The 53,902-nt window shown below is 54.7% G+C and carries 42 protein-coding genes; 14 read left to right on the top strand and 28 right to left on the bottom strand.

Translation table 11 applies throughout. The features are described from left to right. Positions 1 to 421: 421 nt before the first annotated feature. From sufB to ACE6ED_RS25620, 8 genes are all read right to left on the bottom strand, one after another. Positions 422 to 1,819 carry a Fe-S cluster assembly protein SufB gene (gene sufB / locus ACE6ED_RS25655; RefSeq protein ID WP_410830293.1) on the bottom strand — a complete coding sequence of 466 codons (1,398 nt, stop codon included), beginning with the start codon at positions 1,817 to 1,819 and terminating at the stop codon, positions 422 to 424. A gap of 58 nt (positions 1,820 to 1,877) precedes the next feature. Beyond that, positions 1,878 to 2,306: a Fe-S cluster assembly sulfur transfer protein SufU gene (gene sufU / locus ACE6ED_RS25650; RefSeq protein ID WP_410830292.1), complete on the bottom strand. Its 429-nt coding sequence runs from the start codon at positions 2,304 to 2,306 to the stop codon at positions 1,878 to 1,880. After that, entirely contained in the window at positions 2,293 to 3,516 is a 1,224-nt protein-coding gene (locus ACE6ED_RS25645) for a cysteine desulfurase (RefSeq protein ID WP_410830291.1), read from the bottom strand. Before ACE6ED_RS25645 ends, sufU begins: the two co-directional genes overlap by 14 nt. After that, the gene (gene sufD, locus ACE6ED_RS25640) at positions 3,513 to 4,817 is read right to left on the bottom strand and encodes a Fe-S cluster assembly protein SufD (RefSeq protein WP_410830290.1); all 1,305 of its coding nucleotides are present in this window, start codon (positions 4,815 to 4,817) and stop codon (positions 3,513 to 3,515) included. The genes ACE6ED_RS25645 and sufD overlap by 4 nt, the downstream gene beginning before the upstream one ends. 24 nt (positions 4,818 to 4,841) lie before the next feature. Then, positions 4,842 to 5,624, bottom strand: a complete 783-nt coding sequence (sufC, locus tag ACE6ED_RS25635) for a Fe-S cluster assembly ATPase SufC (protein ID WP_410830289.1) — start codon at positions 5,622 to 5,624, stop codon at positions 4,842 to 4,844. Positions 5,625 to 5,852: 228 nt separating this feature from the next. Further along, positions 5,853 to 6,425: a DUF1802 family protein gene (locus ACE6ED_RS25630; protein WP_410830288.1), complete on the bottom strand. Its 573-nt coding sequence runs from the start codon at positions 6,423 to 6,425 to the stop codon at positions 5,853 to 5,855. Between the two features lie 153 nt (positions 6,426 to 6,578). Then, positions 6,579 to 7,040, bottom strand: a complete 462-nt coding sequence (locus ACE6ED_RS25625; RefSeq protein ID WP_410830287.1) for a Dps family protein — start codon at positions 7,038 to 7,040, stop codon at positions 6,579 to 6,581. A gap of 583 nt (positions 7,041 to 7,623) precedes the next feature. After that, entirely contained in the window at positions 7,624 to 7,926 is a 303-nt protein-coding gene (locus ACE6ED_RS25620; protein ID WP_410830286.1) for a YunC family protein, read from the bottom strand. A gap of 206 nt (positions 7,927 to 8,132) precedes the next feature. On the opposite strand from ACE6ED_RS25620, the gene ACE6ED_RS25615 reads away from it, so the two are divergent. Continuing rightward, positions 8,133 to 8,663 carry a hypothetical protein gene (locus ACE6ED_RS25615; protein ID WP_410830285.1) on the top strand — a complete coding sequence of 177 codons (531 nt, stop codon included), beginning with the start codon at positions 8,133 to 8,135 and terminating at the stop codon, positions 8,661 to 8,663. A gap of 106 nt (positions 8,664 to 8,769) precedes the next feature. On the opposite strand, the gene ACE6ED_RS25610 is transcribed toward ACE6ED_RS25615, so the two are convergent. Beyond that, complete coding sequence (locus tag ACE6ED_RS25610; RefSeq protein WP_410830284.1) at positions 8,770 to 9,159, bottom strand: DUF423 domain-containing protein; 390 nt, start codon at positions 9,157 to 9,159, stop codon at positions 8,770 to 8,772. Positions 9,160 to 9,390: 231 nt separating this feature from the next. Here ACE6ED_RS25610 and ACE6ED_RS25605 point away from each other — a divergent pair, with 231 nt between their 5' ends. Continuing rightward, on the top strand, positions 9,391 to 9,795 hold the full coding sequence (locus ACE6ED_RS25605) for a hypothetical protein (RefSeq protein ID WP_410830283.1): 405 nt from the start codon (positions 9,391 to 9,393) through the stop codon (positions 9,793 to 9,795). Positions 9,796 to 9,918: 123 nt separating this feature from the next. Here the strand turns inward: ACE6ED_RS25605 and ACE6ED_RS25600 are convergent, their stop codons facing one another. Together ACE6ED_RS25600 and ACE6ED_RS25595 are read right to left on the bottom strand one after the other, a co-directional pair. Next, positions 9,919 to 10,842 carry a hypothetical protein gene (locus tag ACE6ED_RS25600; RefSeq protein ID WP_410830282.1) on the bottom strand — a complete coding sequence of 308 codons (924 nt, stop codon included), beginning with the start codon at positions 10,840 to 10,842 and terminating at the stop codon, positions 9,919 to 9,921. Positions 10,843 to 11,017: 175 nt separating this feature from the next. Next, complete coding sequence (locus ACE6ED_RS25595; protein WP_410830281.1) at positions 11,018 to 12,610, bottom strand: amidohydrolase; 1,593 nt, start codon at positions 12,608 to 12,610, stop codon at positions 11,018 to 11,020. 219 nt (positions 12,611 to 12,829) lie between these two features. On the opposite strand from ACE6ED_RS25595, the gene ACE6ED_RS25590 reads away from it, so the two are divergent. The 4 genes from ACE6ED_RS25590 (at position 12,830) to yhbH (ending at position 23,455) form a co-directional block, all read left to right on the top strand. Beyond that, positions 12,830 to 13,447: a class I SAM-dependent methyltransferase gene (locus tag ACE6ED_RS25590; protein WP_410830280.1), complete on the top strand. Its 618-nt coding sequence runs from the start codon at positions 12,830 to 12,832 to the stop codon at positions 13,445 to 13,447. Between the two features lie 110 nt (positions 13,448 to 13,557). Then, the gene (locus tag ACE6ED_RS25585) at positions 13,558 to 20,289 is read left to right on the top strand and encodes a DUF7507 domain-containing protein (protein ID WP_410830279.1); all 6,732 of its coding nucleotides are present in this window, start codon (positions 13,558 to 13,560) and stop codon (positions 20,287 to 20,289) included. Beyond that, positions 20,286 to 21,965: a COG1361 family protein gene (locus ACE6ED_RS25580; RefSeq protein ID WP_410830278.1), complete on the top strand. Its 1,680-nt coding sequence runs from the start codon at positions 20,286 to 20,288 to the stop codon at positions 21,963 to 21,965. The genes ACE6ED_RS25585 and ACE6ED_RS25580 overlap by 4 nt, the downstream gene beginning before the upstream one ends. A gap of 317 nt (positions 21,966 to 22,282) precedes the next feature. Further along, positions 22,283 to 23,455 carry a sporulation protein YhbH gene (gene yhbH / locus ACE6ED_RS25575; protein WP_410830277.1) on the top strand — a complete coding sequence of 391 codons (1,173 nt, stop codon included), beginning with the start codon at positions 22,283 to 22,285 and terminating at the stop codon, positions 23,453 to 23,455. Between the two features lie 383 nt (positions 23,456 to 23,838). Here the strand turns inward: yhbH and ACE6ED_RS25570 are convergent, their stop codons facing one another. The 4 genes from ACE6ED_RS25570 to ACE6ED_RS25555 form a co-directional block, all read right to left on the bottom strand. Continuing rightward, positions 23,839 to 25,884, bottom strand: coding sequence for a methyl-accepting chemotaxis protein (locus ACE6ED_RS25570; protein WP_410830276.1), 2,046 nt, complete (start codon positions 25,882 to 25,884; stop codon positions 23,839 to 23,841). Between the two features lie 201 nt (positions 25,885 to 26,085). Beyond that, positions 26,086 to 26,931 (bottom strand): sugar ABC transporter permease, encoded by an 846-nt coding sequence (locus tag ACE6ED_RS25565; protein WP_410830275.1) that lies wholly within the window; start codon positions 26,929 to 26,931, stop codon positions 26,086 to 26,088. After that, positions 26,928 to 28,241, bottom strand: a complete 1,314-nt coding sequence (locus ACE6ED_RS25560) for a sugar ABC transporter permease (RefSeq protein ID WP_410830274.1) — start codon at positions 28,239 to 28,241, stop codon at positions 26,928 to 26,930. The genes ACE6ED_RS25565 and ACE6ED_RS25560 overlap by 4 nt, the downstream gene beginning before the upstream one ends. Positions 28,242 to 28,452: 211 nt before the next feature. After that, entirely contained in the window at positions 28,453 to 29,784 is a 1,332-nt protein-coding gene (locus ACE6ED_RS25555) for a sugar ABC transporter substrate-binding protein (protein ID WP_410830273.1), read from the bottom strand. Between the two features lie 648 nt (positions 29,785 to 30,432). Here ACE6ED_RS25555 and ACE6ED_RS25550 point away from each other — a divergent pair. The 6 genes from ACE6ED_RS25550 to ACE6ED_RS25525 all read left to right on the top strand — a co-directional run bounded on the left by ACE6ED_RS25550 (position 30,433) and on the right by ACE6ED_RS25525 (position 39,998). Next, positions 30,433 to 32,178 carry an alpha-glycosidase gene (locus ACE6ED_RS25550; protein WP_410830272.1) on the top strand — a complete coding sequence of 582 codons (1,746 nt, stop codon included), beginning with the start codon at positions 30,433 to 30,435 and terminating at the stop codon, positions 32,176 to 32,178. A gap of 727 nt (positions 32,179 to 32,905) precedes the next feature. Next, positions 32,906 to 33,943 (top strand): LacI family DNA-binding transcriptional regulator, encoded by a 1,038-nt coding sequence (locus ACE6ED_RS25545; RefSeq protein WP_410830294.1) that lies wholly within the window; start codon positions 32,906 to 32,908, stop codon positions 33,941 to 33,943. 140 nt (positions 33,944 to 34,083) lie between these two features. After that, positions 34,084 to 34,746 (top strand): beta-phosphoglucomutase, encoded by a 663-nt coding sequence (pgmB, locus tag ACE6ED_RS25540; RefSeq protein WP_410830271.1) that lies wholly within the window; start codon positions 34,084 to 34,086, stop codon positions 34,744 to 34,746. Between the two features lie 113 nt (positions 34,747 to 34,859). Continuing rightward, complete coding sequence (locus ACE6ED_RS25535; protein WP_410830270.1) at positions 34,860 to 37,178, top strand: glycoside hydrolase family 65 protein; 2,319 nt, start codon at positions 34,860 to 34,862, stop codon at positions 37,176 to 37,178. A 78-nt stretch (positions 37,179 to 37,256) separates the two neighbouring features. Then, positions 37,257 to 38,939, top strand: coding sequence for a glycoside hydrolase family 13 protein (locus ACE6ED_RS25530; protein ID WP_410830269.1), 1,683 nt, complete (start codon positions 37,257 to 37,259; stop codon positions 38,937 to 38,939). A gap of 210 nt (positions 38,940 to 39,149) precedes the next feature. Next, complete coding sequence (locus ACE6ED_RS25525) at positions 39,150 to 39,998, top strand: DegV family protein (protein WP_410830268.1); 849 nt, start codon at positions 39,150 to 39,152, stop codon at positions 39,996 to 39,998. Between the two features lie 120 nt (positions 39,999 to 40,118). Here ACE6ED_RS25525 and ACE6ED_RS25520 read toward each other — a convergent pair whose 3' ends face one another. The 6 genes from ACE6ED_RS25520 to ACE6ED_RS25495 form a co-directional block, all read right to left on the bottom strand. Further along, positions 40,119 to 40,517 (bottom strand): RrF2 family transcriptional regulator, encoded by a 399-nt coding sequence (locus ACE6ED_RS25520; RefSeq protein ID WP_410830267.1) that lies wholly within the window; start codon positions 40,515 to 40,517, stop codon positions 40,119 to 40,121. A 1,270-nt stretch (positions 40,518 to 41,787) separates the two neighbouring features. After that, positions 41,788 to 44,106, bottom strand: a complete 2,319-nt coding sequence (locus tag ACE6ED_RS25515) for a PAS domain-containing protein (RefSeq protein WP_410830266.1) — start codon at positions 44,104 to 44,106, stop codon at positions 41,788 to 41,790. A gap of 578 nt (positions 44,107 to 44,684) precedes the next feature. Further along, positions 44,685 to 45,374, bottom strand: a complete 690-nt coding sequence (locus tag ACE6ED_RS25510; protein ID WP_410830265.1) for an ABC transporter permease — start codon at positions 45,372 to 45,374, stop codon at positions 44,685 to 44,687. Further along, positions 45,367 to 46,287 (bottom strand): ABC transporter ATP-binding protein, encoded by a 921-nt coding sequence (locus tag ACE6ED_RS25505; RefSeq protein ID WP_410830264.1) that lies wholly within the window; start codon positions 46,285 to 46,287, stop codon positions 45,367 to 45,369. Before ACE6ED_RS25505 ends, ACE6ED_RS25510 begins: the two co-directional genes overlap by 8 nt. 118 nt (positions 46,288 to 46,405) lie before the next feature. Continuing rightward, the gene (locus tag ACE6ED_RS25500; protein WP_410830263.1) at positions 46,406 to 47,362 is read right to left on the bottom strand and encodes a sensor histidine kinase; all 957 of its coding nucleotides are present in this window, start codon (positions 47,360 to 47,362) and stop codon (positions 46,406 to 46,408) included. Then, positions 47,359 to 48,072, bottom strand: coding sequence for a response regulator transcription factor (locus ACE6ED_RS25495; protein ID WP_410830262.1), 714 nt, complete (start codon positions 48,070 to 48,072; stop codon positions 47,359 to 47,361). The genes ACE6ED_RS25500 and ACE6ED_RS25495 overlap by 4 nt, the downstream gene beginning before the upstream one ends. A gap of 179 nt (positions 48,073 to 48,251) precedes the next feature. Between ACE6ED_RS25495 and ACE6ED_RS25490 the strand changes: the two genes are divergently transcribed. Continuing rightward, on the top strand, positions 48,252 to 49,163 hold the full coding sequence (locus tag ACE6ED_RS25490; protein WP_410830261.1) for a copper amine oxidase N-terminal domain-containing protein: 912 nt from the start codon (positions 48,252 to 48,254) through the stop codon (positions 49,161 to 49,163). A gap of 512 nt (positions 49,164 to 49,675) precedes the next feature. Here ACE6ED_RS25490 and ACE6ED_RS25485 read toward each other — a convergent pair. After that, positions 49,676 to 50,158, bottom strand: a complete 483-nt coding sequence (locus tag ACE6ED_RS25485; protein ID WP_410830260.1) for a GNAT family N-acetyltransferase — start codon at positions 50,156 to 50,158, stop codon at positions 49,676 to 49,678. Positions 50,159 to 50,691: 533 nt separating this feature from the next. On the opposite strand from ACE6ED_RS25485, the gene ACE6ED_RS25480 reads away from it, so the two are divergent. Further along, entirely contained in the window at positions 50,692 to 50,964 is a 273-nt protein-coding gene (locus tag ACE6ED_RS25480; RefSeq protein WP_410830259.1) for a hypothetical protein, read from the top strand. A 103-nt stretch (positions 50,965 to 51,067) separates the two neighbouring features. Here the strand turns inward: ACE6ED_RS25480 and ACE6ED_RS25475 are convergent, their stop codons facing one another. The 6 genes from ACE6ED_RS25475 to ACE6ED_RS25450 form a co-directional block, all read right to left on the bottom strand. Then, entirely contained in the window at positions 51,068 to 51,448 is a 381-nt protein-coding gene (locus ACE6ED_RS25475) for a LytTR family transcriptional regulator DNA-binding domain-containing protein (protein ID WP_410830258.1), read from the bottom strand. An 8-nt stretch (positions 51,449 to 51,456) separates the two neighbouring features. Then, on the bottom strand, positions 51,457 to 51,588 hold the full coding sequence (locus ACE6ED_RS25470) for an AgrD family cyclic lactone autoinducer peptide (RefSeq protein WP_410830257.1): 132 nt from the start codon (positions 51,586 to 51,588) through the stop codon (positions 51,457 to 51,459). A 28-nt stretch (positions 51,589 to 51,616) separates the two neighbouring features. Further along, positions 51,617 to 52,237 carry a hypothetical protein gene (locus tag ACE6ED_RS25465; protein ID WP_410830256.1) on the bottom strand — a complete coding sequence of 207 codons (621 nt, stop codon included), beginning with the start codon at positions 52,235 to 52,237 and terminating at the stop codon, positions 51,617 to 51,619. 482 nt (positions 52,238 to 52,719) lie between these two features. Next, positions 52,720 to 53,166, bottom strand: coding sequence for a HEAT repeat domain-containing protein (locus ACE6ED_RS25460; RefSeq protein WP_410830255.1), 447 nt, complete (start codon positions 53,164 to 53,166; stop codon positions 52,720 to 52,722). 23 nt (positions 53,167 to 53,189) lie between these two features. Continuing rightward, positions 53,190 to 53,606: a polymorphic toxin type 30 domain-containing protein gene (locus tag ACE6ED_RS25455; protein WP_410830254.1), complete on the bottom strand. Its 417-nt coding sequence runs from the start codon at positions 53,604 to 53,606 to the stop codon at positions 53,190 to 53,192. Between the two features lie 38 nt (positions 53,607 to 53,644). Continuing rightward, on the bottom strand, positions 53,645 to 53,902 hold a 258-nt coding region (locus tag ACE6ED_RS25450), incomplete at its 5' end, for a hypothetical protein (protein WP_410830253.1).

Below are 53,902 nucleotides of genomic sequence, written 5' to 3'. Positions count from 1 at the left end.
CCCGTGTTTTGGCAAAGTGACGGACTCAGAAGCACCTATTTACGCGGAGAAGCCATAGTTTGTGTGTTTTCGGTACGAATAACGGAACTGGAGTCCGCCAAGGCATACCAAAGTCCAAGAATTTCAGAAATAACGTCCGCTGAGTCCGTGAAGACCTCCGTATCGGGTTCTGTGGTAATCCGCTGCGGGTGTGTCACAGGGGAGGATTCGTTCGGCGGAGTTTGTTGTGTGTTACAGAAAATCAGCCGCCTGGTAACCGGGCGGCTGATTTTCTTCGAGCGATACGTCAAATAGCATCAAAAGTAACGGACAAAAAACGTACAAGCTGTCTTCGTACCTCCATGCGTCAGATCGCTTGGACACAAAAAAACCGGGGACAGCCGCCTAAGCGGCCATCCCCGGACTATACCCGTCGTATTTGTTAACCGATCGAGCCTTCCATTTCGAATTTAATCAAACGGTTCATCTCCACCGCGTATTCCATCGGCAGTTCTTTGGTGAACGGTTCGATGAAGCCCATAACGATCATCTGCGTCGCTTCAGCTTCCGACAGGCCGCGGCTCATCAGGTAGAAGAGCTGGTCTTCGGATACCTTGGAGACCGTTGCTTCGTGCTCCAGCGTGATGTTGTCGTTCATGATTTCGTTATACGGAATCGTATCCGAAGTCGACTGGTTGTCGAGAATCAGCGTGTCGCATTTGATGTTCGATTTAGCGCCTTCCGCCTGACGGCCGAAGGAGGCCAGACCGCGGTACGTTACTTTGCCTCCGTGTTTACTGATCGATTTCGACACGATGGTCGACGTTGTGTCAGGCGCAAGGTGAATCATCTTCGCTCCCGCGTCCTGATGCTGGCCTTTGCCGGCAACCGCGATCGACAGGACGGAGCCTTTGGCGCCGCGGCCTTTCAGGACAACCGCCGGATATTTCATCGTCAGCTTGGAGCCGATGTTGCCGTCGACCCATTCCATCGTGGCGTTTTCTTCCGCCACCGCACGCTTCGTCACCAGGTTGTAGATGTTCGGCGCCCAGTTCTGGATCGTCGTATAGCGGACGCGGGCATTTTTCTTACAGATAATTTCCACAACCGCGCTATGCAGAGAGTTCGTGCTGTAAATCGGAGCCGTACAGCCTTCGACGTAGTGCACAAAGCTGTCTTCGTCGGCGATAATCAGTGTACGTTCGAACTGACCCATATTTTCGGAGTTAATCCGGAAATAAGCCTGCAGCGGCACTTCGCATTTTACGCCCTTCGGCACATAAATAAAGCTGCCGCCGGACCATACCGCACTGTTCAGCGCAGCAAATTTATTGTCGGCCGGCGGGATCACCGTACCGAAATATTCTTTCAAAATTTCCGGATGCTCGCGCAGCGCCGTATCGGTATCCATGAAAATGACGCCTTGATCTTCAAGGTCCTTTTGCATGCTGTGGTATACGACCTCGGACTCATATTGTGCCGATACGCCGGCGAGGAACTTCTGTTCCGCTTCCGGGATCCCCAGCTTGTCGAACGTTTCCTTGATTTCGGAAGGCACTTCCTCCCAAGTTTTGCCCTGCTTCTCAGAGGGACGGACGTAGTACTGGATATCGTTAAAATCCAGGTCGTCCAGATCGCCGCCCCAGCGCGGCATCGGCATTTTGTTGAACTGCTCGAGCGATTTCAGCCGGAAGTTCAGCATCCATTCCGGTTCGTTTTTAATCTTGGAGATTTCCTTGACAATTTCCGGAGTCAGACCTTTTCCCGTTTGGAATACCGCCTTGTGTTCGTCCCGAAAACCATACTTGTACTCTTCCATTTCAGGCGCTTTTTTAGCCATGGTATGTCATCCTCCTTTACTTGACGGAGCGGTAAGGCCGCTCCATCCCTTACGCGTGCTAGCCGCGTTCTTCCGTATCGACGCCTTTGCGCAGCGCGTTCCAGGCGAGTGTAGCACATTTGATCCGTGCCGGGAACTTATTTACGCCAGAAAGAGCTTCAATGTCTTCATATTCGTCAAACGTCACGTCTTCGCCTTTCATCAGGCCGGAAAAGCGGTTCGCCAGCTCCAGCGCCTGCTCGACAGTTTTGCCTTTGACCGCATCCGTCATCATCGACGCCGACGACATGCTGATCGAGCAGCCTTCGCCGGTATAGCGGGCGTCGCGGACAATGCCGTCTTCCACCTTCAGCTGCAGCGTTATGCGGTCGCCGCATGTCGGGTTGTTGAGCTCCACCTTCATCGCGTCGTCGTCAAACGCGCCGCGGTTCCGGGGGTTTTTGTAGTGATCCATAATTACGCGTCTATATAAATCATCCAATTGCATCGGCGAAATACTCCTTTGTGCGGATTAGCGCGCCGACGAGCCGGTCAACATCTTCTTCGGTATTGTAGAGATAAAAGCTCGCCCGTGCGGTGGAGCTGACCTCCAGCCAGCGCATCAGCGGCTGGCAGCAGTGATGCCCCGCCCGGATGGCCACGCCTTCGGCGTCAAGAACGGTTGCGACGTCGTGCGGATGCACGTCGCCCAGATTGAAGGTCACAAGCCCGACCTCCCGGTTCCGGGGGCCGTAGATGGTGAGCCCTTCAATCTCCGCCAGCCGCTGCTCGGCATAAGCGGCCAGCTGGCTTTCATGCCGGTGGATATTCTCCATGCCGATCTCCTGCAGAAAATCAATCGCCGCGCCTAAGCCTACGGCTCCTGCGATAATCGGTGTGCCGCCCTCGAATTTCCAGGGCAGCTCTTTCCATGTCGACTCGTACAGGCCGACATCGTCGATCATCTCGCCGCCGAACTCGACCGGCTCCATTGCCTCAAGCAGCTGCCGTTTGCCGTACAGAGCACCGATGCCGGTCGGCGCGCACATTTTGTGGCCGGAGAGCGCATAAAAATCACAGTCCAGATCCTGCACATCGACAGGCATGTGCGGCGTGCTCTGTGCGCCGTCGACCACAATGACGGCACCGTGCCGGTGGGCAATCTCCGCCAGCCCCTTCACAGGGTGGGAGACGCCCATCACGTTCGATACATAAGCGATCGCCACGATTTTCGTCCGGCTGGTGATCGTCTTCTCGGCGTCTTCCAGCGTAACCGTACCGTCTTTTTGCAGCGGAATATATTTCAGCACAGCACCTTTCTCTTTGGCAAGCTGCTGCCAAGGAATCAGGTTGCTGTGATGCTCCATCTGGGTCAAGACGATTTCGTCCCCTTCGCCCACATTCGCCCGTCCGTAGGAGGAAGCAACCAGATTCAGCGCCGTTGTCGTACCCCGGGTAAAAATAATCTCCTTCGTACTGCGGGCGTTAATGAAACGGGCCACCTTCTCCCGCGCGCCTTCGTAGGCATCGGTCGCCCGGCTGCCCAGTGTATGCACGCCGCGGTGAACGTTGGCGTTATCCCATTCGTAATACGATTTGACCGCGTCGATGACGCGCCGCGGCTTCTGGGAAGTCGCCGCATTGTCCAGATAGACGAGCGGATGTCCGTTCACCTCTTGGTGAAGGATCGGGAATTGCTCCCGGATCGCGCTGTTCATTGGCCTAACTTCCTTTCCACCAGCGACTGAAGCTGGGCGCGCAGTCCTTCCAGCGGAATCTGGGAGACGACCGGTGCCAGGAAGCCGTAAATGATCAAAGACTCCGCTTCGCGGCGGCTAATCCCGCGCGACATCAGGTAGTAGATCTGCTCCTGATTCACCTGGCCGACCGACGCGGCATGGCCTGCCGTTACATCGTCTTCGTCAATCAGCAGAATCGGGTTGGCGTCGCCGCGCGCTTTCGGGCTCAGCATCAGCACACGCTCCGTCTGCTGGCCGTCCGCTTTGGTGGCGCCTTTTTCGATTTTCGTAATTCCGTTGATAATCGCCGTCGCCTGCTCGCGCATTACCGCGCGGGTGATCATGTCGCTTGGCGTGTTTTTGCCAAAATGCTGCGCTTGGGTCGTGTAATTCAGCTTCTGCGAGCCGGAGCCCACCGCGATGACTTTGGCGTCCGAATGGGCGCCATTGCCCTTCAGCAGCGACTTCGTATCGCTCGCCGTATCGCCGCCGTTCATTTCGCCGACGATCCACTCGATCGAGCCGTCATTGTCCACCACCGCACGGCGGTAGGTCACATCCGTCATATCCGTTCCGAATTGGTGAACCGTGGCGAAACGCACTTTGGCGCCAGCGCCGACAAACACTTCCACCGCGCCGTTATGCAGGCCCGGCTCCGCTTTATCGGATACATAGTTGTCCACATAAGTTACCGCGCTGTTCGTGTCAGCCACGATCAGAATGTGCGGAACAAACGCCGCTTCCGCGTCGTCGCTCAGCAGCACCGCTTGCAGCGGCACGGAAATTTCGACGTTCTTCGGCACGTACAGGAACACGCCGCCGTTCCACAGCGCCGCATGCAGCGCCGCCAGCCGGTGTTCATCCGGCTTCACCGCCTGATGCAGGTAACGCTGAACCAGGTCGCCATGCTCGCGGACCGCAGTCTGCAGGTCGGTAAAAATCACGCCCTGCTCTGCAAGCTCCGGAGACAACCGGGCGAATACCGCGCCGGAGTTGCGCTGGATGACCAGGCTTCCGCTTTCCTCTTGCCCCTGAATCAGGGCGGCCAGCGATTCCGGAGCTTCGTTTAACGAGCTCCAGCGCTCCGCCGTTTTGTTTGTTCCATACGAATCGATGTTCCAGCGGTCGATCCGGGTTTTCTCCAGCTTCGGCAGTTCCAGGCCGGCTGCCAGCTCCAGCGCCCGGAGGCGGCCGTCCGTCAGCCAGGCAGGCTCTTCGCCGCCGCGCGACCAGTTCTCAAGCGCCTGTGCGTCCACCGGAAGAGTTGTTTGCGTCGTCATCTTGAATCTCCTCCTTCCGGTCTCTTAAGCTTCCTGGCCAACGGTTTCGTCTTCGATGCCCAGTTCTTCCTTGATCCACTCGTAGCCTTCCGCTTCCAGACGCTCTGCAAGCTCCGGTCCGCCCGATTTGACGATCCGGCCCTGCATCATAACATGGACATAATCCGGTTTGATGTAGTTGAGCAGCCGCTGGTAGTGCGTGATCACGAGGAAGCCGCGGTCTTCGCTGCGCATGGAGTTGACGCCGGCGGCGACAATTTTCAGCGCATCGATGTCGAGACCGGAGTCGATTTCGTCAAGGACGACAATCTTCGGATCCAGCATCATCATTTGGAGAATTTCGTTCCGTTTCTTCTCCCCGCCGGAGAAACCTTCGTTCAGATAGCGGTGCAGGAACTCGGGATTCATCTCCAGTTCCTTCATCTTTGCTTCCATCAGGCGGATAAAACGTATCAGGGAGATTTCGCTGCCTTCTTCGCGGCGGGCGTTGATCGCGCTGCGCAGGAAGTCGGAATTGGTAACGCCAGCGATTTCGCTCGGGTACTGCATCGCCAGGAACAGGCCGGCACGGGCGCGTTCGTCAACGGCCATTTCCAGCAGATCTTCGCCGTCAAGGGTAGCCGACCCTTCGGTTACTTCATATTTCGGGTGTCCCATCAGCGCGGAAGCCAGCGTACTTTTCCCGGTTCCGTTTGGACCCATGATTGCGTGGATTTCGCCGCCTTTCATGCTAAGGTTGATCCCTTTCAGAATTTCCTTGCCTTCAATCGTGGCTTTCAGTCCCTCAATGACAAATTCTGCTGCCATAATTTACTATTCCCTCCATTGATGAATTTGCGAAAACAGAAAGTGGTTATTGTTAACAGGCCTAAGCTTGTTACCTGCTTCTTACGCAATACACATTATTAAAGTGTGTATCAAATTATAATTATTATAAAATAACACACACTGATTATCAATGATTCTCAATCATTTTATTATAATCCCAGGGGTATTACAAAGTTTATTTTCAGTTTTCAAGGACAGCCTTATGCCTTAGCGGCCAAGCCTTTCGCGGATTTCCATGCATTTCCGCTCAAATTCGCCATCATCCAGCACAGGCCGCAATTCCCCCGCTGGAGGCGGCGGCACAAGCTCTACCCACGACCGGCAGCCTCTGTATTCATCCGTCATCTCCAGATTGCAGGGCACTTCCATAGCGTACACCCTCAGCAGCAAAACATGCAGCGGTTCCTTCGCTTTCCAGCGCAGCCGCTCCTCCGCAAACGAGGCGGTCCACATATGGTAAGGAAACAGCTCCGCAAGCTCGGCCTGGTCCTTAACCTCCAGGTCCTCTGCTGCAAACGCGCATGCCTTCAGCTGTACTTGTCCGGATTCCGGCTTGTACTGCGCCATTGAGCGGCCGTAGTACGGACGATAGGCCTCTTTTACCAGTTCGGCGCGCTGATGTTCATAGGTCGGAAGCAGATAAAAAGACGGGCTTCGCAGCTCAAACCTTCGTGTCTCCTCCGCGATTCCGCCTTTGCGCAGCAGCATAATCTGGGAACCGTCCAGCAGTGCCTCTACCGCCAGCGCCCATTCCTTCAGCGCGACCGGTTGAATGTTCATGGCCCTCTACTCCCCTCTCCCGGCGAAATGCCTGTATTCTTGGTTAAATTATAGCTTCTGCCGCAGATCTCTACAAATTCCGGCTTTTCTCTCCCTACAAAAAAGCAAGCGCGGCCCCAAAGCGGGACCGCGCTGTTAAAGGAAAAATTTGATTTAACCAAGGAACGAACGCAGCATCCATTGATGCTTCTCCATGTCGCCCCGGATTTTGATCAGAAGGTCGGCCGTCGGCTGGTCGGAGCCTTCTTCCGCCATTTCGATACCTTCGGTCAGCTCCTCCGACAACGTGGCGATGTCTTCGATCAGCGTCTGCACCATTTGACGCGGATCTTCCGTGCCGGAAGCTTCCTGGATGGTGGCAAGCTCCAGATATTCTTTCATCGTTGCGGCCGGCGCACCCTTGATGGTGAGCAGACGCTCGGCAATCTCGTCCATTTTCAGGGTAACGTCGTCATACAGTTCTTCAAATTTCACATGCAGCGTAAAAAACTGCTCGCCTTTGACGTACCAGTGGTAGTTATGCAGCTTCACGTACAGTACGTTGAAGTTGGCCACCTGCCGGTTGAGCAGTTGGTCGAGCGAGGTTGTTTTCGTTTTGTTCGTTGCTTTTGCCATGATTGAAATCCCCTTCCCTGTTATAATTGTGGCCGGCACCCTTGTCCGTTATCCGGCCCTGCCCGGCGTCTAATGTCCATTTACCCTTCGGCTTCCCGGCCGAAACAAACCGGACGGAAAGCGGGGCGTTTCCAGCGCTGCGCAGATTACGCGCAAACTGCGGCACCGCAAGCCAAAACGCTCCCCGGGAATCGATGCAAAAAGCATGATGATAGCATAGACGTCAAGAGCACTTCTTATCCTTTTACTCTACTCCTAATCGCTTCAGGAAACAACTGTGTTGAACAGGCATAAGCAGTGCTGTACGCTGTATGCTAAGCACTGTGGCACAAAAATGACGTGCGAAGTTAGATGCGAGTTTTTGGCGGTAACGTGGAGCAGCGTTATGTATGGCTTTATGTATCGCTTTATGTATCGCTTTATGTATCGCTTTATGTACGGCTTTATGTATGGCTTTATGTATGGCTTTATGTATGGCTTTATGTACGGCGGCTTTATGTAAATCATTGCCCGCAGTCCTGTGGGCACAGGATGCGGGCGTGACTCGCCTGCTGTAAAATACCATCCGGCCAAACAGCCCGGCTTACAGCATTCTGAGCAGCGCTTCCCGGCCGGGCATTCCCGGAACGATGCCAAGGCGCCGCGCCTCGTCCGTTACGGATTCCAGCGGAGCGTCGACGAGCTCCTGCAGAGTGCGGACGCCTACCGCTCTGCCTGCAATAATCCGCCGGTCCGCCAGCCGTTCATTCAGCAAACCAACATCCAGTGCGCCGCACATGATATAACCCCGCGCGGTGTTGACCGTCAGCAGCGTGGTCAGCGGCAGCTTAACTTCCACGCCAACCAGCAGGTGTCCCCCGATTTCCATCGGTTCCATCGTTACCACGTGCTTGCCGCACCTCCTTTTTTTATACTCCGCGATAGTATATGCCCCGGGACGCTCCGCTGTGTAGACGAATGGACGTTAACGCCGGGGACTCCGCAAACCAGAGATACAAATTCGTGGAATCGGCTATAGGATTATTTAAGATTTAATGTTATAGTTTAATATTATTTACGAATGATTTTCGACAAGGAAAAGCTGGGGGATTAATGGACAAAAAACTTCAAAGCGCAGAGGGCCACTTTCTCTTCAACGTAGACATACTCATCGATGCCCGCACGAATCCGCTTGCCCTGCAGTACCTGCTGGAACTGTTGAATTCGGGAGACAAGGTGACCGATTTCAAGATTAACTCCGGTCAAGAGCTCGGCAAGAAGATCGCAGCACTTCTGGGAACCGCCCCGTCAGTACCGGCGCAGAACACAGCGTCCGCTCCAGCACCGGCACAAGCCGCGTCCCAGACAGCGCCGAAGAACCAGGCGGCTTCCCAAGCTAACGCCGCTCCGAAGCCGGAGGCACCGGCACCCGCGGCGGCCGTTTCCGACGCTTACGGATGGATCCGCCAATACATCAAGAGCAACAAGCTGGTCCGGCTGCGGGCAAACCGTCAAGGCAAACAGGTTTCTCTTCCGTGCCGGATTCTGAATTTTGACGATGCGACCAAAACAATCAGCGTTTATCATGTGGACGAGAAGCAGGTTTATTCGTTCAAGCTGAATGAGATTGATGAGTTTCAATAGAAATAGAAGAGTGATGCGCGTACCGCTGACAAAAGCGGGTTCGGCTGGAGCCTCTGCCCCTGCCGAACCCGCTTTTTGGCGTATAAGTACCGTGTCTGATACCGGTTTATCTGCCGTCCTTCTCCTTCCAGGAAGCGGCCTCGAATACAAGGCACAGCCAGCCGGCGATAAAGCATACGCCGCCGAGCGGCGTAATGGCCCCAAGCACGCTGATGTCCGTAACAGCCAGCACGTACAGACTGCCCGAGAACAGCAGGGTGCCGGCGGCAAGCAGCCGGCCTGACCAGAGCAGCCGCCGGCTGTCTCCGTGAGAACCCGCAGCCAGAGCTATAACCATCAGCCCAAGCGCGTGCATCATATGATATTGGACGCCAGTCTCATACACCGCCATCCGGTCGGTTCCAATGACGGGCTCAAGCAAATGAGCGCCAAACGCTCCGATCGCCACGGCCAGCATCGCCAATACCGCTCCCCACAGCATAAATGTGCGTCGCATCCCTCTAACAGCTCCTTTTATGTTCTGTGAACTCTTCTCATTTTAACGCAACCCGAGCCGGATAAGCCAGCGGGACGGGACGGTTCACGTAGAATGGGCAGCTGCTTCTCCAAGCCCAGGCTTGCAATTAGGCGGCTTTTGTGAAAAAGTGGGAGTATCGGGCAGTCCGTTCACCTTCTTACGAACCTTCCGCCTTCGCTTTCATCATCACAGCATCAAAGGAGCGTATTTATGCACAAAGATCATCCAACCGAACAACAATATTCGCAAACGGGCTACGAAGACCCGCTCCTGCGCAAGCATTCGGGACCCGGTGTCGCCTCTTTTGTTATCGCCCTGGCCGCTCTGCTCGGCTACATCGCCACGTTCGCCATTTTCAGCAATGCGACAGGAACAATTTTTGACGCGGACGGATATTTGACCGACGAGTCCGGGCAGTACATCAAGACGCTGGGACTGATGATGATGGGACTTTCCGCGCTGAATGTCATTGGCGTTGTCATCGGCATCATTGGTCTTGCCCTGAAGAACCGGCGCAAGATTTTAGCCGTCATCGGCACCCTGATTAACGGCGTCATCATTCTTACCTTCATGGTTTTTGTGTCCATTTTTCTCGCGAATGCTGGAGCTGCTTAAAGACAGCCGCTCCAGCCCGGAGAGACCGGCACCGTGCCGTCAAAAAAGCCGTACCTGCCGTGGCAGGCAAGGGACTGTTCCCTCCTTCCACGATACAGGTACGGCTTTTTGAATTTTTACGGTTTACCGGTTTACAACCGAACCAAGCGAAGCCAGCACATGCGGGTAAAACCCTTCCGCCGGCTCCCCTTGTGGAATGTTTAACCGGAAGACATAACCCTGCCCGTCGAATTCTTTAACGATATATTCACGGACCAGGGAATCATTTTTGGCGGTCATATAAAGCGAAGCGCCCGTTAACGCTTCCGGAATCTCCGCCTTCTTCCGTTCAACCGGCTCGCCTGTCTTGGCCAGCTCATCCTTGGCTTCCTGGAACAGGATATCCCGGCTGTAATCGGAAGGAAGCTTCGTGATTTCGGCGTAATAGTTATCGTCTGCTTTTAAGGTCAGCTTGCCGGAAGCGGAGTCGAAGCCAAACAAATCAAACGCGTAAAGTGCATATCCATCGCCCTCTACAAGCCGGGCGGTCTTCTCTTCCTCCTGGCCTTCGAGCGTCACCTTCAGCAGTTTGCTCTCCGGCAGTGTTCCGACACCCGGCGCACCGGTCGGCGCAGGCGCTCCGCCTTCGCCCGCCCGCGACAGCTTCGTCAGCACAAGCTCCTTCAGCGTAGCGTCGCCCTCTATCGGTTCCTCCACGTATTCAAACACCACAGCATCATTTTCATTCAGCGTATCCGGCACGTTCACCGTCTGTTCATTCAGCTGGAAGGCCGTAGCCCCCTCATCCGTCTCAATTTCAACCGAGTGGGGGTCGATCTGGCCCACATAGGTGCCCGTCCCCTGAAGCACGCGCGGAGAAGCTGTTTCGGCTGGCGAAGCGGTGGGCGCCGAAGTCCCGGTGCCGGCGGAAGCCGCCGGTGACGGCGATGCAGCAGGAGATGCCGCCGGGGATGGAGCGGCTGACTGCGGCTTTTCCCCGCTGCAGGCGGCAAGAGCAAGCATCAGCACCGCCGCGGAAGCCGCGGCAATCATTCGTTTATTGTTCATATTAGACCGCCTCCTCTTGTTGGAACTTCATCGACTATTGATCGGCCATGGGCCAGAAAGCGGCCCCAAGGCAAGCGAGGCTGGCGTCCGGGCAATAACGCAATGCCCGCCGCTGCCGGGCCTCTTACCCTTTTAACGAGACAGGTATCCGTTTGGTTGCAGCTTTCTCGCTCGTTTAGAACGCCGAATAAGCAATTTCTCCGTTAACAACGGTCATGCAAGCTTTAACGCGAAGCAGCGCTTCGGGTTCACTCCAGATGTCCCGGTCCAGCACGGTAAAATCGGCGCGCATGCCGGGGCGGATCTCACCGCGCTCTCCTTCTTCCCCGGCAGCCTGCGCGCTGCCCGCGGTAAACAGGCGGACCGCTTCGCGGACCGTCAGCTTCTCCTCCGGCAAATAGCCGGCATGCGTCTCGCCAGGCTTGCGGCGCGTGACGGCCGCATGGATGCCGAGAAACGGGTTCAGCGGTTCGATTGGAGCGTCGCTGCCGCCGGCGCATCGGATGCCTTTAGCCAGCAGCTTTTTCCAGGCATAAAGATACGCCGTCCGTCCGGGACCGACCCGGTCCAGCACCCAAGGAAAATCGCTTGCGACAAAGCGGGGCTGAATATCAGCCACCAGCGGAAGTTTTGCCATCCTTGAGGCCAACTGCCCGTCCAATACCTGCGCGTGGATAAAACGGTCGGGCAGAACCGAGTCCGCCGGCAGCGGCACCCTTTCCATTGCGCGTAAGGTCAGGTCCGCCGCACCGTCCCCGATGGCGTGAACCGCAACCGGATAACCGAGCTGTCTTGCTCTCGCGAAAATTTCGGCCAGGCTGTCCCCGGAATGAATCGCCATTCCTCTCGTCTCCGGCGCATCGCTGTAAGGCTCGTTCAAAAAGGCGGTGCGTCCGCCAATCGCCCCGTCGGCAAACAGCTTCACCGCTCCGGCGCGAAGCCATTCATCCCCGCTTCCGGCTTTCAGCCCCAGCTCTTGGACTTCGGGCAAAAAGGTGTAAAACAGCAGCTGGTGCGTCCGGAACAGCACGCCTTCTTCGCGCAGCTCGCGGTGGATGCGCAGCATGGTCTCCACACTGCCGAGCAGGCGCAAATCCTCGGTATGGGCCGCAGTCAGCCCAAGCGACAAGGCGTCGAGGCAGGCGCGTTTCATGGCTGCCTTGAGCGACGCATAATCCGGCGGCGGCTGCACGGCGTCGAACAGCCGGCCGGCCTCCTCATAAATCCAGCCGTTCAGCGCCCCCGAAGCGTCGCGGCCAAACGCGCCGGAGTCCGGATCAGGGGAACCCGCCGAAATCCCTGCTCTGCGGAAAGCCTCCGAATTGCCCAGGTAAGCGTGAAAGCAGGTCCGGGTCAAATAGACAGGATGCCGGCCGGTTACAGCATCCAGTTCGGACAGCGTTGGCGCTTCGGGTACGTCAAACTCGTTTTCATTCCAGTTCAGCCCGAGAATCCACTCGCCGGGCGGGGTAATCGCAGCCCGTTCGGACAGCATGCGGAGCATTTCGTGTTTGGACCGGGTGCCCGTAAAATCCAGCATGTCCAGCTTCATTCCATGCATACCCAAATGCAGATGGGAATCGGCCAGGCCGGGCAGGACCGCCGCTCCCGCCCAATCGACCGTGCGGTAATCCTGTCCCGACAACTGAAGCTTCAGCTCAGCGGTACTGCCCAGCGTCCTGATTATGCCGTTTTCCGTATACACGGCGTCCGCGCCCCCGAACTCAGGCCCCGGCAGCCTTCCATTAATAAACAGTGTTCCTTCCACACCGCTCAGTCCTTCCCGTTATTGATCATAAGCATGTTATCCATGGCGTCTATTATATCAGGGTTTTTCTTGTTGAAAGCATGCAAGGAATTTCGCACTGGCCGGTGGGCAGGAGCCGGAAGCAGGCGGTGTTTTAGCCTAATACAATATCAAAAGCCCTTTCGTCCGCCCAAACGCGGACAGCCAATGCGAATTTTACCTGTCTGGAGATGATCAGCGATGCGTCTCGATCTCGGCTGCGGCAGCCGTAAAAACCCGGGTTACTACGGCTTGGACCGGCTGCCCTGCGACGGAGTGGATCAAGTGTGCGATCTGAACGATGGCCTGCCGTTTCCCGACAACTCGGCGGACGGGATCATGGCAAGCCGGGTGCTGCCTTATGTCGATAACCTGGCGGAGGTCTTGTCGGAGATCTACCGGGTCTGCACACATGGAGCGATTGTCTGCATTTTGGCTCCTTATGCCCATCATTTCGCCCATATGTCCAATCCGTGCTTCAAACATAAGTTTGACGAATATACCCCGCGTTATCTTACGCGCAGCTTCACTCAGCCCCCCGACGGTCCGGCCGTCCCCGAGCTGCGCGAGTACCCTCCTCCTCCCCCGCCTTATGATTTCCGGCTGCTAAGGATGGAGCTGCTCTGCTGCGCCCCGTTTGCTCCCCCTTTTTTTGAACTGGAAGAAGTGGAGGTGCTGAAGCAGCTGCAGGCGAATGTTGTTTATGAAGTGCTCTATCATTTCATCGCGGTAAAACGCCCGGTTTCCGCGGCCGAGCTGGAGCGGGCCGCGCACGGCGAGCTGCCGGAGCCGGTTTCGCTTGTCCGCGGTGTTTTTTAGATCCCCTGGTTCAAGAACCGGGAATCCCCGGCATAGGCTATGATAACGGACTGTTTCCGCCGCCGCTTTGCGGTTCATTGGCGGCGGTTGTATATGGCTTTTTAAAGGGGGTGAATCGGATTTCACTCGTTGTCCGCTCCGCTTTGAACGCCACGGGAGCCATAACCTTTACAGGTAACACGCTTGGTCTCAGCCGTTCCGACACGGCAGGCGTCCCCGGCACCCAGGACAGTATCGGCGCTTTTATTACCGCCAACTCCGCCTCTGTTTTCGGCAGCTATCCCGCCGGGACCACAAGCCAGTTTCAGAGCAACAGCTCCGCAGCGAATCTGAACCTGCCCTCCGGGAGCACGGTGGTATACGCCGAACTGATTTGGGGCGGCTCTTACATCAACGGTAACGTAAACCTGTCCGCAAGCATAAACAACCCGGTCTCCTTTACACTCCCGGCCGGCGGCACGTTCAGCGTATCCCCGGATCCTGCGACAAGCGCAACCGTCAACCTTGGAAACGGGGCTTCCGCGTATGTCCGTTCCGCCAATGTCACCTCTCTCGTTCAGCAGGGGGGCGCGGGACGGTATGTAACCGGCGGTGTAGTCGGCACCCTGGTGATTCAAGGCGACTCGACGGCCAACCATGCAGGCTGGACGCTTGGTGTCATCTATTCGAACCCGGCGCTGCCCTTCCGAAACATGTCCCTTCGCGTGGGTGCGGTGCTTGTCCAGAGCACATCGGCTGGAGTAACGACCTCGATTACCGGGTTTGCTACGCCAGTATCGGGGTTGATCGGCGGCAGGGCGTTATTCAGCGCACAGGAAGGCGATGCGAACCGCTCGGGAGACCAGGCTCTGTTCGGCCCGACTTCCTCCCAACTGGGCGCTTTGTCGGGACCCAACAACTTTGCGAATAATTTTTTTGCATCCCAAATTAATAATGACGCCGGCCAGCTCGATACAACCGGCACCTTCGGCAACCGCAACCAGATGAACGGCAGTCCCGGAACCAACATCTCGGGCGGACGCCAGGGATGGGATATTACGAACGTCGATGTCTCCTCCCGGCTCGTCAACAATCAGACTTCGGCGGTGCTGACGCTCACCACATCGGGCGATGCCTACGTTGTCAATGCCAACGCCATCCAGATCGACATTAACGCTCCACGGATCAATGTGGTCAAAACAGCCAGCGCCGCAGGCGCCATTGTCGGCGATGTAATCAGCTATACGCTAGCCATCAGCAATACGGGCACCGCGGGCGCACTCAGCGCCGTCGTGTCGGATCTTCCCGTAGGCTCCGTGTTTGTTCCCGGCAGCGTCACGGTGGCCGGAGTAAGCCGGCCTTCCGCAGACATTACGGCAGGCATCTCGCTCGGAACCCAAACGCCAGATTCCTCTATCATAGTCACTTATCAGACCCGGGTGGCCGCTGTACCCAGTCCGCAGACGGCAAGCAACACGGCCAATCTGTCCTTTACCTTTCAGTCACTGGCCGGCGGACCGGTCATTCCCGCAGTAATTCCGTCCAACACGGTTAGCCTGCCCGTCTATTCACCCCAGCTCGCCATTGCCAAAAGCGCGGACCGCAGCGCGGTGACGGTTGGCGATACCGTAACCTATACACTGCTTGTAACAAACGGCGGCAACATATCGGCAAACGTCACGGTTACGGATAATATTCCGGCAGGCAGCACCCTGGTGCCCGGCAGCGTAACCGTAAACGGCACGCCTTCAGCCGGCAGTCCGGTCACCGGCATTGCCGCCGGCACGGTGCCCGCCGGAGGAACCTCCACTGTCCGGTTTCAGACGGTGGTAAATTCCCTGCCTGCTCCGCCGCAGCTTACCGACCAGGCGGCCGCCGCTTTTACGTTCATGACGCCGGACGGCCGGACAGTTCCGGGGAGCGCCGTATCGAACCCGCTAACGCTGCCCGTCTCCCTGCCGAACGTCACTGTACAAAAAACAGCCGGGTCCCTGGAAGCGGCAGTTGGAGATGTCTTCACTTATACATCAGTTGTATCCAATAGCGGCGGATCGGCGCTCTCCAACGTGATTCTGTCTGATCCGCTGCCGAATGGCGCCGTTTTTGTGCCCGGCAGTGTAACGGTTGGCGGAAGTCCGCGGTCTCAGGATCAGCCTGATACGGGAATTACCGTCGGTACGCTGGCTCCGGGCGTTACCGCCTCCGTGCAGTTTCAAGTCCGGGTAATCTCGCTGCCGGCCTCGGCCAATCTGGTCAACCGCGCTTCCGTCTCTTATTCGTCGGGGGCCTTGACAGGATCGGCGCTGTCCAATACAGCCGCTACCGCGGTTTATCAGGCACTTGTAGACGTGGTCAAAAGCGCCGGCACGCCAGAGGCTGCGGTAGGTGCAGCGGTGGTGTATACGCTGACTGTCCGGAACACTGGAAACCGCAGCGCCCAGACTGTGCTCACCGACACGATTCCCGGCGGAACAGCATTTACGGCTGGCAGTGTTACCGTAAACGGTACTCCCCGGCCGTCGGACTCTCCCGTATCCGGCATCAATCTTGGGGCAATCGAGCCAGGGGGCGTCCGCACCGTAACATTTCAGGTCACGGTACAGAGCTTGCCCAGCCCGGCTATCCTCAACAATCGGGGCCGTGCAGCCTACTCTTACTCGCTCCCGTCGGGGCGCGTTATCCAAGGAACCGCGGACTCCAATCTCGTCTCTCTGCCGGTTTCGGCACCCAATATCAGCCTTGGCAAAAGCGCCAGTGTGCAGACAGCCGGTCTCGGCGAAACGCTGACATACACGATCACCCTGAGCAACACGGGGAACGCGCCGGCCGCAAACACCTTGCTGTCGGACCCCGTACCGGCCGGAGCCGAGTTTGTGCCCGGCAGCGTCACGGTAAACGGGACCCCGCGTCCCGATGCGAATCCTCTCGCCGGAATCGCTCTCGGAACCGTTCCGGCCGGCAGCACCTACACCATCGCCTTTGCTGTCCGCACCATATCGCTCCCGCCGGAAGGCGAGCTTCGCAACCGCGCGGCGGTGTCTTATACCGCCGGCACATTAACGGGGTCATCATTCTCGAACACCGTGTCAACCCCCATGTTCGCACCGCTGATCGAGCTGGTCAAGACGGCCAGCGTGCAGACGGCGTCCGTTGGAAATACGTTTACCTACACGGTCAACATCCGGAATACCGGTAACATTGCCGCTCTGCTGAACCTGACCGACCTGCTTCCTCCTGAAGCCGTATTTGCCGTCAACAGCGTGCAGATTGGCGGCGTTCCGGTACCCGGCTACCAGCCGGACACCGGGATTCCGGTTGGTCCCCTGGCCGGAGGAGACGCCGTCGACGTCAGCTTTGTCGTTCAGGTCTCCAGCCTGCCGCCATCCCAGCAGCTGGTTAATCAGGCGAAAGCAACTTACCGGTATACCCTGCCGGATGGCCGTGAACTCACCGGCAGCGCAGGTTCCGGTGCCTTGACCGTTCCCGTGTCTGCTCCAAATGCAGCCTTGGTCAAGACCGTAAGCCCAAGTACTGCGGTAAACGGGGATACGCTCAGGTTTAGTCTTACGGTCACCAATACAGGAACCGCTCCTGTTTCCAATGTCGTCGTCAGTGATCCCTTGTTTCCCGGTTTGTCTCTTGTCTCCGGCAGCGTTACGGTGAACGGCGAATCCCGCCCGGCCGCCTCCCCGACTGCCGGCATTCCGATCGGCAGCCTGGCCCCCGGGGCTTCCGCCGCCGTTACATTTGAGGTGATAATCGCTATGCCGATCCCATCGCAGATCAGCAACCAGGCATCCGTCAGCTTCACATCAGGCACGTTTACCGGATCTTCCGCTTCCAACGTTACCGTTACACCGGTAACGCAGCCGCAAATTTCGGTGGTTAAACGCGCCAGCACCGCCGTTGCCACGCTTGGCGATACGATCGTTTACACGTTCACCATCGCCAATTCCGGCAATCTCGAAGCCAGCGTCGGCCTGCTGGATACGGTGCCTGCCGGGACGGCGTTTGTCCCGAACAGCATTATCGTAAACGGCGCGTCCCGGCCCGGCATTACGCCCGGCACCGGCATTCCGATCGGCATCGTTGCGCCGGGCGCAGCCGTAACCGCCAGCTTCTCCGTTGTTGTTGAATCAATCCCCTCGCCCCAGTTCGCAAGCAACCAGGCGACGGCCAACTATACCTACAGCCCGCCGGACGGACGGCTGCTGAGCGGGACGGTGCTGTCCAATACCGTGACCATTCCCATCTCTGCACCGAATATCACAGTCGCCAAAAGCACCGTTGCCACGGCCGCCGCTGTCGGGGAAACGGTCACTTTTAACGTCAATGTAACCAACAACGGCATCGGTGCCGTAACCGGAGCAGTGCTGAGCGATCCGCTGCCGCCAGGCTCTTCCTTTGTCCCAAACAGCGTGACGATCAACGGGGTTTCCTCACCGTCCCTTCAGCCTTCCAGCGGTATTCCGCTTGGCACGCTGCCGCCGAACAGCACTGTTCTGGTTGCGTATACGGTTCGCGTCGACTCCATTCCCGCAAGCGGACGGTTGACCAATACGGCAGCGGTCAGCTTTAGCGCCGGGGCATTCTCCGGGACCTCGCTGTCCAATACCGTGAATGTGCCTGTTTTTCAGCCGATTGTTTCGGCATCAAAAAGGGCGGATACCTCCGCGGCCACCGTTGGCGATACGATCGTCTATACGCTGACCTTCTCGAACAGCGGGAACTTTCCGGCGCAGCTGAACGTAACCGATACACTGCCGGCGGGCACGTCCTTTGTGCCGAACAGCGTGCTGCTGAACGGCTTTCCGCTGCCTCAGGCCAATCCGGCGACCGGCATTCCGGCCGGCACACTGGCCCCCGGGGCGGTAACGTCCGTCGTTTTTTCCGTGCTCGTCGAATCACTGCCTTCGCCGCAGACGTTGACCAACCAGGGAACCGGCGCCTTCAGCTTTACGCTGCCCGACGGGCGGACGCTCGGCGGAACGGCGCTTACCAACACGGTCAGCATCCCTGTATCCGCCCCCAACGTAAGCGTATCGAAGACTTCCTCGGCATCCGCTGCGGCTCCGGGCGACGTGATTACCTATACGGCGTCTGTGACCAACAGCGGAATTGCCGCCATCACCAGCGCCGTCTTCACCGATCCGCTGCCTTCGGGCTCCACCTTTGTCTCCGGCAGCGTCACCGTTGACGGAGAGTCCCGGACGGAGGCCAACCCGGCGACAGGCGTCCCGCTTGGAACCATTCCGCCGGGGGATACGGTAACGGTCAGCTTTAATGTCAGCGTGACGGGAGTTCCAGCTTCCGGACAGCTCACCAACCAGTCGTCCGTAAGCTTTACCTCCGGCGCTTTTTCGGGCAGCGCTTTTTCAAATACGGTCAGAACGCCGGTCTTTCAGCCCGTCATTACCGGCGTCAAAACCGCCGGAACACAACATGCGACAGAGGGAGACACGCTTTCGTTCACCGTCACCGTAAAGAACAGCGGCAATATCGCGGCGCTGGTTAGCGTAACCGATCCGATTCCGGCCGGGACATCGCTGGTGCCGAACAGCGTCCTGCTGAATGGTCTGCCGGTGCCGGGCGCCAATCCGTCCGCGGGCGTCTTTCTTGGCACGCTTGCTCCTTCGGCAAGTGCGGAGCTGACCTTCTCGGTCGTCATTGAGTCGCTGCCGCCGGGGCAGCTCATTTCCAACCAGGCATCCATTTCTTTCAGCTTCACACTGCCCGGCGGCCGGACCGTTACCGGTTCCACCGTCTCCAATACGGCAACCGTTCAGGTTTCCGCGCCGGATGTTACTTTGGTGAAAACCGCTTCGATTGCCAGCGCCGTAGTGGGAGACTCGGTCAACTACACCGTTACGGTGACGAATAACGGTATTGCGCCGGTCGATAATGTTGTGTTTAGCGACCCGCTGCCCGCATTAGCCGCTTTTGTTCCCGGCAGCGTGTCCGTAAACGGCAGCCCGCTGTCCGGCGCGAACCCCGAAACCGGGTTTACGGTCGGCACAATCGCACCGGGCAGCACGGCTACCATAAAGTTTAGCGTGATCGTTACCGGACTCCCGGATCCCGCTTCTCTCAGCAACCGGGCATCGGTTAGCTTCACTTCGGGCGCCTTTTCGGCTGTGTCCTATTCCAACACGCTTGTTACGCCGGTGTTCCAGCCGATTATTACGCTCCGGAAGCTGGCGGATACAGCTAACGTAACCGTCGGTAATACCGTCAACTACACAGTTACGGTCGCCAACTCCGGGAATCTTCCGGCCGTGGTAACGGTTTTTGATCCACCGCCTACCGGCGCATCATTTGTTGAGAACAGCGTGCTGGTGAATGGAGTGCCGCAGCCGGGGGCTGACCCGTCGGCCGGCATTTTAATCGGTACCGTCCAGCCGGGCCAGACCCAGACGGTCGCCATTACGCTAATAGCGGCAGTCGAGTCCCTGCCAACTCCCCAGCAGCTGGTGAACCAGGCATCCGCCACCTTTACCTTTACGCCGCCGGACGGCAGACAACTTACCGGTTCGGCAGTATCCAATGTCGTCACCATTCCGGTCTCCTCGCCGGATGTATCCGTGGTCAAGAGCACAACGGCGGTTGACGCGGTAGTCGGCGATATTATTACGTACCGGAATGTCGTGACAAATAACGGCATTGATCCGGTCACGGGCGTGGTACTGGTCGATCCGATTCCGGCGGGCAGCGAATTCATTTCCGGCAGCGTCGTTGTGGATGACGTTCCAAGACAGTCGGCTTCGCCGGCGGCGGGTATTCCGATTGGCACGCTGGCACCCGGCGCTTCCTCGGTCGTCACCTTCCAGGTTCGGGTGGTCGAAACGCCCCCCTCGGCGACATGAGTGAGGGAGAACGCTACTCTCCCGCGTTGACCAACCGCTCGCTCATCCGGTTTACGCGGGGAAACGGTTCGGATGGAATCGCCTTTTCCAATGAGGTGCGAACGCCCGTCGAAGGGGGCAGCTTTGACCTCCAGAAGTCCGTCAGTCCGGCGGCGGCGGGTCTGGGAGACGCGATCACGTACACGCTGACCCTTACGAACCAAGGATATACGTACGCCGAAGCCGTTCTGTATGACGATCTACCGGAAGGCACCGCCTTCGTCGCCAATAGCGTCCTGGCTGCCGGCGTTCCGCTGGCGGGAGCTTCGCCGGTTACAGGCATTCCGGCAGGAACCGTTGCGCCAGGGACCGCAGTAACCGTGTCGTTTCAGCTCGTGGTGACCGGCCTTGGGCAGCGGACGGAGCTGGCCAACCAGGCCTGGGCCACTCTCCGTTACGAAACGGAAGGCGGCCGCGAGGTGGTGCAGCGCGTTGAATCGAATGTGGCTAATGTTGGGCTGCGTACCCGCCGGCTGGACGCAGATCTCACCGCTGCTACCTCCTCCACCTTCGTCGGTGATGCCGTAACCTTCCGGCTGGTGCTGCGCAACGGCGGCAACGAACCTTTGACCGGCATAACCGTCCGGTTTACGGCGTCGGCGGGCGCAGCCTTCCTGCCCGGCAGCGTCATCATTGGCGGGGTATACAGCCCTGCCGCCGATCCTTGGGCGGGCATCGGGCTGCCGCAGCTGGCTCCGGGCGGAACAGTCACCCTGTCTTTTCAGGTTCGTGTAACGGAGCTGCCGCCGGACCGCAGGCTGAATGTCTACGCTGAAATCGCCTACCGTTCGGCCGGATCATCCACGCTGATTGCTAACGCGGAAGCAAGCGTCACGATTATTCAGCCGGGCATTTCCATCCAGCAAAATACAGGGCCTTGCGCAGCCCCGCCGGGCAGCAGTCTCCTCTGCGAATATATCGTTGTCAACCAGGGAACTTACGCAGCCGAATGTGTGTTGACCTGCGAGCTGCCGCCGGAAATTCTGTTCGAGTGGGACAGCGCAGCCTGTGACGGCATACCGCTGCCCGGCGCGCATCCGCAGGACGGTATCCCGCTTGGTATCATCCCGGCGGGCGCTTCTGTCCGGGTCACCTTCTCGGTGCGCCTGCCCCGGCTTGAACCGATGCCCGGCAACGCCTTTTGCATAGAGGCTGCGGTCCGGTATACCTTTGTTCTTGCCGACGGCCGTTCCGTCAGCATGACGGCCGGTTCCAGTCCTCTGTGCGTAACCATAGCCGGACCTGAACTTACGGTGCGGCTGAACCTGTCGCCCTCCATTACTGAAAGAGGCGGCAGAGTTGCCGTTTCCGTCACCGTCCGCAGCGGCGGGAATGTCCCGGCGCGGGTCGTGTTAAGCGGATTAATTCCCGAAGGAACCCGGCTGGACCCCGGTTCACTGACCGCGGAAGGGAACGCTGTACCGGATATTCCGGCAGGCGGCGTCCTGGAGCCCGGAACGATCCAGGCGGGGCGGGAACTGCATGCCGGATACCGGCTGATTGCCGGCGATGAGGCCTACGGGGTTATCCGCTGGCGTGTGCTGGCCATCGCCAGCTACAGCGTAGGCGGAACCCTGTTTACTGAAGACATCCGCTCAAACCGGGCCGTTTTGACCATCGAAGAAGCGGACGAATAAGCGCGGATGCCTGTGGAAAGGCGATTTTGCCGGACCCAAGCAGATCGAATCCGCTCCATATGCCGGACGGTGCAGACCGAATCCGCTCCATATGCCGGCTCCGCAGACTAAATTGGCTCCCTGCGCCGGGCAGCGCATCCCGTATGGTTAACCAGCCGGGTGATACCGGCCAGTTCCATTTTTTGAACTGGATCAGTCGGAGAATCAAACAGCGCATTCCGCCAAAGAGCCCGAACATTTTTTGCCGCATCGCGAATATACTAGCCTTACCCCCTTTCAAAATTAAAGGCGATATCCATGCTCAGGAGGTGATCGGCATGCCGGAATCCCATTCGTCCGGACCGTTTTCTTTTGTCGTCTCCAAAGAAGACTGGTCGCTCCACCGCAAAGGCCATCAGGATCAGGAGCGCCATCAGCACAAAGTGAAGGAAGTCATTAAGGCCAATCTGCCGGACCTGGTCACCGAAGAAAACATTATTTTGTCCGGTGGAAGACAGATCGTCAAAGTCCCGATCCGCAGCCTCGACGAGTACCGGATCATTTACAATTACCGCAAGCAGAAGCATGTGGGTCAAGGTGACGGGGACAGCCAGGTTGGGGATGTGCTGGGAAGAGAACCCGCCCAGGCCAGCCCAGGCAAAGGCGAAAAAGCGGGCGACCAGCCGGGGCAGGACACCGTGGAAGCCGAAGTTGATCTGGAGGATTTGGAGGACATTTTGTTCGGGGAGCTGGAACTGCCGAATCTTAAGCCCAAGGACAAGGACGAACTGGAGTCCCATTCCATTGTTTTTAACGATATCCGCAAAAAAGGGATGATGTCGAACATCGACAAAAAGCGCACGCTGCTGGAGAACCTCCGCCGTAACGCCAACGCAGGACGCCCGGGAATCCACGCGATCAGTCCCGACGATCTCCGCTACAAAACCTGGGACGATAAAACGCTGCCCCATTCAAACGCTGTGATTTTGGCGATGATGGACACTTCAGGGTCCATGGGTAATTTCGAGAAATACTGCGCCCGCAGCTTTTTCTTCTGGATGACCCGGTTTCTGCGGCGTCAGTATGAGCAGGTGGAAATCGTGTTCCTTGCCCATCATACGGAAGCAAAGGAAGTGGGCGAACAGGAGTTTTTTACGCGCGGGGAAAGCGGAGGAACGATTTGTTCTTCGGTTTATCAAAAAGCGCTGGACATTATCGACGCCAGGTACCCTCCAGCCAAATACAACATTTATCCTTTCCATTTCTCGGACGGCGACAATCTCAGCTCCGACAATGAACGCTGCGTGAAGCTGATCGGCGAGCTGCTGAAACGCAGCAATCTGTTCGGCTACGGCGAGGTGAACCAGTACAACCGCAGCAGCACGCTGATGGCTGCCTACAAGAACATCAAGCACGAGCAGTTTATGTATTATGTCATCAAGGAAAAAAAGGAAGTGTACCTGGCGCTGAAGTCCTTTTTTCATAAAAGGGAGGGCGCACCGTCCGCTTGATCATGGGTTAGCAGATTTGTCTGCTCGACGGGTTGCGGGTTCGGCTGATCAACGGATTCAGCTGGTTTGCCCTATCCTTCTGTAAAAATAACAGGCCCCTAAGTCCGCGTGTTCGCGGACCTTGGGGCCTGTGTTCAATTCGGACGTATCGGTTCGGCGCCCGCTGCTGACCTGCCGGCTCGCTTCCTGCTCTGCAAGGCCCCACCGGTTCTGTCCTTTCACCTTGCGTCCGTTAATCGTGCCTAGGCAGGTCTGTTCGTCCGGTCCGCTAGTCCGGTTCATTAGTCCGGTCCACTAGTCCGGTCCGCCAGTTCGGTCCGCTAGTCCGGTCCGTTTGCTCAGCGTCCGTTAACCGAGCTATAAATCAGCTCTCCGCTTGGAAATCAGGCGCGAAACCCTTTCAGCGACTCCCGCAGCTGCCCGGCCAGCTCCTCCAGCCTGCCCGACAGGGCGACCAGCTCTTCGCTGACCGAAAACTGCTTCGAGGACATGCCGGCCACCTCCCGGGTAGATGCGCCGGTCTGTTCCACAATCGCCCCGACGCCCTCCAGCGATTCCGCCAGCTGCCGCTGCGTCTCCAGCATCCCGGCAGCTGCGGCCGAGGATTCGGCGATCCCCCGGGCCGTGCGCTCCATCTCCGCCTTGACCTCCGCAAATGCCTCCGCCGTCTCCCGCACCGATTCGATCTGCTCGCGGAACAGCGGAGCGGCTTCGTTCACCGCCCGCACCGTCGTCTCGATCTCCCGCTGGATCGATTCGGTCATCTCCGAAACCGAGCGGATCGAATCGCCGGATTGTGCGGCAAGGCCGCGGATTTCTCCGGCGATGACGCCGAACCCCCGGCCGGATGCTCCGGCCCGGGCCGCTTCAATCGATGCGTTCAGCGCCAAAATATGCGTCTGCTTCGTCACGGCGACCAGCGGCGTAAGAATGTTATAGATCTGCCCGGCACTCCGCTTCAGCTGGTCGGCGGTCGACTGGATGCTGTCCATCACTGCGGCCGCGGTTTCGCTGCGCCGCACGAGCTCCTCCATACGTTCCGCCGCCCCGTCGCTTATATTCACGACGCGCACTGCCGCATGGTCGATCGCTTCGTTCTGCCGGACGACCTCCTCCGTTCTTGCGCCCATGGCCTCCACGCTCATGATGCTCTGCTCGGCTTCTTCTCCCAGCCGCTCGGCCCCGGCAGCAATTTCCCGCGTGGCCGCGGCCACTTCCCCTGCGGTCGAGGAGGTCGTACGCGAGACGCGGGCAAGCTCGTCGGAGGTCGCCAGGACCGCGTCCGCCGCCGTTCCGCTCTGCCGGGTGAGCAGGGCGATCCGTTCCATCATGCGGTTGAAGCTGTGCCCGAGACGGCCGATTTCATCCCGGCTTCTGAAGTTTGTCCGCACCAGCAAATTGCCCTGCTCCCCTTCTTCCATCAGCATGGCCAGCTGGCTGATCGGACGGCCCACCATCCGGACAAGCAGCAGGCCAATCAAGCCGGCAATAAGAACAGAGGCAAGCAATACAGCGAGCGTAAGATAAAGCAGCCGGTCTGCTTCCTGGGTAAAATCGCGGATAGGCGCATGGCCCACAAGTGTCCAGCTGCCCGCCCGCAGCGGCTGATAGACGCCAAGCTGCGGCTCTCCCGCGCCGTCATCCGCCTTAAAGGAATGCGGAGCGGTGTCCGCGCTGCCCGCCGGCGGCCGGATGTCCGCAGGTTGACCGAGCAGCTCCGTCTCCGCCGCATAAACTACTGTGCCGTCCGTATCCAGCATCCGGACATGGCCCGAGTCGCCGATATGCAAATTGGACAGCACCTGGGTCAGCGCCGAGCTTTTGATTTCAATCAGCATGTAATACTCCTCGTCCGGTTTTTGCATATTGCGCAGCAGCCGGCCCATTGTCATGGATGGCTCACCGTAAGCATCAAAAAAACCTTTGGGCAGAACAGGAAACCACACCGGGTTGCCTTTGGCTGCTTCAATTTTGGCGATACGGGCTTTGACCGCATCATCCGTGCGAATCCCGCTTACACCGCCAGATTTGTACGACTCGGGCTCGGCCAGCGACTTGGCGACCAGCCTGACCCCCAGCAGCCGCTCATCCGCGCTTTTGACCGCATCCAGCTTCTTGCGGATCCGGTCCTCGGCAGCGGTTCGTTCCACCGTACCGGTTCCGGGTCTGTGAACCACAGCGATATCCTGCTTCAGCACAGCGTCTACAGCAAATTGTCTCGACAGCGCTTCATATTCGGCAAGCAGAAAATCAAGCTTATCGCCCGCCTGCACGATGGATTGCTGTGAAGCGGCCGCCACCTTGTCGGTAATCAGCCGTTTGGCCTGACCGTAAGAGGCGAACCCCAGCGCGGACGATAAACCTACTATAGTAACAAACAAAATCGCAAACAATTTCACGCCAACAGACCGGAACCGGATAACCCCCATATTTCCTGACCCTCTCTCTTATGGTATGTACTTCCAACTCCAAAATCAGAAGAAAAAGTACAGCCCGGCAGGCGACGCCGTGCTGTACTTGTATGCCGTACTATGCTGCGGTTGGGCGTGAATAAGCCAGTCTCTATTCCTTTGCTGTGGACCCGGGTCATTTCCGCTGGATCCGGCTGGGGAATTAGAGCTCCTTGCCCGTCAGCCCTTGCTTGCCCCTGCCGTCAGCCCGTCAACCAGCAGCCGCTGCAGGAACATAAACAAAATCATGATCGGCACGGCGATCAAAACCGCACCGGCGGCGAACAACGTAAAGTTTGTATTTTGGTTGCTGTTCACCATATCCCACATGCCGACCGCAACCGTCCAGTTCTCTTTCGTGCGCAGCACCAGACGGGCAAAAATGAAATCAACCCATGGTCCAACGAACTGCAGCAGGGCGATATAGGTCAACATCGGTTTGGACAGCGGCAAAATAATCCGGGTAAAAATACCGAAGTTGCTCGCCCCGTCGATCCGCGCCGCTTCATCCAGCGACCGCGGAATCGTATCGAGGAACCCTTTGGCGATCAGCGTGCCGCCGAGCGGCGCACCGGCCGAATACACCAGAATAAGCGCCATATGGGTATCCAGCAGATTAAATTCCTTCAGCAGCAGGTAAATGGCGATCATACTCATAAACCCGGGGAACATGCCGAGAATGAGCAAGGTCGACAGCGCGGTTTTACGGATTTTGAACCGGAACCGCGACATCGCATAACTGGTCAAAAGCGTCAGGAATACGCCGATAATCATCGAAAACAAAGCGATTTTCAGGGTGTTCATGTACCAGGTGCCGAACATGTAGACAGGTGAAGTGAACAGCTCTGTGTAATGAGCGAAGGTGAACTGCTCGGGAATAAACGTCTTGCTGTACAGCGATTTGCCCGGCCGCAATGAGGACAGCAGTATCCAGAGTGCAGGATACAAGGCGATTACCGATAAAATAATCAACATAATATAACTGGCCGACAACCTAACAATTTTGCTGAACTTACGTCCGCTCATTGGATCATATCCTCCTCTTGGAACGACTTGGTCCGTCTGTAGTTGTAAATGGAGAAGGAAGCTACTATCAGGAAGATAATAATGCCGACAGCGGACGCCATGTTGTATTTGTTTTGGTCAAGCGTCAATTTATAGAGCCAGGTAACCAGCAGGTCTGTGGAACCGGCGTACTGATAGTCGCCTTTGACGGGATTGCCGCCTGTCAGCAGGAAAATGGCGTTAAAGTTATTGATATTGCCGGCAAACTGCATAATTAGCGTCGGAGCTGTCGAGAACAAAATCATCGGCAGCGTAACAATCCGGAATTTTTGGTAAGCTGTTGCGCCATCTACTTCCGCCGCTTCGTACATGTCGCGCGGAATGGTCGTCAGCACGCCCATGACCAGCAGCATGGAGACCGGAATCCCTACCCACATATTTACAACAATGACCGTCACCTTCGCCCAGAACGGATCAGTCAGCCATGGCAGGCCGTCCAGACCAAAGTAGCCGAGATACTGGTTGATCGGTCCGAATTGTCCATTAAAAAGATTGCGCATCAAAAGCAGCGAAATCAGCTGCGGAATGGCATAAGGAATGATCAGAATTACACGCCACATGCCTTTGAAGCGGATGCCTTGCTGGCTAATCAGCAGCGCGACGAGAATGCCGCCGAAATAAGTGGTCACCGTGGACAGCACGGCCCAGATAATCGTCCAAGTTAAGACACCATAAAAAGTAGAACTCCAAGTTTTGAGGACCAGTAGATTTTGGAAAGTCTCAAAGCCGACCCAATCCACCAGTTTGGCTGGAGGCATGTGATTAGGCGCGGAATAGTTGGTGAACGCAAGCATCACCATGAACACAATCGGCATTACAGTAAAAAACAAAATGCCGATGCCCGGCAGAATTAAAAAGCTTTGGGCAAATTTATAATCCAAAATGAAACGGACCGATTGCTTGAAGTTGTTGGGTTTATGTCCTGCCTCACGGGCGGCTCCCGTGCGGTAGGCGTCCTTGATATTCATAATAAACGCCACCAGAAAAACCAACAGAACCAGAAGCGTAATCAAGCTCTGAATCAAAATGAAGATGGAATGGTCCCCTTGAACCATTTTGGTGACGCCGTTAATTTTGCGCAGGGCGCTTGGCGCATCGCCAAGTGTTGCAATGCCCCATAAGGCTCTGCCTAAATTATTGATGAAATAATAAACGGAAACGGCTTCCACCGCTAGAAAAATGATGCCTTTGATGAATTGGCGGTTATATATTTGTCCCAATCCCATAAACAGGGTTGACAGTATCGCGGCGTTTGTCCGGTGTCGCTGCATTTCCCTTCCGTTCTCCTCTCCTGGAAATCGAAGAACCGCCCGCCGCCACTACTGGCGGCGGGCAGTCAGGATTCCACTGTGTACTAGTATTGTTCGCCTCTAGTGACGCGGGACAGGATCTTGATTTTCTAGCTTAATACTCAGCGTAATACTTCAATGTCAAGCATTACCGGAGTACCAAGTTGTCCGTAATCCTGTCCGCAGGGTGGAATTACTGCGCAGACGCACCGTTGTTCAGGTCTTTGATCTGTTGAACGGCTTTATCCATTGCCGCTTTCGGATCTGCGTTGTTATCCCAGATTTCCGGCAGGGCCGCGTTCACTGGACTCCATACATTGGACATTTCCGGAATGGACGGCATGGGCTGGGAGTGCTTCGTCTGTTCTGCAAACGCGGAAACGTACGGATCGTTTTTGACCTGCGGGTCTTCAAGAGCTTCCAGGTTCGTCGGAACGGAACCTACCGTCTTGTTCAGGAGAAGCTGGGACTCTTTGCTGCTTGCAAATTGGGCATACAGCTTGGCGGCGTTCGGATACTGCGTAAAGGAGTTGACGCCGTAAATTTTAACGCCGGAGAAGGTAATACCCGGTTTACCGTCGATGGACGGGATTGCGGCTACGCCAAGGTTATCGCCAAGCGCTTCTTTGTAAGCGCCAAGCTCCCACGGGCCGTTGATGTCCATCGCCACGTCGCCGGAAGCAAACAAGCTGCGTTTGATGTCAGGGTTGATGTCCCCGCTCTTGATCGGCAGCACTTCTTTCAGCTTGACATACGTTTTTAGACCTTCGATCGCTCCGTCATTAGCCAGACCGATATCATCTTTGTCGGTGCCGTCTTTGCCAAACAGGTAACCGCCGGTGGTCGCGATAAACGGATAGTTGAAGTACATGTTGCCCGTTTCCCACATAATGCCGTAGCGGTTTTTTGCTTTATCGGTGAATGTCTTGCCGAAAGCGATCAGCTCATCGAACGTTTTTGGCGCTTCTTTGACGATCGATTTATTGTAATACAAAGCGGTTGTTTCAGCCGCTCTCGGATAGCCGTAGAGCTCTCCGCCATACGAAGCGCCGAGAATCGAGGCTTCCGTGTTGTTCGCCTTTGTCTCTTCGCCGAATATGTCGTTCGGCAGCAGCAGGCTTGCGCTAGCCGCATTGCCCAGATGGTCGTGCGGAATGACGACGACGTCAGCGGCCAATCCGGACGGTCCGTCCTGGGACAGCTTGCCGACCTGATCCGGAATCCCTACTTCTTCGATTTTTACAGGAACATTGTATTTCTCTGTAAACTTCTTGGCGATTTCTTCGGTAAATTTCCGTTCTTCTTTACTTTCCCATACTGTGAGGGACGCCCCTTCTTCCGGAAGCACTGCTGCATCCGACGGAGCAGCATTGCCGCCTGCATTGCCTGCAGTTCCCTGTGTTGCCGCAGGTGCATCTGTAGCAGTCGCGTTGTTGCCCCCGTTATTTCCCCCAGAGCCGCAAGCCGTAATTGACAGCGCCATGGAGAAAGCCGAAACGAGTACCATCATCTTTTTTAACTTCATTGCTTTAACCCCTCCCAATTTGTTTAACCTGCAAAATTAGATGCCGGCCGATCATGGAAATTGCGCAAACGATTCCACAAGAGGCAAAAAAAAAGTGTATTTTAACTCTCCCTCTTATGTATCCGCTTTATTTATTGTGGAAAGCGCTTCATTCCTGTACCCATCATACACTAAGGGGCGGGAAATGCAAAAACGTTTGCACTTGCCATATTCGGCTAAAAACAATCAATTTCGGAACAAAGATAATAATTATCTCCCGATTTTACAATATTCCTTCGTTTATCTTCTATTTGTTGATCCAACAAACAAAGGAAAACCGGTTTCACACCAATGATTTCTTTTCCGTGTTTTCAGGTCAGTCCAGCTCACTTTCGCTCTTTGCAAAAGCAGGCATTATTTGTAAGCGTTTATCATTTGTGCAATGGTTTGTACAAAATCATTGAAAGCCCTCTCCACCCGTGCTATAATCCGATACCGATAGGGCTGGAGGCTTCATTCGCGCTCAGCCCACACTCAATTTGAAGGCGCTGCTCATCTGATCAAGGTGCATCCTCGGCTGTTTGTCCGCCGGGAGTGCGCCTTTTTTTGCGGCCGCCTTCCTGTCCTGCCCGCCCTACATATTTTTATTTCACAGGAGGTTTGATCCCCATGCTGTTAGAAGCGATTTATCACCGTCCCAAACTGAACTGGTCGTATGCTTACGACGAACGCACCATTCACCTTCGCCTGCGTGCCAAAAAAGGTGATCTCACGGAGGTGTACGCCTTTGCCGGCGACAAATACGCCTGGGATGCCACCAAAGAGCTGATCCCGATGCATGTGTTCGCTTCCGATTCGATGTTTGACTATTGGGAATGCGAGGCGGTTCCGCCTCACCGGCGGCTGAAGTATGGATTTTTGCTGCAAAAAGACGAAGAATCCATTTGGATGACGGAAAACGACTTCACACCAAACCGTCCCCTGAATCCTAACCGGCTGTTCGAATTTCCCTACATCAACCGAATCGATATCTTTACTCCGCCGGAGTGGGTCAAGGATACGGTGTTTTATCAGATTTTTCCCGAACGGTTTGCAAATGGCGACCCGTCCCGCACTCCGCAAAACGCGCAGCCATGGGGCGGCACCCCCGAAGTAGACAATTATTTTGGCGGCGATCTGCAGGGCGTAATCGATCATCTCGACCATTTAGAGGAGCTCGGTATCACTGGTATTTACTTCTGCCCTATTTTCACGGCGCGGACAAACCATAAATACGACACGGAAGATTACATGCAGATTGATCCGGCATTCGGGGATCTGGATGTACTGAAACGCCTGGTCGCAGCCTGCCATGAACGGGGAATCCGTGTGCTGCTGGACGCAGTATTCAATCATTCGGGAAGCACATTTGCCCCATTCAGGGATGTGCTGGAGAACGGGGAACGTTCCCGCTATAAAGACTGGTTCCATCTGAACGAATTCCCGGTTGCCGCACCGGATGGCATTCCCAATTATGACGCGTTTGGCTTTGTCGCTTCCATGCCGAAGCTGAATACAGAGAACCCTGAGGTGAAGCAATACCTGCTTGATGTTGCCACCTACTGGATCCGGGAAGCCGATATTGACGGCTGGCGGCTCGACGTTGCCAATGAAGTCGATCATGAATTCTGGCGGGATTTCCGCAAGGCCGTTAAAAAAATCAAACCCGACGCTTATATCCTCGGCGAAATCTGGCACGAATCGGCTCCTTGGCTCGAAGGCGACAAGTTCGACGCGGTGATGAACTATCCGACCACCGAGTCGGTCATCGACTTTTTCCTGAAAGGCGAGCTCGACGCAGCAGAATTTGCGGGCAGTATCGGCCGTCAGCTGGCGCGTTATCCCCGTCAAGCAAACGAAGTCGCATTTAATCTGCTGGACAGTCACGATACCCCCCGGCTGCTGACATTGGCAGGCGGCAATCTGAACAAAATGAAGCTGGCCTCCTTGTTCCTGTTCACCTACATGGGGACGCCTTGCATTTATTACGGCGATGAAATCGGACTGGACGGCGGTGAAGATCCGGGCTGCCGGAAATGTATGGTCTGGGAAGAGGACAAACAGGACCGGGCTCTGTTCGAGTATTACCAAAAGCTGATTCGGATGCGTAAAGCTCATCCGGCGCTGCGCACCGGCACGATGACCTTCCTAGAAGCCGGCCGCGGCCGCAGCAAAATCGCCTACGAACGCAGACTGGACGACGAGTCCCTCATTATCCTGATCAACGCGGACGAAACCGCTCAGTCATTTGCCCTTTCCGTAGAAGACAAGCATTGGGAGAATGTATGGGACGGCACTTCTCACACCGCTGTCCGGGGCAAGCTGAACCTGAAGCTCCCTGCTTACGGCTTCGCCGTCCTCAGCGCCCGGCCGTAACCGTAACAACAGCCGTTTCAATCACTCGTTTTAAGCCGCCGGGCGGAAGTTTTCCGTCCGGCGGTTTGGCGATTTGTTGGACCACAGCCAGGTAACGGAGCCGGACCTTGCTGAAGATCAGCGAAAATTGGCAGGCCGGCTAAGCCGACAACACTGGCTAAGCCGACAACGGCAGGCTTCTACGCCAAGTGCAGCGAAGCTTCGTGGAATTTGTAAGCTGCACAGTAACGGGCAGCATACGCATACTTCCCTAGACAGGTAACGGAGCGGCCCGGAGGCAATTTGGAACTGTAGGAGCGAACGCGTTCGCCTTTGTTTTCGGATTTCTACAGCAATCCTGATTCAATCAAGGAAATCCGAAAACAACAGCGACCGGAAGTCCAAACTTGCCGCAGGAGCGGCGCAGCTTGCCTGTCCCACTCGAAGTCCAAACTTGCCGCAGGAGCGGCGCAGCTTGCCTGTCCCACTCGAAGTCCAAACTTGCCGCAGGAGCGGCGCAGCTTGCCTGTCACTCGAAGTCCAAACTTGCCGCAGGGACGGCGCAGCTTGCCTGTCACTCGAAGTCCAAACTTGCCCCTGCGACACCTCAGCTTTATCTGTTTCCACGCAGGTCCGGCACAGCTCTACCTGTCTTTTCACAGATTTTATGCAAAATCCTCATTTACAATCTTCGGCAGTTCGATTAAGATAACTGTGTAAAGCAAACGGTTCCATAAAGGAGGTTTCGATTACGGTTACCATAAAGGATGTAGCCCGGAAGGCCGGCGTATCGCCATCTACCGTTTCCCGGGTTCTGTCCAATCATCCCAGAATCAGCCTGGAAACCTCCCGCAAAGTGAAGTCCATAATGGAGGAAATGGGTTACCATCCCAATATTATGGCGAAAAGCCTTGTCTCCAAGACGACCAACAGCATCTGTATTATTTTGCCGAAGCCTGCGGAAGAACTGTTCTCCAATCTGTTCTTCATGGAACTGATTCGCGGGATCGTTACGCAGGCCAGCCGTGCCGGCTACGACGTGCTCATCAGCTCCGGCGCCAACGAAAAGGAAGAGCTCGAATCGGTCTCCCGGCTGCTGAAGGGACGACGGGTGGACGGCGTGATTTTGCTCTATTCCCGCAAAGACGACGCAGTCATCGACTTTCTTCGCAGCAATGGCTATCCCTTTGTACTGGTGGGACGCAGCGATAAGTACGATGATATCCTGTCGGTCGATACGGATAATGTGATGGCGGCGTTTGACGCCACAAGTCATCTGATTTCGATGGGACACCAGCGGATCGGGTTCGTCAGCGGACCGCCAAATCTGATTGTTTCCCGGGACCGGCTGGAAGGTTACCGTCAAGCAATGGCCAAGCACGGCCTGGAAATTCGGCAGGAGTGGATCGTCGAAGGCGAGTTTTTGCAGGACAGCGGGTACCGGGCGATGTCATTTTTTATGAATCTGCCGAACCGCCCCACCGCCCTTGTGGTTGTGGACGACATGGTTTCCTTCGGCGTGCTGCGCGGACTGAACGAGCTGAAATTTTCGGTTCCCGAAGATTTATGCCTGGTCAGCTTTAACAATATTCCTATTTCCGAGCTGTCTTCGCCGCCGATCAGCAGTATCGATATCGGAATTTATCATTTGGGATACACCGCTTCCCAGGTGCTGATCCAAACGATACAAGAAACCGAAGCAGGCGCCGGTTACACGAACCGGTTTATTATTCCCCACCGGCTGGTGGTGCGCGAATCGTCCATGCATTCGCCGGGCAAGAACTGACGCGACAGGTAAGCCGAGCATTTATCCGAAATCAAATAAATGAAGCCTCCTTCCTTTGCTTCATTTATTTTTTTGGCGGATCGTTCAAACGTTTGCGCTAATTATTTACTCCGCGTATCTCGCGGACAGGAGGTTAAGTTGTGACGGAAATCAAAGCATGCATTTTTGACCTGGACGGCGTGCTGGTCGACACCGCCAAATATCATTTTATCGCATGGCGTGAGCTGGCCGACCGGCTCGGCTTTGTCTTTACGGAGCAGGACAACGAGCGGCTGAAGGGCGTCAGCCGGGCCGCTTCGCTGGATATTTTGCTGGAAATCGGCGGGTTGTCCTTTTCTCCGGAAGAAAAGCTGGAGCTTGCCGAGTCAAAAAACAGCCGTTATGTGGAATATATTACGGCGATGGACGCCTCCGAGATTTTGCCCGGAGCGCTGGAGCTGCTGCGGGAATGCCGGGCTAACGGGATTCGGACAGCGCTTGGTTCGGCCAGTAAAAACGCCGGCCTGATTCTGAACAACACCGGATTGTCCCCTTACTTCGACGTTATTGTCGACGGCAACCGCACCTCGGCCGCCAAACCGGATCCCGAAGTCTTTTTGCTTGGCGCCCGGGAGTTAGAGATTGATCCCGCCGCCTGCGTTGTCTTCGAGGATGCGGAAGCCGGAATCGAAGCCGCTTCCCGCGCAGGGATGCGGAGCGTTGGCATTGGCCGTCCAGAGCAGCTGGGGGCCGCCAATTGGGTTGTTCCATCGCTGCGGGACTTTTCTGTAACGAAGCTTCAGCAGTTTTTTGCAAACGTTTGAACTAATTCATTGTTTATTCCATGATCCGCAGACCGGACATTTTATAAATCAGAACCGGTACGGATTCATTTATTACCTGCAAAATGCTCATCTTACTAAAGGAGTCGGATAACGTGAAACAATACTTAAAAATCGACGAGTGGTCCATTATCGAGGAGACGTTTGACCCGCAGGCTCATGAGATTTCCGAAAGCATCTTCAGCATCGGCAACGGCCATATGGGCGGACGCGCGAATTTTGAAGAACGTTACAGCGGCCCCAGTCTTCAGGGCAGCTATATGGCCGGCGTCTACTATCCGGACAAAACCCGGGTCGGCTGGTGGAAAAACGGCTATCCGGAATACTTCGCCAAAGTGCTGAACAGCACCAACTGGATCGGCATCGACGTGGAAATCGGCGGTCAGCCGCTTGACCTGGCCCGCTGCGAAGTAACGGACTTCCGCCGGGAACTCAACATGAAAGAAGGCACGCTCTCCCGCAGCTTCAATGCCAAGCTGGAAGACGGCAGCGAAATCCGGGTTGAAGCGATCCGTTTCGTCAGCATGGCCCGCCGCGAGATCGGCGCGATCCGGTATGCGGTAACCTCACTTAATTTTGAAGGTGAGCTGGCCTTGACGCCTTATCTGGACGGCGATGTGAAGAACAAAGATTCCAACTATGACGAAAAATTCTGGAACGAAGTAGAGCGGCAGGCCGGCCCGGACGGCGGAATTTTGACACTGAAGACAAAAAAACTCGATTTTCACGTCACGTCGGCTATGGCCTTTGACCTGGCGATGAACGGCGAACCGGTCCAGGTGGAGACACAGACGTCGGAACGCGAAAAATACGTGGGCGTTACCGCCGGCGTGCAGGTTAAGCCTGGGGACCAGGTGGTAATTTACAAATATGCGGCAAACGTTACTTCCCGCAATTACGGCCTTGGCCAGTTAACCGAAGCCGCCTCCGCGGCGCTTGCTTCCGCCCGGGAAGCCGGTTTCCTCGCCCTTTTGGCCGAGCATACGGACAGCTGGAGAGACAAGTGGAAGGAAAGCGACATTATCATTGAAGGCGACCCGTCCGCGCAGCAGGGCATCCGGTTTAATATTTTTCAGCTTAACCAGACGTACACGGGTGACGACGACCGCCTGAACATCGGCCCTAAAGGTTTCACCGGCGAAAAATACGGCGGCAGCACCTATTGGGACACCGAGGCGTATTGCGTACCGTTTTATCTCAGCACAGCCGATCCGTCGATCTCCCGGAATCTGCTGATTTACCGCTACAAGCACCTGGAGAAAGCTAAAGAAAACGCCCGCAAGCTCGGCTTCACCAAAGGCGCGCTGTACCCGATGGTCACAATGAACGGGGAGGAATGCCATAACGAGTGGGAAATTACGTTTGAGGAAATTCACCGGAACGGCGCCATCGCCTATGCGATTTACAACTATGTGAACTACACCGGGGACAAAGCTTACTTGGGGCAATACGGACTTGAGGTCCTGGTCGAAATTTCCCGCTTCTGGGAGGAACGCGTGCATTATGCGCCGCACCGGGATAAATATGTGATGCTTGGCGTGACCGGCCCCAACGAATATGAGAACAACGTGAACAACAACTGGTATACGAACCGGATCGCCGCCTGGACGATGGAATATACGCTGGAAACGCTGGCTTATCTTCAGGAGAACGAGCCTGCCCGTTACGCCGAGCTGGTCGACAAGCTGGAGCTTCAAGCCGTTGAAACGGAGAAATGGACCGAAATTATCGGTAAAATGTACTACCCGGTCGACGAAGAACGCGGTATTTTCCTGCAGCAGGACGGATTCCTGGATAAAGTGATTATGCCGGTCAAGGAGCTGCCTCAAGAGAACCTGCCGCTGAACCAAAAATGGTCCTGGGACCGCATCCTGCGCTCCTGCTACATCAAGCAGGCGGATGTGCTGCAGGGAATTTATATGCTGGGCGACCGTTACGATCTGGAAACGAAACGCCGCAATTTCGATTTCTATGAGCCGCTGACCGTGCATGAGTCCTCCCTCTCCCCTTGCCTGCACGCCATTATTGCGTGTGAGCTCGGCTACAAGGAGAAGGCTTATGAAATGTACCTGCGCACCTCGCGCCTGGATCTCGACAACTACAACAATGATACCGAAGACGGCTGCCACACTACCAGTATGGCCGGCACCTGGATGTCCTTCGTACACGGCTTCGGTGGCTTGCGCGTCAAAGATGACCGGCTGGTGCTGAATCCGTCCAACCCCGGACACTGGACGTCCTACTCGTTCAAGGTTGTGTTCCGCGGCTCGCGTCTGAAAATCACCGTAACCGACCGCGAGGTGACCGTCACCAATGAAACCGATACGCCAGCCGATCTGCTGCTGTACGGGCAGGAATTTACCGCCCGCGGCCTCGGCAGCGTGAACGTCCAGAATCAGGCGGTTACAGTCTAATACCGGTAGAGACGGGGCTTACGTAAATACTTTTTCCGGAAGCCCCGTTTTTTGTTTATTCAGAAAGGAGTGCTATTGATGAAACGAGCGTTTTGGAAAGAAGCGGTAGTGTATCAGATTTATCCGAGAAGCTTCATGGACAGTGACGGTGACGGCGTCGGCGATCTGCAGGGGATCGTCTCCCGGCTGGATTACCTGCAGCAGCTTGGCGTAGATGTGGTTTGGCTGTCGCCGGTATATAAATCGCCAAACGACGACAACGGGTATGACATCAGCGATTACCGCGATATTATGGACGAATTTGGTACCATGCGGGACTGGGAAGAACTGCTTGCGGGCCTGCACGCCCGGGGAATGAAACTGATGATGGACCTGGTCGTCAACCATTCGTCCGACGAGCATGCCTGGTTCATGGAATCGCGTGCGTCCAAGGACAGTCCATACCGCGATTATTACATATGGCGGCCGGGCGGGGACAACGGCGAACCGCCAAACAACTGGAGTTCTATTTTCAGCGGACCTGCCTGGGAATACGACGAAGCGACAAATGAATACTACCTTCACCTGTTCTCGCGCAAGCAGCCGGATTTGAACTGGGAAAATCCCAAGGTCCGTGAGGAAATATACGAGATGATGGCTTTTTGGCTGGATAAAGGGGTCGACGGCTTCCGCATGGATGTCATTAACATGATCTCCAAAACGCCGGGACTGCCGTCCGTTGGAGACGAACCGCTTGGCGACGGCAGCCGCCATTTTATGAACGGTCCAAAAGTGCACGAATACCTGCGGGAGATGAACGAGCAGGTGCTGTCCCGCTATGACATGATGACCGTTGGTGAAACCCCCGGCGCTTCGGTGGAAGATGCAATCCGCTATACGTCCGAAGACCGCCGCGAGCTGCAGATGGTCTTCCAGTTCGAGCACATGGAGGTGGATTCCGGCCCGGGCGGCAAATGGGACGTAACTCCTTGGACGCTCCACAAGCTGCGCGGCGTCATGCATAAATGGCAGGTCGGCCTGGCCGAGCAGGGCTGGAACAGCTTGTACCTGAACAACCATGACCAGCCGCGGATGGTCTCCCGGTTCGGCGACGACGGGCGTTACCGGCTGGAATCGGCCAAAATGCTGGCAACGCTGCTGCATACGCTCAAAGGAACGCCGTATATTTATCAGGGCGAAGAAATCGGCATGACCAATGTGAAATTCCCGTCGCTGGAGCATTACCGTGACATTGAAACGCTGAACATGTACCGTGAAAAAGTCACCGAAGGCGGCGCGGACCACAGCCATATTCTGAACGCCATCTACGCCAAAGGACGCGATAACGCCCGCACGCCGATGCAGTGGGACGACAGTCCAAACGCAGGATTCTCGGAAGGCACGCCTTGGTTGTCCGTCAATCCTAACTACAGAGAAATCAACGTGCAGCAGGCTTTGGACGATCCGGATTCCATTTTCCACTACTACCGGCAGCTGATTGCCCTTCGCAAGCAGCACCCCATTATGGTGTACGGGGACTACGAGCTGCTGCTGGAGGATCACGAATTTATTTACGCCTACACCCGTACGCTGGAAAATGAACAGTGGCTTGTGCTGCTGAACTTCTGCGCAAACGAGCAGGATACCGGCTTCGGCAGCCGGCTGGCTTCAGCGCAGGAGATCGTGATCGGCAACTACAAGGACGCACCGGAAACCCCAGGCGTTTTGCGTCCGTACGAGGCAATTGTCTACCGGATGAACGGCACAGGCACGGGCCAATAACAGGGAGCCTTCAAGACATAATTTAAAAGAATTTGCGTGCCCGTACCGGCAGCCGCCTCCCGCGCTATATAAGGCGCTGGCGGGCGGCTGTCTTTTTTCTTCGCTAGTGAAAGTATTTAGTATTTTGAGAATTCCCGCCCGCTTGCTATAATATAGGGATTACAGCACTCTAATCCCTAAGGTTATCCGAGAAACGGTGAGGAGAAATTCATGTCTAAGGTAAAGATTTTTTCAGACAGTACTTCCGATCTGCCGCAGAGTTGGAAGGAAACGTACGACATCGGCATTGTCCCGCTGTACGTGGTATTCGGCGACGGCACGTTCAGGGACGGAGTCGATATCACCCCGGAGGAAGTCTACCGCAGAGTAGCGGCCAGCGGTTCGCTCCCCAAGACGGCGGCGCCGTCGCCCGCGGATTTTATGGCTGCCTTTGGGCCAAGCATCGAAGCCGGCCATGACATTGTTTACGTCGGCCTGTCTTCTGCGCTTTCATCCACTTATCAAAACGCGCTGATCGCTGCCGGTGAATTCCCCGAAGGGCGCGTGCGGATCGTCGATTCGCGTACGCTGTGCGGCGGAATTGCACTTCTGGCCATGAAAGCGGCACGCGCCGCGGAAGCCGGCCGCAGCGCAGCGGAAATCGCGGCACTGCTCGAAACGTCCAGAGATAAAGTGGACAGTCAATTTGTAGTCGATACATTAGATTACTTATACATGGGGGGCCGCTGCTCAGGCATGCAGAATTTTATCGGCAGCCTGCTGAAGATCCGGCCTGTACTTAGAATGATTGACGGGCGTATTGTTCCGACAGGCAAAATCCGGGGCAAAAAAGAAAAAGCCGTCGAGCAGATGCTGATTAACGCCATGCCCGATGCGCCGCGAATGGACAAGGAACTGCTTATTGTCGCCCACACGCTGGCGGAACAGGATGCCGAATATCTTCGGTCCGCCCTCCAGGCGGCAACCGACGTGCGGGAAATCGCTATTATCAACGCCGGCTGTGTAATCGGCAGCCACTGCGGCCCGAATACGGTTGGGCTGATGTACATGACGGAATAAGCCATTATCTATTCCTGCTTACAATAACACGTCAAATAAAAAAGGAACCTTAGGCCGTTTTGCGTTTTGGCCCAGTAGGTTCCTTTTTTTGCTGCCTAATGCCTTCCACGTTCCTCTAGATCAGGTTGTGGGCAGCTTTTTGGCCACATCGGCTATTTTGGTATTCCGCAAATAATCCTCCATGCGGCGTTCGGCCTCGATAACCACCTGCTGTACCAGGCAGTCTTCCCCATGATCGAGACTGCATTCAAACAGCGAAGCGGTCCCTTCAATCGCCTGTATCACGTCAAGGAACGATACCTCTTCTCTTCCGTGCCGCAGCCGGTAACCGCCATTCGCTCCCGGAGCGGACTGGATCAGCCCGGCCTTCACCAGCTTGGTGAGCATCTTGGACAAATACGTTTGAGACACGCCCAGCTTCTCGGCCAGCAGCTGTACGCTGACCGGCTTGTTAGGCGCAGCGCTCACAAAGTACAGCATGACGTGCAGGGCGTAATCGGTTGCTTGTGAATATTTCATTTTCCGCCTCCATTATGGACTCAGTAAGTCTATAATAACGCCGATAGGCGCCGCAGGCAAGCGAATCTGTCCCCTAACAGCGCTCCTAAGCTTTTGTTTGGCTTTTACCTAAGCTTTTGTTAGTCTTACCTAACTCAACTTTCGCAGCTAGAAAAATGGCTTAAACCCTTGTACGCGTAAGGAGAATTCGTATTGACAAAAAACACCTCGCTTGTGCGGTAGCATGGTAGTGCGACCAACCATGCCAACAAGAAAGGTGCGTAACTCTATATTACAGCAACATTCCTTGCCTGAACACAGTCTCGCCTTTTCCAAACTTTGGAGGCGTTTTGAAGCAGCTATGCGTTATACTCCCCTATGACTTTCTTACCGGACTCAGGGGACCCTATTTGCTGATTATTCCGTGTTTTGGCAAAGTGCCGGACTCAGCTTCCCTTATTTACGTGGAAATTCCATCGTATGGATGTTTTCGGCACGAATAACGGATCTGGAGTCCGCAAGGCAACCCAAACGCCCACGAATTTCAGAAATAACGTCCTCTGGGTCCGGAAAAACCTCGGTATCGCGTGCGGTGGTAATCCGCTACAGGTGTGTCGCAGGGGAAGATTCGTTCCAGTTAGTTCAACGACAACAGCGGCAGCAAAGACATTGTTTATTTGGTCCGCCGCTGCTTTTATTAACTCAACTTTTGCAGCCTGAGATCGGGCAGCGAAGGCTAGATCAGCAGCGCAACCTGAGATCGGCAGCGCAACCTGAGATCGGCAGCACAGCCTGAGATCGGCAGATACGCCTTGAGATCACTGGGCAAACCGGAGATCCAGTGCTGGGGTTGACTTTGAATTAGGGTGGAGCATTTCTTCCCAACCTGAGTCGGAATTCGTTCAGCCGTTCTGTGAGTTGTGCCAAGGCAACCGCCCAGTGTAGGGTGTTAACTTCATCGCGCCGTAAATAAAATAGCACACCGAGCGGTGCGTTCGCCGCGGGCGAAGCGGTGTTTTTCTATTTGTTCAAGACGATTACTTCATTGCGGTTAAATCCGCGCCAGGTCTGGAGCTTAGCTGATTTTCGCTCTGCGAAAGTTGAGTTACCTAAACTTATTCTGGCTTCTGGCTTCATGCCTGGTTTGGTTCCTGGTTTGGTTCCTGGTTTGGTTCCTGATTGGGTTTCCAGGTTGACTGCCGGGACAACAACGGCCCTGGAACGGTTGAAACAAACAGGGGCAGGGGCAGACGCCTAAGCCTGCCCTGCCTGCTCCGCTCTATTGGGCTGCTTACTCCTCTTCCTCCGGCACATTGGCCACCGCATCTTCGCCTTCACGATGGAACGGAAGCATAAACCGGAAGGTGGAGCCTTTATGCTCTTCACTTTCCACAAAAATCGTCCCGCCCATCAGCTCAACCAGCTGCTTGCAGATCGACAGTCCAAGTCCCGTGCCTCCCTGCTTCCGGTTGATAATCGGATGCAGCTGTGAAAACGACTGGAACAGCAGATTCAGCTTATCTGCCGGAATTCCAATCCCCGTATCCTTTACGGAGAATTCGAGCAGGAAGTTGGAGGATTGCGGAAGAACGATAAATTTCACCGATAACGTTACGCTGCCTGTCTCCGTAAACTTGATCGCATTCCCCACCAGATTAACGATGATTTGCTGCAGGCGCACCGGATCAGCCGACAAGGTCTCCGGCACCTTGGGATCGGCCTGCCAGCGCAGGGCCAGTCCCTTCTCCTCCGCTTTTGGAGTGAACAAATCCACGATTGCCGACAGCATATCCCTCACACTAAAGTTCTCCGTCTGCAGCGGCATTTTACCTGCTTCAATTTTGCTGAAGTCCAGGATGTCATTCAAAATCTGCAGCAGGCTGTAGCTGCTGCTCCGTAAAATTTCGGCATATCCCTGCTGCTCTTCGTTCAGGCCGCTGTCCAGCAGCAGATCCGCCATCCCGATCATCCCGTTCATCGGCGTGCGGATTTCATGCCCCATCATTGCCAAAAACTCCGATTTGACCCGGGCGGCCTGCTCGGCCGACTCTTTGGCGCGGATGATCTCGCGTTCATTGGTGATATCGCTGAAGACAACAACAGCGCCGCGAATCGTGCCGTTATCCAAAATAGGCGCCACACGGTAATTGACGAGAAAACTTGTGCCATCTTTGCGCCAAAACACTTCTTCTTCCACGCTGCGGGTCAGCCCATCCCGGATGGTCCGGCTGATCGGGCAATGGTCCGTGCAATAGCGGTTACCGTCCGGACGGGTATGATGAATCCGCGCCAAGCTGTTCAGCCCGATGAATTCCTGACGCTTATAACCGAGCATATCCGCTCCCGCCGCGTTAACGAAGATGGTCTCTCCATCCCGGTTCAGGCCAAAAATCCCTTCAGACACCGAATCCAAAATTAGGCTGTGCCGGTCGCTCAGTTCCTTGACCTGCTCCATTGCCCGGATCTGATCGCTGACATCCATAAGAATGGCATAGATCCCCGTCAGCTTGCCATCCACAATGATAGGGACAAAGGAACAGTGCGTCCACAGCAATCCTCCGCTTTTGCAGCACACCTTGACCATAAAATGCTGAGGCCCTTCCTGCTGAGTCGCCATGAACTTCTGCTCCGCCAACGTCCGGTCCTCAGGATGAACCAGTTCGCGGGTATTCATCTGCCGCATTTCCTGCTTGGTGTACCCGATCAGACGCTGCATGGTCTCGTTCACATCCAGAATATGGCCGTTCAAATCGACGGAACAAATTCCGGAGGACGTGTATTCAAACAGCGACTTGTACCGCTGCCGGCTCTCCTGCAGCCGGTTCTGCGAAGCAATCCGCTCGGTCACGTCCCGGGAGACGACAACGACCTCCCGCTCTCCTTCTTCCCCCGCGTTGCCCGTAAACCGGGCGGTGCTTTCGATCCACACGTAATGGCCTTGCGCATGGAGAATGCGGATCACAACAGGCGGAATGTTTTCGTCTTCCAGCCGTTCGCGCGCATAAGCCGTCAGCATCGCAATATCCTGCGGATGGATCAGCGGCAAAATGTGCTTGCCTATGATCTCATCCGGCTTGTACCCGAGCAGCGCTTCGCTGGCAGGCGAGGCATAAGTACAGATTAACGTACCATCTGCGGTGAGAGTGGAGATCAGATCGCGGGAGTGCTCCGAGATCAGCCGGTATTGACTTTCGCTGCGGCGGAGGCGCTGTTCGATTTTTTTTTGCTCCGAAATATCCTTGGTGATGCCGTAGACCCCGATGACCTGTTCGGCTACCCGTATTGGCACATAAGTGACCGCTGCCGTACGCTCCTCACCGGATTTATGCACAAAGCTCATTTCAAAAGATGTGGATTGGCCCTCCAAAGCAAGCTGAAAATGCCGCATGCGGATGTCCGCGCTTTCCTGGCTGTAAAAATGATGCTGCGGAAGCGTGACAATCTCTTCGGCCGAATACCCCGTAATCCGTTCCGCCGAGCTGTTGGCGTCCAAATAGGCGCCTGATAAATCCATTATATATATGGAATCCGGGTGATTTTCGTACAATGACCGATAGGCTCCGGTTTCTGCAATCAATTGTTTCAATACCGTCGTCTTGTCCGTATACACGGTCCACTTCCTCTCTTGCGGCTGGCTATAAGACCGGCATTATGATCGGCACCAGGGATGCTGCCCGCCGCTTAGCACCGAATTTCTTACTATATAGACTGAACCTAAGAAGGACAGGTGGAGCGGAGCTGTCACTGCGGCCAATTTGGGACTTCCGGTTGCTGTTATTTTCGGAGTTCCTAATTGGTATTCCTGATTTAGCGGGAGAACTCCGAAAATAAAGGCAAACGCGTTCGCTCCTACAGCTCCAAATTGCCTCCGTGCCATCCCCGCCATCCTGTATTTCATCAGTTCAGTCTATATAATTATAACAAAATTTTTTCGGTCTCCGCACAATCCGCCGGCCGTCGACGATGACGCTGACGGTTCTATGTAAAGTGTACACGCCGTATAGAAGATGGACAAGACTGCAAGAGACCTAATGCCATCCTAAAGTTGCAGGAAATGGTCATATCAAGCGGCGCATCTCTGTTCCGGGACATAAAAAAGCCGCTCCTAACGGCCCAAAGCCGTTTTGGAAGCAGCTGTGTATATCTTTGCTGGGTATTGACGGAACCCTGACCCTGATCAAATGAACGTTATGCGACGTCCTCCGTCTCGATATTGCGAAGCGAAGCTGCACCAACCAGCAGACCGATTACGGCCATTACCGCCGTCACGATGATGAAGTCGCCCATCCGTACAGAACCAAAATCGCCCGAGACGATAGCCGTCACAATAATGGAGGTGACAATGGTTGCCTGAATCGACTTTTTCCGCAGTCCGAAATACAGCGGGATCAAACTCATACAAGCGGTCAGGATGGCGGCGAGGCCGATCTTAATCAACTGGTCCAGCAGCAGCGCCTGATCCGGGAGACCCGGGAAGTGGCCGGTTGCTTTGTTGATCGCCACAAGAATGACGCCGACAACCAAATTGGTGACGATTACGCTGAAAAAAGCAAACAGACCTACAATGAGCAGCTTGGCGGCCATTATTTTTTTACGCGGGATCGGGTACATAAACAGCTGGGTAATCGTATTGCTCCGGTATTCCCCAATGACCAACCGGCTGAGCACCACGCTTGCGAAGACGATAAAGGTAGCTCTAACAAAAATTAGCAGCGTATCAAATATATCCTTGTACGTCTTGAACTCCTGACTCTCCGTCTGATCTATGAACACCAGCAGCACCATAAAAGCGAGAATGGCCAGGTTGGCGATGATCACGCCTTTCAGCATGCCCATGATTCGATTTTTGCGGAATTCCAGCGCCATCAGCTTAAGCAATGTGCTCACCCCCGATCAATTCCATAAAGTAATCTTCCAGTGAATGATATTTTTTGCGGACACTCTCCAGCGCCACATCTTCCAGCGCCAGCGCCTTGTTCAGCTCCACCGGGGTCACGCCGGCGTCGTAAATCCGGATCGCCCCTCCATCGGTCAGTTTAAAATTGCGGAGGCCCAGCTTATGCTCAAGCACATACACCGCTTTGCCGCTATCTTGTGTTACAAGCTCAATATATTCCGTATTTTGCTCACGAATCTGCAGCATCCCGACTTCCTTCACCAGACGTCCTTCCTTAATAACACCTACCGTGTCCGCAATCTGCTCAATCTCGCCTAAAATATGACTGGAAATCAGCAGGGTCATACCGTAGTCGCGGCTGAGCATCCGGAAGACCTCCCGCAGTTCCTTGATCCCCACAGGATCCAGTCCGTTGATCGGTTCGTCCAGAATCAGCAGCTCAGGTTTCGTCATTACCGCTCTTGCAATCCCAAGCCGCTGTTTCATCCCAAGCGAAAATTGCTTGACAGGCTTGTTGTCAATACCGTGCAGCTTCACCAGCTCCAGCGCTTCATGAATCGCCTGTTTGTTGTGGTAACCCATGTATTCGCCGTGCAGCAGCAGATTCTCCCGCGCAGACAATCGTTCGTAAAACACCGGATACTCAATGATGCTGCCCATCCGTTTCAGCATTTCATACGAGCCGTCCGTGACCTTGCTGCCAAACACTTCAATATCTCCCGATGTCGGTTTGACCAGATTGGTGATCATTTTCATTACGGTCGTCTTGCCCGCGCCGTTTGGCCCAAGAAAACCGTAAATTTCGCCTTGGCGGACGGTCATATCCACCCCATTTACTACTTCTTTGCCTTTGTACGTCTTGGTTAGTTTGCGTGTTCTTAGAATCGTCTCCATCGCCCCGTGTCTCCTTTACCCTTTGGTTCGTTCTTCTTATGAATCTTATAGTACACGGTGGAATTTGCTTTTTTCTTACCCGATTCTTACATAATTCTTAAGTGTGTGTACGGCGTATTTATCCTTTATTAAGCTGTGCGGAAAAAGAGATCCGGCGAAATGACACCGTAAACGCCGTTTTGACACCGGGGACGCTGCTTAAAGCGATGCTGCCGTCCATCTGTTCGGTGAGCCGCTTCGTAATCGTCAGGCCGAGACCGCTTCCCTGATAGGCCCGGTTCCGGGAATCCTCCAGCGTATACAGCCGCTCGAACACCTTGTCGGCATGCGCTTCGGCGATTCCTTTGCCCCGGTCCCACACCTCAATATACGCGCTTGTCCGGTCGGCGTACAGCTTAAGTCCAATCATGTGTCCGTCGGCTCCGTACCGGATGGCGTTGGAAATCAGATTATTCAAAATCCGGTTCAGCGCTTCCTTGTTCCCCATAATGTAGACGGGTTCTTCGGGCAGTTCAATCCGCACCTCGGTGCCCCCCGCTTCCAGGAGATCGTAAAAGGCTAGCATGTTATGCCGGCATATTTCCCCCAGCTCCACCCGGGACAGCTCCGGTGCGGCGTCTCCCGATTCCAGCTTGGCCAGGTCAAAAAACGCGTTCATCAGCCCGATGGTCTCCTCGGCTTTCGCATGGATCGCCTGTACAATCCGTTCCCGCTCCCTATCAGGCAAAGCGGCGCCCCGGGCCAGCGTTTCACTGTAACCGAGGACAACCGTCAGCGGCGTCTTCAGGTCGTGGGACATGTTCGCCAGCATGTTGCGCATCGAACGTTCCAGCCGCGCCCGTTCGACGCCCCCCTTGTGGTTGACATCCAGCAGCCGGTTCAGATCGTTCAGCAGTTCGCGGACCCTGGCGTCCCCGCTGAACAGCAGCAGCCGCTCATTGCTGCCTTCGTCCAGGATGCGGTTCAGCTTCTCATGGACGTAACGCAGCTGCTTTGAACGCGACCTCAGTGCGGCAGCCTGCCAGGCGGCAAGGCCAAGCAAAATCAGGACGGCACCTGCCAGCAGCGCCGTCATTCCGCCACTTCTCCCAGCTTGTAGCCGATTCCCCATAAGGTTTTAATGTAGCGGGGATTCGACGGATCGTCTTCGATTTTTTCGCGGAGCCTGCGCATATGTACATTAATTACGTTTTCGTCGCCGTAGTATTCCTCTTCCCAAACACTGCTGTAAATCTGGGCTTTCGTAAATACTCTGCCCGGGTGGGCCACAAACAGCTTCAGAATCTGAAACTCCTTGGCCGTCAGTTTAATGGTTTCTCCGTTTTTCTCAGCCGTATAGTTATCCAGATCGACCAAAAGCCCCGGCAGGCGGACCCGGTTTGGCTCCTGTGCAGGCTGGTTATCCGCAGGTTGTGCCGCATACCCCGCCCGGCGGAGTGCCGCTTTGACCCGGGCCGTCAGCTCGATCATTGAAAACGGCTTGGTGATATAATCGTCCGCCCCATGCCCCAGACCAAGCGCTTTATCTACGTCACTGTCTTTGGCGGACATGATCAGCACGGGCACGTAGCTGTCCGAGCGGATCCTGCGGAGCACCTCAAAGCCTCCCGTTCCCGGCAGCATTAAATCCAAAATAACAAGAGCGTATGCGCCGCCGCGAAACCGGGACAAAGCCTCATCCCCGTCGTAAGCCGCATCCACCTCATACCCTTCCATTCTCAAATAGGAACAGACCATATCGCTGATAGACATATCGTCCTCCACCAGCAGCAGCCGTTTTCCCATATTTTATCCTCCTTTGGCCTTGCGTCCCCTCTCCCTGGCGGAGCCGCAGTCCCATCTGCTAAACTATCAGATAGATAATCTCATGATATCTATTATCAGGAGGACTGACAATACGGAGGGCGTTTGAACTCCCTGTTTCAGCGGGTATAAATACCTATTGCCGTAAAGGAGTGAGGTTAATGATGCTGAAAAAGCCGGCCGCCGCTGTTCTGGCCGTATCGTTACTAACGGCGGGTGCCGTTTGGAAGGCCCCTTCCGCTGAAGCGGCCGATCAGCCCATTACGATAACGATAAACGAACAAAAAGCAGCAACCGATGTGCAGCCCTACATCAAGCAGGGCGCTACAATGGTTCCGCTGAGCATCGTGGCGAAGCTCCCGGGCGTAACTGCGGGCTGGAACAACACCTCGAAGACGGTAACGGTGAAAAGCGAGACAGGCACCGTTAAGCTTATTTCGGGCCAAGGGACAGCCACGGTGAACGGCAAAACGGTCCGGCTGTCCGTGCCGTCCGAGATGCTGCAGGGCCGGATTATGGTGCCGCTCCGCTTCGTCTCGGAAGCTTCCGGCGCCGGGGTGGCCTGGAACCAAAGCCAGCGGACGGCCCAGGTCGGCAAAGCATCGGCCCAGACGGTCGCGCGGCTGGACGCCAAGTCACTGGCGACAGGCCGTAATGCAGCGCTGACGCTGCCGCGGCTGTCTTCATTGCCGCGGATGCTGTCCGAGGTCAGCACGGCAGGGCTTGTGGCGAATTTTTATTTTCCCAAAGGCCGGTCCGACCTGTTTTTCGTACGCAGCTCGGATGTCATCTCGGCCTATAAGGTCCGGGGCGCAGCTGCTTTTGAGGTCTGGAACGCCAGGCTGAAGCTGGGGCAGGAGCTTAAATCGGGACGGCCGTTTCCGTTCCTCCCGTACGCCCTGGTCGCGCAGAACGGCGAGAAACCGCCTGTCTCCGGCACTTTCGCCGCATTTTCGCTTGTGCCTAGCTCCGGCGAGGTATCCTACCGCCTGATCACCGCAGACGGCGACGAATCCGGCTCCGGCCAGCAAAAAAGCGACGGAGCGTTTGTGGTGGAGATTCCGGCGGAGTAAGGGGAGTAAAAGCGTAGTTGCGGTAGTGGTACTGAGGGGAACTGGAGTAACGAGGGTACGAGTAACAGCAGCAGTATCGGCAGTCGTAACTGAATAAGAGCAATGCGAAACACCCCACCCCCTTCCCGTTCCCGGCTAAGCCGGTGGGAAGGGGTATTTTTATGAGACTCCTCTAAGACTCCTAAAAGACTCCTAAAAGACTTCTAAAGGACTTCTAAAGGACTTTCAATAACTCCTTAATTCAATAGCACCTTAAAGAATTGAACAACCTCTTAAAGAATTCAACAACCCGCAATCTGTCGCCTTCAGTCAGCTTCAGCCGGAAGTCCCTAACCTGGGCAGTGCATCGAAATCCACACAATTGGAAGCCCACTCTAATCAGGACAGCGCATCGACAAGCCACACAGCTGGATGCCCTCCCTAATCAGGACAGCTCATCGACAAGCCACACAGCTGGATGCCCTCCCTAATCAGGACAGCTCATCGACAAGCCACACAGCTGGATGCCCACCCTAAACATGGCTGCGCATCGACAGAAACAGCACCGGCTGGCCCGCCACCGTGCTGTAGAACGTCATTTTGGGCTGGAAACCCGCTTTGGAATAGGCTTTGACTGCCCGCTCATTAAACGCGGCCACCACCAGTTGGTATTTGGAGAAGTTCAGCGTGTCTCCCATAAACCTGAGCGCTTCCTTGAGAAATCCACTCCCCCGGCCTACGCCCGTTAAGTCCGGCCGCAATCCGAGTCCGATATCGATCCAGTCCGGATCATTGTAAATCCCCGCGTCGTAACCTCCCGCCACTCTGGCGGACTGGCCGCCGCACACAAATCCTACGATTTTGCCCGATTCGTCTTGTGCATAATAATAGTCCCCATTCAGAAACTCCGCCACACAGTCGTCGCTTCCGTCCATACTGTATATGCCGTAAGGCGGCGGATAGGTCCAAACTGCGATTTCCCGCGCAACCGCCTCGTTCATTGCTGAAAATTTCATAGTGCTCCTCCTTGGGAAGGGATCAATAGTAATAGAAGAAATAAAAGATAAAATAAACAATTGCCTTTCTCGTTACAATGCCCGGTTTACACAATCTTTTTACTCGCATTGTAACATGAAAGCTCCCTTCCAGTTCATCCAGAAGGATCGGTATAATAAGGTCAGAGCGGGAGGGAGAATGTTGGAGAAGCGGAAAACAAAACGGGATCAGAACGAAGAACTGAAACAGACAGCAGAACGGGAATTAACAGCAAGGCTCAAACAGAAAGCTAGACTCGAACAGAAAGCTAGACTTGAACAAAAACTTAAGGAGCAGCAGCAAAAAAGCCAGCGAGCTGAAATTCTTCGTGCACTGCCCTTGCCTTTGTCCAATGTGATCGAGGCTTCTGCTTTCGTTATCTCTCCAGAGCGGGAACGTATCCTGGAAACGGTGCATGCAAAATGGAACAACGACCTGCACAAACACGATTTTGCCGAACGTTACGGCAAGTTCAGACAGGAAATTCAGTTGGGAGCACGAGGTGGCGGCATATGTGGAGGAAACAACGTTGGATTTTGCCCGGCAGCCGGCCTACTTGTATTTCGGCCTTGCGGATTGTCCGCTGTTCGTTGTCGACGGAAACTGGGCGATTCAGCATTTTTCCCAGCTGTGGACGAGCATTCATTTCGAGGATTGGTGGTTGTTCTGCCCGGATCTAAGCTGCGGGCTGATTATTTCCCGGTACGGAGGTTATTTGGAGCATGACCCGAATCCGGAGGAGATTTTGTATGCGGTAACCGTGTGGGGAAGTGGGGAGGAGACTTAATCTATCTGTTAGTGTGTAATTAATTCCCTTTGTAATGAATTTTAAACCCCGGGAAAGGTTCGGTTATATACCGCCCCTTTCCCACATCTCGGCCGGACGGCCATCAGCACAACAAGATAGGCAGATTCAGTGACAGTAGGCCATCTTTTACTTCTTTTAGTCCACTGGACGACATGGTGCAAAACTTGCTTCGGTCATCCTTATCAAAGTAGGCAAGTTTGAGAATTGGATTAATGTCATAAATATTGCGGAGATTGATGCTGTTATTCCGGTCGGCAAGGACGAAATCATAACCGCTCTGGTTTAATACATGCGTCCAGTATTTTAGCGTCCCTGTCGTATAAAAAACATCGGTTAACGTATGTACCAGGATAATTCCCGATCGGCCGTTTACCCCCAGAAACAGCACCTTATCCAGTGGCAGCTGCACCATTCCGGCATCGCCTTCCATGTCCGGGGTTACGCTTAAAAATCCCATCGCCATTATCCTTCCTATTTCAATAACTCTTCAGGAACCTCTGGCTGATTGACGTACGCCACACTCATTGAACGGACAACCACAAGTGCCATTGCCGCTAGTAATGAAGCAGCCGTATAGGTCATTTTGTAAGCTAGTGTTCTCATATGAATCACCTCCTTTCCATTAAACGTTTTATTCTCTTTCGCGGCGCACCGCATAGTACAGCAGGAATCCCATCGTCATTGTAAAAAGCAGACCGTTGAGCATTAGCTTTTTGTAGTAAAACAAGAACGAAACCAGGATAAGAAATGAGCCAATCAGAAAAATAATTAAGATATCTTCAAAACGGTATCTTAATTTCTCAAAATCAAACTTGAAGCCCAGTCCCAACTTATACAAAAGATTAGACATCATAATAATGATAACCCCAGTCGAAAACTGAAGCAGCCACCCGGCGGACAAATCGCGCTGAACTTTGGATATAGATCCGATTAAGGTCAGCAACAATCCCGTTTGGATAAAAGCAAAAATTACAAAGCCTAAGCACGTAGCGATAATTGACCATACCAAAGGGATTTTAACCACGACTGCAAAAAATACAACGAAGATAAATATGGTGAGCAAAGGAACCAGAAATTCAAGAGACAAGTCATGGCGCATAAGATAGCTTTGCACATTATTAAGTAGAACCATAACCATAGCTTCCCAGAAGTAAGTTGAAGATTTGTAACGAAACAAAGCCATAATCAGACAGTAAAGGGATATAGTTTCAATAGTCGAAAAAAACATAAACCCAAGCGGTTCCCAGTTCACCTGTATCGCCATCCCAATTCGACAGTATTAGTGTAATTATATACCTTTATATGGAAGTTGAATATCATATTTTTTCTTTAATTTTGTTGAATTTGGTAATTTCATTTCTCTTTTAGACAATAAGAGTCCATAAAATTAAAGTGGAGAATGCGACTAATGCTATTTCATCCTCCCTATCAGGCGGCCCTTTCTACAGTTTCGAGTAGATTAAAAAACGCAAGAAAATAAAGATAACAAAAAACAGGTCAATCATGGTGGTATCTGACCATAATCGACCTGTTCAACGCAACGGAATAGCGCTATTAGGTAATAAAGTAAAAGCATCTTATATACGTGCAACCGTAATAGAGAAATCTTTATGCGGGCATTACATGGGTTAAAGGTGTTATTGGTTGAATGAAGGGGCCATTCCATACTGGGTATCCCTTAGTGTTTAGGTTTGTTGGTTGTATTGTACGAGCTTGTTGTGGGGTCTGTAAACACTAATTACAATTCATTTTTTTAATCCTAAAATCAATTTCACAAAGTGCTTCTTGCGCAGCTTCCTTTATCTCTTCGTCATCGTAAATTAAGTATTTCTCTAATATAGATCTATATTCTTTTTTACCTGAGAACCCGAGAAACGATAGCACATAAGATAAATGTGCTTCGTCAAAGTCTGACAAATAGGGTAACAATATATCAAATGAAACCTCTGTGCCGACATTTTGATAAACCAAAGCGTTATTCACAGCGTTTAATAGATTCTCTCTTACTGAGCCACCTATATCCTGAACTACATATGATAACATTAAATTTACTACCTCAATAACTTCATCTTTCTCAACGCTGCTGTATTCAAAAATGTCTCCGATCTCACTAATTTCATTTTCTTGCTCTAACTCAGTTTCTAAAGTAAATATATTATTTGTTTTTTTTACTAGATTCATAGACATCTTCCTACCATCCTTTACTATTCTGGGTTTTTAATAGGAATATGAGTCCGGTTAGCAATATCCTCATTATAAAACGGGCTATCAACATTGGATATTCCTGGTGGCTGGAACCTTCCCGTAACAGGATCATAATACTTTTTCCCTTCCTGGACTCGAACAATCCAACCATTCGCAGCATTACTTCCCGCTGGCGCAGAAGCATCAGGACCATGAACACGAACTCGCATTGTTTTCCCATCCTGTACCCACTTATACTCAAAACCTTCCGTTACCTTTCCCTCTATCGGAGTCAATTCCCTTCTTGTTGCATTTTCAGGGATTCGAGATAAAATATCATCTATTGAAGCTCCTTTTATGTCACTAAAATCTCCAACCTTACCTGTTCCAAGTTTATTAGGAGCTTTGGGCGTCCCCTCAATACCCTTCCCTTCCACGTCCGCAGGCTTCGCCGGATCCCCCATCTTCGGACTCGTCAATTTATCATTAACTCCGCCCAGTCCGTCTCCACCTCGCCCATCCAGTACAACGCTTCGGCTGTCTTTAGGGTCGGGCTCTGCAGCCCTTTACCTAAGGCGGCCAGGCCAGAACCCGCCGTATTGCCGATTCCCGCTATCGCTACTTGGGGGCCAAGCCCGTTTCGCAAGCCTTCCATCATTTCAGGGATGGCCTTCTTTGCTGCATCCGCCAGCTCTCGGGTGACTTTGATCCCGCCTTTTACCGCCTTCCCTGA

The sequence above is a fragment of the Paenibacillus nanchangensis genome, assembly GCF_046543445.1.
In the GTDB taxonomy this organism is placed as follows: Bacteria; Bacillota; Bacilli; order Paenibacillales; family Paenibacillaceae; genus Paenibacillus_AQ; species Paenibacillus_AQ nanchangensis.
The sequence above is the reverse complement of the archived record's forward strand: the minus strand, read 5'-3'. Positions and strand labels throughout refer to the sequence as shown.

Bases quoted from the DNA above. Each gene is read 5' to 3' on its own strand.
- sufB (WP_410830293.1), bottom strand. From the start codon at position 1,819: ATGGCTAAAAAAGCGCCTGAAATGGAAGAGTACAAGTATGGTTTTCGG.
- sufU (WP_410830292.1), bottom strand. From the start codon at position 2,306: ATGCAATTGGATGATTTATATAGACGCGTAATTATGGATCACTACAAA.
- ACE6ED_RS25645 (WP_410830291.1), bottom strand. From the start codon at position 3,516: ATGAACAGCGCGATCCGGGAGCAATTCCCGATCCTTCACCAAGAGGTG.
- sufD (WP_410830290.1), bottom strand. From the start codon at position 4,817: ATGACGACGCAAACAACTCTTCCGGTGGACGCACAGGCGCTTGAGAAC.
- sufC (WP_410830289.1), bottom strand. From the start codon at position 5,624: ATGGCAGCAGAATTTGTCATTGAGGGACTGAAAGCCACGATTGAAGGC.
- ACE6ED_RS25630 (WP_410830288.1), bottom strand. From the start codon at position 6,425: ATGAACATTCAACCGGTCGCGCTGAAGGAATGGGCGCTGGCGGTAGAG.
- ACE6ED_RS25625 (WP_410830287.1), bottom strand. From the start codon at position 7,040: ATGGCAAAAGCAACGAACAAAACGAAAACAACCTCGCTCGACCAACTG.
- ACE6ED_RS25615 (WP_410830285.1), top strand. From the start codon at position 8,133: ATGGACAAAAAACTTCAAAGCGCAGAGGGCCACTTTCTCTTCAACGTA.
- ACE6ED_RS25610 (WP_410830284.1), bottom strand. From the start codon at position 9,159: ATGCGACGCACATTTATGCTGTGGGGAGCGGTATTGGCGATGCTGGCC.
- ACE6ED_RS25605 (WP_410830283.1), top strand. From the start codon at position 9,391: ATGCACAAAGATCATCCAACCGAACAACAATATTCGCAAACGGGCTAC.
- ACE6ED_RS25600 (WP_410830282.1), bottom strand. From the start codon at position 10,842: ATGAACAATAAACGAATGATTGCCGCGGCTTCCGCGGCGGTGCTGATG.
- ACE6ED_RS25590 (WP_410830280.1), top strand. From the start codon at position 12,830: ATGCGTCTCGATCTCGGCTGCGGCAGCCGTAAAAACCCGGGTTACTAC.
- ACE6ED_RS25580 (WP_410830278.1), top strand. From the start codon at position 20,286: ATGAGTGAGGGAGAACGCTACTCTCCCGCGTTGACCAACCGCTCGCTC.
- yhbH (WP_410830277.1), top strand. From the start codon at position 22,283: ATGCCGGAATCCCATTCGTCCGGACCGTTTTCTTTTGTCGTCTCCAAA.
- ACE6ED_RS25570 (WP_410830276.1), bottom strand. From the start codon at position 25,884: ATGGGGGTTATCCGGTTCCGGTCTGTTGGCGTGAAATTGTTTGCGATT.
- ACE6ED_RS25565 (WP_410830275.1), bottom strand. From the start codon at position 26,931: ATGAGCGGACGTAAGTTCAGCAAAATTGTTAGGTTGTCGGCCAGTTAT.
- ACE6ED_RS25560 (WP_410830274.1), bottom strand. From the start codon at position 28,241: ATGCAGCGACACCGGACAAACGCCGCGATACTGTCAACCCTGTTTATG.
- ACE6ED_RS25555 (WP_410830273.1), bottom strand. From the start codon at position 29,784: ATGAAGTTAAAAAAGATGATGGTACTCGTTTCGGCTTTCTCCATGGCG.
- ACE6ED_RS25550 (WP_410830272.1), top strand. From the start codon at position 30,433: ATGCTGTTAGAAGCGATTTATCACCGTCCCAAACTGAACTGGTCGTAT.
- ACE6ED_RS25530 (WP_410830269.1), top strand. From the start codon at position 37,257: ATGAAACGAGCGTTTTGGAAAGAAGCGGTAGTGTATCAGATTTATCCG.
- ACE6ED_RS25525 (WP_410830268.1), top strand. From the start codon at position 39,150: ATGTCTAAGGTAAAGATTTTTTCAGACAGTACTTCCGATCTGCCGCAG.
- ACE6ED_RS25520 (WP_410830267.1), bottom strand. From the start codon at position 40,517: ATGAAATATTCACAAGCAACCGATTACGCCCTGCACGTCATGCTGTAC.
- ACE6ED_RS25505 (WP_410830264.1), bottom strand. From the start codon at position 46,287: ATGGAGACGATTCTAAGAACACGCAAACTAACCAAGACGTACAAAGGC.
- ACE6ED_RS25500 (WP_410830263.1), bottom strand. From the start codon at position 47,362: ATGACGGCGCTGCTGGCAGGTGCCGTCCTGATTTTGCTTGGCCTTGCC.
- ACE6ED_RS25495 (WP_410830262.1), bottom strand. From the start codon at position 48,072: ATGGGAAAACGGCTGCTGCTGGTGGAGGACGATATGTCTATCAGCGAT.
- ACE6ED_RS25490 (WP_410830261.1), top strand. From the start codon at position 48,252: ATGATGCTGAAAAAGCCGGCCGCCGCTGTTCTGGCCGTATCGTTACTA.
- ACE6ED_RS25485 (WP_410830260.1), bottom strand. From the start codon at position 50,158: ATGAAATTTTCAGCAATGAACGAGGCGGTTGCGCGGGAAATCGCAGTT.
- ACE6ED_RS25475 (WP_410830258.1), bottom strand. From the start codon at position 51,448: ATGGCGATGGGATTTTTAAGCGTAACCCCGGACATGGAAGGCGATGCC.
- ACE6ED_RS25470 (WP_410830257.1), bottom strand. From the start codon at position 51,588: ATGAGAACACTAGCTTACAAAATGACCTATACGGCTGCTTCATTACTA.
- ACE6ED_RS25460 (WP_410830255.1), bottom strand. From the start codon at position 53,166: ATGAATCTAGTAAAAAAAACAAATAATATATTTACTTTAGAAACTGAG.